Source organism: Rhodococcus daqingensis (assembly GCF_042665615.1).
Classification (GTDB): domain Bacteria; phylum Actinomycetota; class Actinomycetes; order Mycobacteriales; family Mycobacteriaceae; genus Rhodococcus_G; species Rhodococcus_G daqingensis.
This window is the reverse complement of record NZ_JBHTCS010000017.1, coordinates 451803-509060: the sequence shown is the minus strand read 5'-3', so window position 1 is coordinate 509060 and position 57258 is coordinate 451803. Positions and strand designations below refer to the sequence as shown.

Here is a 57258-nt window from a genome sequence, read left to right as displayed (position 1 = left end):
GCCTCGCCCGGCGTCATCGTGATCGTCACCGCGCCCTGACGGACCGCACCTGCGGAAGGCCGGTCCTCCCGCCTGGCTATGATCAGTTCACTTCCAGCCCATCTAGAAGGAGCGGTTTGATGGCCCTGCTTACCCGACGCGATTCGCACCTCGGCGGTGCCGAGAGTGCACGCCGTACCTCCCGTGGGTCCTGGCGCGTCGTCGCCCCGATGGTCGCGATCGCGGCCCTTGGCCTCACCGCGTGCTCGAACGGTCAGGACCCCAGTGACGTCCCCGGCACCACGCCCCCCGTGTGGACGGGAGCGGCCGCACCGGCCGCCGGCCACGGCGCGGCGGAGGGCGGCCACGGCGGCGCCTCGACCGATGTGCAGGACCAGATCGACGTCGAACTCAAGGACGCGAAGGGCGCCGAGGTCGGCACCGTCCGATTCACCGACGGCAACGGGTTCGTTCAGGTCTCGGTCGAGGCCGAGCACCTCACGCCCGGCTTCCACGGCCTGCACGTTCACGAGGTCGCCAAGTGTGAGGCGAACTCGGTGGCGCCGTCCGGCGGCGCGCCCGGCGACTTCCTTTCCGCCGGTGGACATTTCCAGGCCGAGGGTCACACCGGACATCCCGCGAGCGGCGACCTGACCTCGCTGCAGGTGCGCGAGGACGGCACCGCGGAGCTGGTCACCACCACCGACGCCTTCACCCTCGAGGACCTGCGCAACCACGGCAAGGGCACCGCGATCGTCGTGCACGCCGGCGCGGACAACTTCGCCAACATCCCGAACCGGTACACCCTCCCGGACAACGCTCCGGTGCCGGACCAGACCACGCTGGCCACCGGTGACGCCGGCGGCCGCGTCGCCTGCGCCGTCATCGAGTAGGCACCGATCGCCCCGACGACCCCTCACCGCCGCGGTGGGGGGTCGTTGTCGTGTGCCGGGGCCCGGTCCCGGTGACGGCGGCCGTGCGATCGCTGTGGTTGGATTCGCAGTGTGGGAGTCCACTTCGCCGGTTCGCCCCGGCCGACAATCGGCGTCGAGTGGGAGATCGCCCTGGTCGACAAGACCACCCGCGATCTCTCGAACACCGCGGGACAGATCTTCGACGCGGCGCACTCCCTCGCGGGCGGTGAGACGCCGCGGCTGCACAAGGAGCTGCTGCGCAACACCGTCGAACTGGTCACCGGTGTCTGCGACACGGTCGGCGAGGCGATCGACGACCTGAGCGAGACGCTGCACCTGGTGCGCCGGGTCGCGGATCCGGTCGGCGTCGACCTGTTCTGCGCGGGCACCCATCCGTTCGCGGAATGGTCGACCCAGCAGCTGACCCGTAGCCCGCACTACGACGAGATGATCGAGCGCACCCAGTGGTGGGGACGTCAGATGCTGATCTGGGGCGTGCACGTGCACGTCGGGATCTCCTCGGCGGATCGGGTCTTCCCAATCCTCAACGCGTTGCTCGTGAAGTACCCTCACCTGCTTGCGCTTTCGGCCTCGTCGCCGATGTGGACCGGCGTGGACACCGGGTACGCAAGCAACCGGGCGTTGATGTTTCAGCAGCTGCCGACGGCCGGCCTGCCGTTCCAGTTCGAAACCTGGTCGCAGTTCGAGGGATTCGCGCACGACCAGCTCAAGACCGGCGTCATCGACAAGCTCGGCGGATTGCACTGGGACATCCGGCCCGCCCCGCAGTGGGGGACGATCGAGGTCCGGGTCTGCGACGGCATCTCCACCCGGACCGAGCTGGGTGCCATCGTCGCCCTCATCCACTGCCTGGTCGTGTACTTCGACCGTCGGATCGACGCGGGCGAGGAGCTGCCGGGCATGCCGCCGTGGCACGTGCAGGAGAACAAGTGGCGGGCCGCGCGGTACGGACTCGACGCGGAGATCATCCTCGACGCCGACAGCAACGAGCGCCTGGTCACCGATGACCTGAACGATCTGCTGGAGCAGCTGACGCCGGTGGCGAGGTCGCTCGGCTGCGCCGATGAGCTCGCTCGGGTGGCGGACATCCCCCGTCGCGGCGCGTCCTATCTGCGGCAGCGTCAGGTCGCCGCGGCATCCGGGGGCGACCTGACGCTCGTCGTCGATTCCCTCGTGAACGAGCTCGACACGTAAGGCCTCGTTCACGCTCCGTTTACTATGTACCGGTGCTGATCAACGACTCACCGGTCTCCGGGACCGGTCGATTCTCGTTGCGGTCGCACCCCGTCCTCATCTCGGCAGGCGTCGCCCTCGCCGCGGTACTCGTGGCCTTGCAGCTGGTCGCGCTCCGATTCGGCTTCGAGGGACCACTGCACAGCCTCGCCAAGGATTTCGTCGGCACCCCCAAGTCGATGTCGCTGCCGTGGGCGGGATTCGCGCTCGCGCTGGTCGGGCTCACGAACCCGCAGCGGATCCGGGCCCTGGTCATCGCGGTCGTCCTGGACCTGTTGTTCGCGGCGGGCCGGCTGCTGTTCGACGGGTCGGTGGCAATCGGGAACGGTCCGACCATCGTGCTGACCGGGATCGGGCTCTACGCGGCGCTGGCATGGACCGGCGAGCAGCGTCGCAGCGCGCTGCGCGGCGTGGGGCTCGGTGCCCTGCTGATCCTGGCCACCAAGGTCGGTGACGTCTGGCTTCAGATCACCGTGCTGACCCGGCCGCTGGTGCTCGACGAGTACGTGCAGCTCGCGGACCGGGCGCTGGGCAATCCGTCGTGGGTGATGGGCGGCGTGGTCGACGCGCTCGGCGGCGTCGGCTACGGGGTGCTGCACTGGGTGTACATCGAACTGCCGGTCGCGGCGATCGTGGTGGCGCTCTACCAGCTGCGCAACGGCTGGCCGTCGCACTACCTGGTGCGCACCTTCCTGCTGATCGGGCTGATCGGTCCGCTGTTCTATGTGCTGTTCCCGGTGGTCGGCCCCGACTTCGCGTTCGGGGCCGCGGGCGAGGGCGCCCAGCTCGGGAACTACTGGCCGACGGTGGTGCCGAATGTCGTCGACCCGGTGGCGATCCCGTTCGACAGTCCGGCGCCCCGCAACTGCATGCCGAGCCTGCACACGGCCTGGGCGCTGGCGATCTTCGTCCACACGCGGGGAGGCCCGCGTTGGCTGCGCTGGGGCGGCGCGTTCTGGCTGGTGTGCACGTTGATGGCCACACTCGGGTTCGGCTACCACTACGGCGTCGACCTGGTCGCGGGCGTCGTGCTCTGCCTGACCCTGGAGTCGGCGCTGCGTGATCCGGAGCGGGGCTGGGGCCGGTTCCGGATCCGGCTCGTGCTCGGCGGGACGATCGCATTCGTCGCGCTGCTGCTCGGCTACCGGTACCTGGCCGTCGAGATCGCCGAGTACCCATTGGTCTTCGGCCCCCTGATCCTCGGCGTCATGGGCGCGGTGGTGATCGGGTTCTATGCGAGCTTCTTCGCCGCGCCGGGGTCCGCGCTGGGGCGGTGGGGCGGTCGGGCCGAGCCCGAGGCGGTGCCCGTGCACGCGGCCGGCTAGCGAGAATCGCAGGGCTCAGCGGCCGCAGTGGCGGGGTGCGGCGCCGTCGCCGGAGTCGGTCCGCTACGGTGACGTCGATTCGACGGACTACGCGAGGAGTTCGGGGGGCCGCAAATCACAGGCGTCCCTTCCGGTTACCGCGAGCCACTGTCGACGGGACACTGTGGAGGACGCGTGCGGGAGTCGGTGGGAGTCACGCTCGGCAAGGAGGGTGTGCGGGCGGTCCTCGTCGACACCGATGTGCCCGGTCTCGGGCCGGTGGACAGCCGTTTCGAGGACCGAGGTGGCGACGACGTCGGTCTGGCCGTATCGGCCGCCGATCAGATGGTGGACCGGGCCAGGCACATCGGACTGGATCCGGTGGCCGTCGGAATCGTCGCCGCGGACCCGGAAGCGGCGGTCGCGATCGAGGCGCAGCTGCGCCACTCCGGCCTGCCCTCCGTCGCGGTGGTCGGTGCGGCCGAGGCCCGGCTGGCCTTCCTGCGCGCGATGCCGGAGCTCGCCTCGGCCCGGACCGCGCTCGTCCTGGCCGAGTGGCCGGGGGAGGTCCTCGCCCACGCGGTCGACCTGCGGTCCGGCGTGGCGCAGGCCGGTGTCGAACGGGTGACCGCGGGGACGTTCGCCGACGTGACCGCGACCACCGCGCTGCTGGACCAGATGCGGTCGGATGTCCCTCGCGGCCGGGTCGCCGTCGTCGTCCTCGGGATCAGGCCATCCGAAGCGAGCGTGATCGGTACCGCGGCCGCCGATCTGGGCCTGGCCTCCGTGGTTCCCTACGCCGGTCGTTGGCACCTGGCGACCGGCGCCGCGATCAGCGCGGCGGCCGGCCAGATCTCCGCGCCCGCCGCCTTCGCGCCGCCGTCGGGGGAGGCGAAGGCGCTCCCCAAGGGGCGGGTGCTCGCAGGCGCGGCCGCGGTGGTCGCCGTCCTGCTCGCCGGCCTCGGGGCCGTGCTTGCGGCGCCGGCGCCGACGTCGACGCCGGGACCGGTGGTACCGACGTCGTCCGAGCGGAACGACATCTCCGAGCTGAAGTCTCCGGGCCAACCCGGTGATCCGTGCGCGCGGGCCGGCGCGCCCTCGCCCGGACCCACCATCGAGCCGGCGGCCTGGCGTGCGGGCGAGCTCCGATACTCGGTGCGGTTGGTCAGCGACCCCGACCCGTCACAGCCCGAGCCGGCGGAGCTGCCGTCGAACCGGGCGCCGCGAGCGTCGGGTGTGCCGGGGACGTTCGGTGCGCCGGGGACGCCGCCTGCCGACCCCTGTGGCCGCTGATCCAGGCCTGAGTTACACCGGGCCTGAGGTTTGCACACGCCACGTGTCTAGGGCGTGCGGGGTTTGCCGGGGCACGGTTCTTCATAGGGGACGTCGGGCGAGATCCAATCCTTCCACTGTTGCTCGCTCGGGTTGGCGGTCAGCTTCGCGCACAGCAAATGCTCCCACTCGGCCGGCGCGGGAAGCCGCCAGATCGCGGCTTGCCCGGCTGTTGGCCCGCTGTCGGTCGGCTTCGCGGGCCCCGACCCAATTCCCCCAATGTAGACCGAATGGCCGTTCTTACTGAACGCGACAAATTGGGTCGTGCCCATGTGTTCTGTACTGACCGGCGCGCCGACTTGGCGTCCCGAGGCGGCATCCCAGAACCGCAGTGTTTCATCGGCGAGCAACGCACTGACTGAGGCCAGGTAGTGGCCGTCGGGGCTGTAGTCGATGTCGTCGATGGCGCTGTGGACCTCCATCGTCGGGCCGAACGCCTGACCGCTGCTGACGTCCCACTGCTGAATGTCTCCTTGGGCAGAAGCCGTCGCGAGATGGTGATTATCAGGGCTTACCGCCATGGCCACGAAGGTCAACGGACTGTTCGGACCGCCGACCTGCTTTCCTGTCGGTGGCCGCGTCGAAGTGTCCCAGATCCAGGTCGAGCCGGATCCGCGCGAGAACAGGTGGGAACCGTCCTCGCTGAAAAGGACCTCGGCGACGCCGAATTCATTGCCGGTCTGCAGCTCATCGATCTGTTCGCCTGTGCGCCAGTCCCACATTCGCACGGTGTTGTCCGCGCTCGCGGATGCGAGCATCGTCCCGTCGCGGCTGAACTCGACGTCGTAGACGGCATCGTTGTGGCCGACAAGGGGCTTGCCGGCGGGTTGGCCGTTCGTCGCATCGACGACGCGAATGGCGTTATCCTCTCCGGCGATGGCGATCCAGCGGTGGTCGCGGCTCCAGTCCATGTCGCTATATGACCGAAGTGCGTCGCTCACGACGACACTGACCTGCTCCCCGGTGTCGGCGTTCAGTTGGTGCGCAGCGTTGTCTCGCACAACAACGACCTCCGGTACATCGGTGCTGGTGCCCAGAGCAAGGCTTTCGTCGGGGCCCGGTGCGGCGGCCTTGCTTCCTGCCGTCTCTACGGCCAGCTGGTCATCGAGATTTCCATCCAACTTCTGGACGGCATTATCGGAGACGGCAACGATGTTGTCTCCGTCGAGCGTGAATGCGACATGCCCAACTGGTGATTGAAGGTTCATCGGATTGCCGATCGGCTGACTCGTGCCCGCGTCCCACAATCGCACGGTCTTGTCGTTGCTGCCGGTAGCGATGCGGCGCCCATCGGGGCTGAATGCCACTGATTGGATGAATCCGTAGTCACCCACGACGGGTGCTCCGATCAATGCGCCGGTGTCGGCATTCCACAGCCGTAGCGGTGTGCCGCCACTCAGGAACGACGTGTCGAAGGTAGCTCCGCCTGCGGCGACTACGCCGCCATCCAGGCTGAATGCCAGGCTCGTGATGAGGTCGGAGTCGGCGAAGCCTTCGTCATGGAAACGCGACGTTTCGCGAACTGCGGCTCCGGTTTCGGCATCCCAGAGTTGGACAAAGCTCTCGCCGTAGCTGCCCGTTGCGATCCGATGTCCGTCCGGGCTGAACGCCAGGGCGGTGACAACGGCGTCGGGGTTGACCGGCAGTGTGGCGATCAACCGTCCCGTCGGCGTGTCCCACAGCCGAACCCCGCCCTCGCCCGGCGCTGCGACCCGGCGTCCGTCCACACTGATGGCGACGGGGACCTCGGTCGGAGCCTCCCCGATGGACATCGGCTGACTGGTGTAGTTTCCGGTGTCGAAGTCCCACACCCGAATCGCCTTGTCGGTCTCACCATCGAGGCTTGCGAGGTAGCGTCCGCTGAAGCTCAGGCGCGTCCGATGCGATGGCACAAGGGGGTCCAGTTGCGAGCCGGAGCGATCGCCGAAGCGATGGCCGACCGGCTTCCACGTCCGTGTGTCGACCATCTGAATTCCCGCCTGGCTGGTGGTTGCGACGCGCTGGCCATCGCCACTGAGTATGCCCGAGGCGGGGTAGATCTCGTGAAGGCGCGAACGACCGTCAAGCGCGATCAGCAGACCTCCGAGGTTGGGTCGCGACGAAATATTCGGCGCAGCAATCACTTTAACTAACCCAGACTGTTCGGTACCTGGTTGACCGCCGGCAAGGATTGCCAGCCCTTCCGAGCTGAGCTTCTCGCCCAGCGCCTCACGGCTGCGGGCGTCGGCCACGACTCGTTGCGCGTCGGCTTGATCTTGCGCCCTCACAGCGACGTACGCAAAGACGAGGGCCAGCACGGCGATGACAGCGGTGCCGGCCAGCACAGCGTGCAGGATCCGGGAGCGTTTGCGCAGCGCCAGGGCGTAGTCTTCGGCGGCCTGTTGGCGCTCCTGGGCGTCGCGGAGCTCGGCTTGCTGGCGTTGCTGCTCCGCGGCGAGCCGCGCCTCGCGCGCCGCGCTCTCCTCGTGTGCGCGGCGGCGGTCGCGGTGTTCGCGCACGACGCGCGTGAGCACATCGTGGGTCAGTTCGATCCGTTGCGCGCCGTAGCGCTCCTCGAGACGGAGCAGCCGCGAGTGAATCAGCTGGGTGAGTTCGTCGTCGGTCAGATGCGACGGCACCGCGTCCTCGCGGGGGTAGCTGTTGCGAAAGCCCTTCTCGGTGATCAGGTTGGACTCGATGAAGCCCGCGACGCGTGGCGGCAGGTCACTCACACACGACGAGTAGTAGTTCGACAGGATGTCGCGTTTGGCGTCCTCGACCAGTTGCTCGTCGAACTGCGGCTGCCCATGCCGTTTCCGCTCCTCGTTGAGCTCGCGGCAGAACAAGCTCAGCAGTGCGGGTTCCACGTCCGAACCGCCACGGTGATCGCCAGGATGACCAGCCTCGGCGTCTGCGGTGTCGTGACCGTGGTGCAGGTCCTCGCCGCCGACGATGGCGACCACCCGGCGAGCCAGTGGTTCAGTCATGAGGTGCGGCGCCGGTTTGCGCACCGCAGAAAGTGCGTCGCGTGTCCGCAAGTTCAGCAGCCGCACCCGCGAGCGTCCCAACGCTGGAATGAGCTGACGCCATCCTTCGAGCTCGGGGAGAAAGTCTTCACGCAGGCTGATCAACAGCTTGTACTTGCGCGACCGCAGATCGAATCGTGCAGCCACGGCCTCGTCGTCTTCGATCCGCGCGGCCAGCTCTGCGGGTATGCGGTTCTCGGCCAAGTCGCCAAGATTGTCTCTGAATTCCCGGACCAGATCGGGAACCCGCTCGCCCAGGGTGAACAGCTCTTCGAACTGGTCGAGGACAATCACCGGCGTGAGCGGATAGTTCTGGGTGCTCCACAGCTCGAAGTCTTTGCGATGCAGGTACTCCCAGAGTGATCCCTGGTCCGAGGGCAGCACCGCGTCGGGCACGTCAGCCTTGATCGAATCGCGGACAGCGTGGTGGAGCTGGTCGGTAAGTGGCGCCGCATCCGGCTTCAGGTCGAAGCGGATATAGATCGGGAGTAGGTGGCGCTCACGCAGCACGGGAAACAGTCCCGCTTGGAGCAGCGACGTCTTGCCGAGGCCGGAGCGGCCGTACAAGACGGTGACCGGGGCGTCGAGCACATGGTTTCTCAGCGAGGCTATTTCATGGTCGCGCCCGAAGAAGAAGGCCTGCGCGTCCTCCTCGAATGATTCCAATCCTGGCCACGGGTTGTCTCTGTCGAGCTGCATGGCAATCGCTCCATCGGTCAGGCCGCATCGGTGCGCCGCATGGCACGGATTTCGGAGGTCAGCATGTCGAGCAACCGCGCATCCGGGTCACCCCCTGGAGCGCGGCCAAAATCCAGGCGACCGAACTCCTGCGGAATCTGCCGGTACCGACTCGGATTACCGTCGTAGTCGCTGTCGATGACAACAGGCACGATGAATCGCCGGAGCGGAATCGAGAGCGACCGATCCGCCGCCTCCCTCCATTCTCTGAAGACATAGCCTTCTACCTCGGCCTCCGTGTTCTCGGAGATGACCGGAACGAAGAGTTTGACACCTTTACGAATTCGGGTCAGGACTTCCTGCTCCCATGCGTCGCCTGGACTTATCTGCCGCTCGTCGAACCACACGTCTCCGCCGAGGCCTTTGATCGCGTCACAGAGCCGCCGGGCGGCGTCGGCGTCCTCACGCATGTAGCTGATGAAGATGGTCGGAGGGTCCGCAGCGGAACTGGTAGCGCCAATTCCCGCGGCAGGGTCCGCGGTGTCGAGCGGGGTGCGCGACCTGGCCGCGGTCTGTTGCTCCCAGCGCGTGCGCAACTCCGCGACAAACGCGGCTGGTTCCATGTCCAGCTGCTGGACCAGCGTCCTGCGGCAGTAGGTTGCGAAGAAGTTCGACAGCGCGCTCGAGGTCGAGTTACCAACGAAGAAGAACTGCTGGTTGCGTTCCAGCGACAACCGCGAGTTGCTGGACATGCGCAGCAGAAACCGCCCGAGCCAGTCCGGTATCTCGCAACCGATGAACAACATCGGCTGATGCTTCAGCGGATAGGCAAGCCAGTCGGGAAGGCTCGCCGCGTCGCTGAGCAACGCGTGGAGCCACTCGAGTCGGTCCTCCTCGTGAATCGCGTACTGGGGCGTCGACGCGGTCTGACCGAACAAATTGAGAACGACGGTATCGGTTCTCCTGGCCGGTTCCGAGTTGCGTGACTGTTCGCTCGTGCTCTGATTCGGGGAAAACGAGAGCTCCCGTGTCCCCGGACGACCGTGGAAACGGACGTCGTTCACCGCGCTCGCGAGCAGCCGGTCGGGCGTAGTGCTCACGAACAGGGGAACATCGTCGATGGCGGCGAGGTTGCGGAGCGCGTCGCCGGGAACCGGATCGAGCTGCGTGATGATGTCGTTGATGACGCGATACAACCGCTCGACCTCATCCTGTCCGCGCTCTCGCAGAAAGGCGGCCACCGCTTCACCCATGGTGGTCATCCCGGGCGACTGGGGCAGGTGATAGCGCTCGGCCAATCGCTGGCCGATGAGCGTACTGAGCCGCTGCTCAGTGTCACCGATCTTGACCAGCGTCATATCAGGGCCCACAACCGGTACCAATATCTGTTCCCGGATGTGAGAGAGCAGGTCCTCCCAGAAGTCCTCGGTCGCGTCCATGCGCTCGCTCCTGTGTGCGGCAGTCAACGCCCAGAGCCGGCTGGGTAGCTGAGCACCAGCGTGGGATCGAGACAAACCCGTGAGGCTTGCGGTGGCACGAAGTCTTGCGTTGCCGCTCGCGCCACTTCTGCAACACCAGCACCTCAACCTAACGAGACATAGACCCATGCTGCGCCCCCGACGCAGCCGCGGCGACAGTAGTCGACTACTCGAATTGCGAATTGTTCATTCGTGGCGAATGCAAGCAAGACGTCCGTCTGAACTCGGACGACGCCGGACGCCGAGCTACTCCCGTCGGTCCCGGTTCTCGAGGTCCCCGACGATGCCGAGCCCGTCGCGGCTGCGCTGCTCGCGGTAGGCCACCCGGCCGACCGTGTGCGCGATGACCGGCGCGGTCAACAGGGTGAACAACCCGACCAGCACCAGCATCCAGATGTCGACGTTGCCGCGCAGCCGGATCACCGCCCCGATCAGCACCAGCACCAGGCCGATCACCTGGGGCTTCGTCGCCGCGTGCATGCGGGAGAGGGTGTCCGGGAAGCGCACGATCCCGATGGCGGCGGTCATGGCGAGCAGCGCACCCAGCAGGATGAGCACGGCCGCGACGACCTCGAGCACGGTGTTCACTGGTCGTCACGCACCCGGAATCGCGCCACGCTGACCGAGCCGACGAAACCGACCAGGGAGAGCGCGACGATGGCGGGCACCAGCGTGGTGTCGAGGCTGTAGGCGGCCCACACCGCGAGCCCACAGATGGCGACCGCGACCAGGGTGTCCATCGCGACCAGACGGTCCAGCGTGGACGGCCCGTCGAGCAGTCGATACGAGGTCATCACGGCGGCCACCGAGAGCATCACCCCGGCGATCACGAGCACTGTCGTCACGGCAGATCCTGTCGGTCGGTGGGCCCCGGCGCCGAGGGGTCGAAGACGGGGTTGTCCACGTGCCACGGGGACGGCTTCCATTCCTCGTCGCGCTCGAACGAGGCGATGAACAGTCGCTCCAGCTGCCGCACGGTCCGGTAGAACTGGTCCACTGCCCTGTCCGTGCTCACGTCCAGCACGTGCACGTACACCATCCGCTTGACCTGGTCGACCTCCAGCACCATGGTGCCGGGGATCAGGTTGAGCACGTCGATGCACAGGGTCAGCACCAGATCGGATTTGATGGCCAACCGGGCGCGCAGCACACCGGTCACAGGGGGCGGACCGGGCCGCACCGCCAGCCAGGCCACCTGCGCGCTCGACTGCGCCGCGTACACGATGCAGAGCCCGACCAGCTTGACGATCGACCAGAGGTGGATCCGGCCCTCGACCGGTACCCGCGGCAGCGGGAGCAGCACCATGATCAGCGCCCCGACGGCCAGGCCGCCGAGGATGTTCGCGACGCTGACGTTGCCCCACAACAGGATCCACACGGCGGTCAGCCACACCAGGACCCCGGCGCGGAGCACCCGTTCGCGGTTCATCGCGTACCCCCCGTCGCGGCCGCCTGCTCGGCGTACCCGGGCCCGAGGACGGCGTCGATGTAGATCGAGCGGTCCCGCAGGTCCGCCGCCGCTCGGTCGGTGATCGCGATGAACTGGCCGGCGAACACCGTCAGGGCCAGGCCGACCACGACCACGCCGATCGTGGGGACCAGCATCAGGGCGGGCATCCTGCCGACGTCGGCGCGGTCGTCGAAGGCGATGTCCTGCTCGGACTCGTCGATCAGGGCGGACGGGCTGACGTCGGCGAGGTCGCCCTCGGGGGCGTCGGCACGCGAGCGCCAGAACGCCTTCGTCCAGACCCGGGCGACCACGTACAGCGTGAGCAGGCTCGTGACGGTGCCGCCCGCGACCAGCACCCAGGACAGCGCGCTGGGGTGGGCGACGCCGGCCTGCAGCAGGGCGACCTTGCCGATGAAGCCGGAGAACGGCGGGATGCCCGCCAGATTGAGCGCGGGCACCAGGAACACCAGCGCCAGCACCGGGCTGGCCGCGGCGAGACCGCCGAGCCTGCGCAGCGAGGACGACCCGGCCTGCCGCTCGATCAGGCCGACCACCAGGAACAGCGCGGTCTGCACGATGATGTGGTGCGCGACGTAGTAGATGGCGCCGGACAGGCCCTGCTGGGTGGACAGCGCGATGCCGAACACCATGTAGCCGATGTGGCTGACCAGGGTGAACGAGAGCAGTCGTTTGATGTCGCTCTGTGCGATGGCACCGAAGATTCCGACCAGCATGGTGAGCAGGCCGCAGATCATCAGCACGTTGTCGAGCTCGCCCTGCGGGAACAGCAGGGTGTGCGCCCGGATGATCGCGTACACGCCGACCTTGGTGAGCAGGCCCGCGAACACGGCGGTAACCGGGGCGGGCGCGGTCGGGTACGAGTCCGGCAGCCAGGTCGAGAGCGGGAACACCGCGGCCTTGATGCCGAACGCGACCAGCAGCACACCGAAGATCGCGGTCCTGGTGCCGACCGGGATGCCGTCGAGCCGGGTGGCCATCTGAGCGAGGTTCAGGGTGCCGGTGGCAGCGTAGGCGAGGGCGATGCCGACCAGGAAGATCAGCGAGGACACCATCGAGACCATCACGTAGGAGACGCCCGCGCGCACCCGGTCGGCGCTGGCGCCGAGGGTCAGCAGCACGAACGACGCGGCGAGCAGCACCTCGAAACCGACGTACAGGTTGAACAGGTCGCCCGCCAGGAACGCGTTCGAGATGCCCGCGGCCAGCGCCAGGTAGGTGGGCAGGAAGATCGACACCGGCTGTCGTTCGGTGCCGTCGTGGATGCCCTGCCCGACCGCGAACCCCATGACGGCGAGCAGCACGATGCTCGAGACCACCAGCATCACCGCCGACAACCGGTCCACCACCAGGGTGATGCCGATCGGCGAGTCCCAGCCGCCGACCTGCAGCGTGGAGATGCCGTCCCGGTCGGTGAGGTACAGCAGCAGGCAGGCGACGACCAGGCCGACCACCAGCGCGACCATGGTGACCGCGCGCTGGAACCGCGGCTTCCGGCCGCCGATGAGGGTGACGGCGGCGGCGAGCATGGGCACCAGCACCGGCAGCGGGGTCAGGGTGTGGATCAGGTCGGGGGACAGGGTCATTCGCGATCACCACTCGGAACCCGGAGCGGTTCGTCGCCGTCGGGATCGAACTCGTCGAAGTCGCCCTCCCGAAGGTCCTCGTAGCATTCGAGGTCCTCGAGGTTGGTGAGCTGTTCGAGCGGGATCGGATTGCCCTTGTCGTCGAAGGCGTCGCCGCCGAAGGTGGAGTCGCCGGTGATGGGGTCGTCGGAGCGATCGTGGTCCGGTGCCTCGGCGGGGCTGCGCCGGCGGATCACCTTGGTGTCCTCGGGGTCGTTCTCGAGGGCGTCCTTGGTGTTGATCTTGTAGGACCGGTAGGCCAGCGCCATCACGAACGCCGCGATGCCCATCGTGATCACGATCGCGGTCAGGATCATCGCCTGCGCCAGGGGGTCGGCCATCGTGTCGTACACGGCGTTCGTCCGCCCGACGATGGGTGCGCTGCCGGGCGGCCCGCCGGCGGTGAGGATGAGCAGGTTGACGCCGTTGCCGAACAGCAGCAACCCGAGCAGCATCTTGGTGATGCTGCGCTCGAGCAGCAGGTACACGCCGCACGCGATCAGCACACCGACGATGACGAGGATCCCGAAGTTCGCGTTCACCGGACGCTCACCCGCACGTCGCTCTTGGCCTCGACCTCGGCGTCCAGGCGCGCCCCGAGGCTGCGCAGCACGTCGAGCACGAGCCCGACCACGATGAGATACACGCCGAGGTCGAAGAAGATCGCGGTCACCATCTTGATGTGGCCGAGCAGCGGCAGCGTCACCTCCAGCGTCGCGGAGGAGAGCGCGGGCGCGCCGAGGAACAGCGAGACCAGCGCCGTGCCCGCGGAGAAGATCAGGCCGAGCCCGAGGATCTTGCCCGCGTCGATGGGCACCGTCTCGCCGAGCTCGTAGCGGCCGCCGGCCAGGTACCGCAGCACCAGCGCCAGCCCCGCGGTGAGCCCGCCCGCGAAGCCGCCTCCGGGTGCGTTGTGACCGGAGAAGAAGAAGTAGACCGACAGCACCATCATGGTCGGGAAGATCATCCTGGTGGTGATCTCGAGGACCAGCGACCGGTGCCGCGGGTCGATGAGGTCGCCGCCGCGCAGCCAGGTGGTCTCGCCGCCGGACGAGACCTCGACGGGCGCGTCGGAGACCCGCGGCGCGGTGCCGAACCGGCGGGTGCGGAACACCAGCGAGGCGACGCCGGTGGCCGCGACGAGCAGCACCGAGATCTCGCCGAGGGTGTCCCAGGCGCGGATGTCGACCAGCAGCACGTTCACCACGTTCTTGCCGTTGCCTAGGGTGTACGCGGCCTCGGGCAGCTGCAGCGAGATCGGCGCGGTGTTCCGGGCGTTCATCGCGTACGCACCGAGGACGGTCACCGTGGCACCGACGGCGGCGGCGAGCAGGGCCCGCGGCGCCTTGAATCCGACGGACAGCCGCTCGTCGGTCTCGGCGGGCAGCTTGCGCAGCACCAGCACGAAGATCACCAGCGTGAGGGTCTCGACCAGGAACTGGGTCAGCGCCAGGTCCGGCGCCCCGTCCAGGGCGAAGATGACGCCGCAGCCGTAGCCGCCGACGCCGACCAGGATGACGCTGGCCAGGCGATTGCGCATCACGGTCGCGGCCAGCGCGGCGGCGACCATGATCAGCCCGACCGCGAACTGGATCGGCGATTCCCACAGCCGCAGCCGGACGCCGGTGTCGGTGTTCAACACCAGCAGGATCGTCGGCAGCAGCACCAGCGTGACGAGGATGGACGCCTGCGTCAGCGGCAGCGAACCGCGCTGGGTGGTGCCGGTGAGCTTGATGGAGATGGTGTCCATGGCGCGCAGGGTGGCGTCGTACACGCGGTCGGCGTTGCCCAGCGGGGGATGCTCGAAGCGCAGCCTGCTGACCCAGCGGTGCGCGACGAACAGCAGCGCGCCGCTGCCGATCACCAGGGCGGTCAACCCAAGCGGCAGGCCGAACCCGTGCCACAGCGCGAGGTGGTAGTCCGCGTGCTCGCCCGACGGCAGTGTCCGCGCGTAGGGGCTGAGCAGGCGGTCCATCACCGGCGCCGCGAGACCGGCGGCCAGGCCGCCGACCCCGAGCAGGGCGGGCACGAACAGGAACAGCGGGCCCGCGGCGTGCATGGACTGTACCGCCGGGCTCGGCTGCCGGAGTTGCTTGCGGCCGAAGGCGCCCCAGATGAACCGGATGCTGTACGTCACGGTCAGGATCGAGCCGGCGACGACCGTCGCGAGCACCAGGGTCCGCACCGGCGGGCTCAGCGCGTCGGTGGTGGCGATCGCCTCGAGGGCGCCCTCCTTGCCGACGAAGCCGAGGAACGGCGGCAGACCGGCCATGCTGGCCGCGGCGAGGACCGCGATGGCGCACAGAGCGGGGGCACGCTTGCCGAGGTGGGCCAGCTTGCGGATGTCGCGGGTGCCGGTGGTGTGGTCGATGATGCCGACCACCATGAACAGCGCGGCCTTGAACATCGCGTGCGCGACCACCATGGTGATGCCGGCCAGCGCGGCGTTCCGGTCGCCGATGCCGACCAGGGTGATGAGGAACCCGAGCTGGCTGACGGTGCCGAACGCGAGGACCAGCTTCAGGTCGAATGCCCGCAGCGACCGCCAGCCGGCCAGCAGCATCGACGCCAGGCCGAGGGTGATCACCGTGACCCGCCACGGGGCGGAGTCGGCGAACCCGGGCGCGAGCCGGGCGACGAGATAGATGCCCGCCTTCACCATCGCCGCGGCGTGCAGGTAGGCGCTCACCGGGGTGGGCGCGGCCATCGCGCCCGGCAGCCAGAAGTGCATCGGGACGATCGCGGACTTGGACAGGGCGCCGATGAGCACCAGCACCACGCCGACCCCGGCCAGCCAGCCGCGCGGCGGGTCGGCCAGCAGGTCGGAGATCAGATAGCTGCCGCCGACCTGGCCGAGGATGATGAACCCGACCAGCATGGCGAGACCACCCGCGGTGGTCACCAGGAGCGCCTGGGTGGCGGCCCGGCGGCTCGACGCCCGCTCCGCGTAGTGCCCGACCAGCAGGAACGAGAGCACGGTGGTCAGTTCCCAGAAGGTGTAGAGGACGAGCATGTTGTCGCTGGTGACCAGCCCGAACATCGCTCCCGCGAACGCGATCATCTCGGCGGCGAAGATGCCGAGGCGGGGCTCGTCGTCGGTGAAGTACCGCGAGCAGTAAACCAGCACGAGGCTGCCGATCCCGAGGATCAGCGCCGACATGATCGCCGCGAGCGAGTCGAAGCGCATGTCGATGTCCATCGACAGCCCGGGCGCCCACTGGATGTGCAGGCTCTGCTCGGTGCCCCAGTTCTTGATCACCCAGCCGAGGCTCGCCAGGGGCACCAGCGACAGCGGGAGGAATGCATTGCGGCCCATCGCTCGCACGACAAGCGGCGCCAGGACGGCGGCGATCGCGTGGGCGAGCAGGACAGCAAGCAATGGGCACTCCGTCGTTTGTCGTGTGCGTCGGCGGGGTGTCTATACGCCCCGGAGGTATCCGGGGGTCTGTGTCCGAGTTTAGTGGATGGCGGAGGTGGCTTCGCCACCCGTGCGCGGTGGGCGAGTCCATGGACTCGTTGAGTGCGCACGGGCGCGCCAGCGCCTACCGTGTCCGCATGGCCGAGATCAGGACCGTCGCCCTCGCCCACATCCGGGACCGCCGGATGCTGCAGGCCCGATCCGCGGGGAAGTCGGCCTTCTACATGGCCGGCGGCAAGATCGACCCGGGCGAAACCCCGGAAGAGGCCCTGCACAGGGAGATTCGCGAGGAGCTCGACGCCGGCGTCGTCGAGGGCACGCTCAGCACGCTCGGCGTGTTCGAGGCGGAGGCGTTCGGGCACCCGGCCGGGACCCGGCTGCACATGACGTGTTTCCTCGCGGACCTGACCGACGAGCCGACCGCGACGAGCGAGATCGCGGAACTGCGGTACTTCACCGTCGACGAGTACGCCGCGATGCCGGAGACCGCGCCCGGCTCCCGGCTGGTGTTCGAGCGGCTGCGGGCGCTGGGCCTGGTGGACTGACCGGTGATCTTCACCGCGGCGCACCTCGAGGGCATCAGGTCCGGCGCGGTGACGCTCGCGTTCCGCCGGTGGGACCGGCCACGGGTGCGGGCGGGATCGAGCCAGCGGACCGCGATCGGTGTGATCGCCTTCGACGCGGTCGACGAGATCGCGCCCGCGGAGGTCACCGACGCGGACGCCGAGGCGGCCGGTTTCCCGTCGGCGGAGAAGCTGCTCGCCTTCGTCGACAAGAAGGCGCACGGACCGATCCTGTACCGGATCGCGCTCCGCTACGGCGGCGCCGATCCGCGGCAGGCGCTGCGGGAGAACGCGGAGCTGTCCGCGGCGGAGCTCGAGACGCTGCGGCGGCGGTTGGCGAGGATGGACGCAAACGGGGCCTGGACCGAGGCCACCCTGCGCCTGATCGGGGAGCGGCCCGCGGTGGTCTCGACCGAGCTGGCGCACGCGATGTCGATGGAGCGGCAGCCGTTCAAGATCCGGGTGCGCCGGCTCAAGGAGCTCGGGCTGACCGAGAGCCTGGAGGTGGGCTACCGGCTCAGCCCGCGGGGGCGCGCCGTGCTCGACCGGCTCGACGGATCCGGATAGTCGCCCGCCGCGGCCCGGTGGGGACTAGATTTCGGGGATGGACTCGCCTCGCTTGTCCCGCCGCGCCGTTCTGCGCGGCGCCGCGCTCGGCCTCGGCGCCGCCGCGTTCGGCCCACTCACCACCACCACCGCCGCGGCCTCGGCCGCCCCGCCGGGCGGGAAGACCGCGATAGTGGTCGGCAGCGGATTCGGTGGCGCGGTGGCGGCGCTGCGGCTGGGCATGGCAGGCATCGAGACCACCGTCCTCGAGCGCGGCAGGCGGTGGCCGATCGACCCGGCGGGCAACACGTTCGCCACCCTCGACTCGCCGGACGGCCGGGCGTCGTGGCTGCACGACCGGCCCTACATCAACCCGCTGACCCAACTGCAGCCGATCCAGCGCTACGTCGGCGTCATCGACGAGGTCCGGGGCAACGGCATCAACTCGGTCTACGGCGCGGGCGTCGGCGGCGGGTCGCTGGTGTTCGGCACCTACACCCCGCAGCCGCGCCGGCGCGACTTCGAGCAGGTCTTCCCGCGCCAGATCGACTACGGCGAGCTGGACCGCGTCTACTACCCGCGGGCGCGGGCGGCGCTGGGCACCTCTCCGCTGCCTGCCGACCTGCTCGCCCACCCCGCCTACAAGGGCGCCCGTGCGTGGCTCGCCGACGTCGCGGACTACGGCGGTCAGCCGTCGTTCCACGACTTCTGCGTCGACTGGGACCTGGTGCGCGCGGAGCTGGCCGGGACCCGGCGCCCCTCTGTCACCGTCGGCGAGGGCCCGTACGGCATCAACTCCGGGGCCAAGAACAGCGTCGACCACAACTACCTGCCGAGAGCCGAGGCCACAGGCAATGTCACCGTGCTGCCGCTGCACGAGGTCGTCGAGATCCGGGAAGTGCAGGGGCAGGGCGGGTTCGAGGTCACCGCCAAGCGCATCGACGAGTACGGGACCGTGCTCGAGCATCGCCGGCTGGTGGCGGACTTCCTGTTCATGGCGGCCGGCTCGTTCTACACCAGTTCGTTGCTGGTGACCGCGAAGGCGAAAGGCGCGCTGCCGCGGCTGAACGAGCACGTGGGCAAGGGCTTCGGCAACAACGGCGACTTCCTCATCTCCCGCACCCTGACCCGTCGCGAGTACGGCGCCAAGCAGGCGGGGCCGGGCGTCGCGGCGCTCTACGACGACGACACGCCGGACGGGACCGTCGCCATGTCGTGGCAGGCGGCGCCGTTCCCGGAGCTGGCCGGCGGCAACACCAGCACCAACCTGATCCAGCTGATCACCGCCGAGCGGGGCTCCATCGACTACAACCCCGCCCTCGGACGGGCCGAACTCAATTACCCGCACGGCGAGGCCGACAGCGACGTCGATGCCCGCGGGCGCCGGTTCGCCGGCCGGTTCCACGATCGCGCCGACGTGGCGCACGGCCACCCGGTCAACGGAATCCCGATCTACCCGCGGCTCGCGGGGTTCGGCAGCGCGGCGACCTTCCACGGGCTGGGCGGCATGGTCATGGGCAGGGCGTGCAGCCACGAGGGCCGGGTGGCCGGGTACGACAACATGTACGTCGTCGACGGCTCGCTGATCCCCGGTTCGACCGCGCTGGTGAACCCGTCGCTGACGATCACCGCGATCGCCGAGCGATGCATGGACCATTTCCTGGCCGCCAACGGGTGAGGTGCGCGCGGTTGCCGAGTGCAGCCGCGGGGTCGACGATTGAACGGGGAGACCGTCGAAGGGGCAGAGATGACGTCGAGACCGGCAGCGTTCGCGACGTTCGCCGCCGCCTTCGTCGGCGCGGCGGTCATCGCCAACCGGCTGGCCGGCAAGCCCGTGCCGTTCCTGCGGTGGTCGGTGATCCGGTTCGCGCTCGGTGCCAGGCGGCTGCTCGGCGAGGGGCAGGTCGGTGACGGGCGGGAGGAGGCGCTGGCCGCGCACGTGACGGCGACGGCCCGTCGCGGGGACATCGACGACGTGATCCGCGCCATCGACGACTTCGCGCACACCCGGAGCTTCCTGATGAACGTCGGCGACGAGAAGGGCGAGATCCTGGACGCGGCGGTGCGGCGCGCCCGGCCCGCCCTGCTGCTCGAACTCGGCACCTACTGCGGGTACAGCGCGTTGCGGATGGCGCGGGTGATGCCCCCGGACGCCACGATCTGCACCGTCGAGATCAATCCGGCGAACGAGGCGATCGCCCGAGGGATCTGGGAGCACGCGGGGGTGGGTGAGCGCATCACGTCGGTGGTCGGGTCGATCGGTGACGGTGGAACGACGGTGGCACGGCTGCGGGACGAGTACGGTATCGACACCGGCACAGTCGATTTCGTGTTCATCGACCACCTCAAGAGCGCCTACCTGCCGGATCTGCTCCGCATCGTGGACGAGGGCTGGTTGCATCCCGGCAGCGTGGTGGTCGCCGACAATGTCAGGTTTCCCGGTGCCCCCGACTACCTGGCCCACATGCGCGCCGAGGAGGGCGGGCGGTGGCGGTCGACCGACCACCGCACCCACGTCGAGTATCAGCGGGTGCTCAGGGACCTGGTGCTCGAGTCCGAGTACCAGGGGTGATCAGCGGGGCGGCAGCGGTTCGACCCCGGCGAGCACGGCGCTCTCGGCGTACAGCGCCTCCTGCGCCGCGACGTCGCGGGCGCGGCGGCTGACCGGGTTCGGGCGCTGCGCGGTGAGGTAATCGCCCGAGCGGTCCCGGTAGTCGGGGGAGAGCGCCAGGTCCGCACCGAGCCGGCCGGCCCGGTCGGCCGAGATGAGGAACGGGCGGATCGCCGCGTGCAGGGCCCGCGGCAGGTCCCGGTAGATGTCGGAGTCGACGCCCCCTGGGTGCATGGCGAAGGTGCTCAGGCCGTCGGGCAGGCGCCGGGCGAGGGTGTAGTTGAACATCAGGTTGCCCAGCTTGGACTGCGCGTACGCGGGGAACGGCCGGTACCTCGCGCGCCCGCGGAACGTATCGGGGTCGATGCGGCCGACGTTGTGGGCGACGGACGCCACGTGCACGATCCGCGCATCGCCGGTTCGCTCGGCCGCGAGCCGGAGCTGCGGCAGCAGCAGGTGGGTGAGCAGGAAGGGGCCGAGGTAGTTCGCGCCGAACTGCAGCTCGAAGCCGTCGGCGGTGAACTGCTGCTTGAGCGGGGAGGCGCCGGCATTGTTGATGAGCGCGTCGACGCGGTCGTGGCGCGCGCTGAGGTCCGCCACGAAGCGGTGGATGTGCTCGAACGAGGCCAGGTCGAGGGAGAACACGTCGACCTGGGCCCCTGGGGTCCGGCGCAGGATCTCCTCGCGGGCGGCCTCCGCCTTCGCCTGATTGCGGCAGGCCAGGCACACCGTCGCACCGCGGGCCGCCAGTTCGTGTGCCATGGCGAGGCCGATCCCGGAATTGGCTCCGGTGATCACAACGGTTTTCGGCATTGTGCTCCTAGTCGGCCGGGGTGGCCACGGGCCGTGTCGGAGCGTAGCCCTCCAGCACGGCCCGTGGCGGGGATCCGGTTCAGTGCGCCATGGCCGGCTGCCCCTCGGCCGGGGCGGGCAGCAGACCGCGGGGGAGCAGGAATGCCGAGATCGTCGCTCCCGCAACGAAGATCCCCGCCGCCCACCAGAAGGTCGTGGTGTAGCTCTGCACGGCCGCGAGGGCGGCGTTCGCCGGGGACGGCACCCGCCCGTCCATGAAGCCGGTGGCCGCGGAGGCGGCGACGGTGCTCAGCAGCGCGGTGCCGATCGATCCGCCGACCTGCTGCATGGTGTTCACCGTCGCGGAGGCGACGCCCGCGTCGTCGGGGTCCACGCCGGTGATGGCGCCCTGCATGCCCGGCGCGAACACCATGCCCATGCCGAGGCCGAGAAGCACCAGCCCGGGCAGGATGATCGTCACGTACGAGCTGTCGACCTCGATCTGCGCGAGCACCGCCAGCCCGACGGCGGCGACGATCAGGCCGGTCGTGATCAGTACCCGCGGCCCGACCCTCGGCAGCAGCGCCGCGGTCGAGGTGGTCGCGGAGACCACCATCCCGGCCACCATCGGCAGGAACGCCACGCCGGTGATGATCGGCGAGTACTGCAGGACCGTCTGCATGTAGAAGGTGAGGAACAGGAACACCGCGAACATGCCGGAGCCGGTGATGAACATCGCCAGGTACGAGCCGCCGCGGATGCGGTCGAGGACGATCCGCAGCGGGAGCAGCGGGTGGGCGACGCGGGTCTCGATGATCACGAACACCGAGAGCAGCGCGGCGCCCGCGACCAGCCAGGTGATCGTCATCGGGTCGGACCAGCCGTGCGACTCGGCGTGCGAGAAGCCGTAGACGATGCCGAACAGCGCGGCGGAGACCGTGATCGTGCCCGGGATGTCGAGCGTGGGCCGGTGCTCCGACCGGTGCGCTGCCATCATCGTCACCGCGCCCACCAGGGCCACGGCCGCGAACACCAGGTTGACGTACATGCTCCAGCGCCACGACGTCCACTCGGTGAGGACCCCGCCGAGCAGCAGTCCGACCGCGCCGCCGGCACCGGCGATGGCGCCGAAGACGCCGAACGCCTTCGCTCGCTCGTCCGGCTCGGTGAACGTCGTCGCCAGCAGCGACAGCGCGGCGGGCGCGAGGAGGGCCGCGAAGACACCCTGACCGGCGCGGGCGGCCACCAGCATCGGGAAGTTCACCGCCGCGCCGCCGAGCGCGGACATGACCGCGAAGCCGACGAGCCCGATGACGAAGGTGTTCCTGCGGCCGAACAAGTCGCTGAGCCGGCCGCCGAGCAGCAGCAGGCTGCCGAACGCGAGCGCGTAGGCCGTGACGACCCACTGCCGGTCCGCGTCGGAGAACCCGAGATCGTGCTGCGCCGCGGGCAGGGCGATGTTCACGATGGTCGCGTCGAGCACCACCATCAGCTGGGCCAGGCCGATGACGGCCAGGATCAGCCAGCGCAGTCGGTGCTCCCGTGTCGTGTCTCCTGGCCCGGTCTGCGGGCGATCGATCGTGGTCGTGGTCATGAGCGAGCCTCGCCTCGTGGAGTGGTGGAGGTTGAAGTGGAGGAGTAATCTCCACTTAGGGAACGGTAGCACTAAGCGGAGGAGTTGTCTCCACTTAGTTTCGCGGCTCCGGGAAATCCCCAGATGGCAGATTTCGGGAATGGCAGAATCGACGATTGTGAGTACCGCCCCAGCAGCACGTCCCCTGCGCGCCGACGCCGAACGCAACCGACGGAAGATCCTCGACGCCGCCATGGAGCTGTTCGCGAGCCGCGGCATCGACATCACCCTCGACGACGTCGCGCGGCACGCCAAGGTCGGTGTCGGCACCGTCTATCGGCGCTTCACCTGCAAGCAGGAACTGGTCGACGGTGTCTTCGAGCAGAGCATGGACCAGATCGCCGAGGCGGCCGAGGCGGCGCTGCGGCGCGAGGACCCGTGGGCCGCGCTGGTCGACTTCATCGGGCTGACCAGCGAATGGATGTCGCTGAGCCGGGGCCTCGGCGATGTCTTCTTCACCACCGACGAGGGCCGGGAGCAGGTCGCGTGCGCGCGGCAGCGCATCACACCGGCGATCCAGCAGCTCGTCGACCGGGCGAAGGACGCGGGTGCGCTGCGCCCCGAGATCCAGGTCAACGACCTGTTCGCGGTCAGCTGCATGCTCGACGCGGTCATCGACTTCAACCGCCCGGTCTCGCCCGAGACCTGGCGCCGTTACCTCGCGCTGGTGCTCGACGGTATGCGCGCCGACGGGACCGCGCGGGAGCCGCTGCCGCTGGCGCCGCTGACCGACGAACAGGTCGAGGTGGCCAAGTCCGCCCGCGCCCGCGCCCGTGGCTGAGGGCGGTCGCTAGGGCGACGGGTCTCGCCGTCGCAGCCGGTGGGCGGCCTCGGCGCAACCGAGGATCACCAGCGTCATCGCGAGGCTGAGGGCGAACGGGTCAGGCGGCATGGGCTCGAATATCCCGCGCGGCAGGTCGTCGAACACGGACAGCTGGTCCCAGTGCATGCTCGAGGTGCCCTGCCCGGCGACGGTCAGCGCGCTCGGGACGAACAGCACGGACAGGCCGACCGAGATTGACGCCGCGCGCCGCGGCACGGCCGAGGCGAGCGCGTAGCCGGCGATCGGCGCCAGCGCGAGGTACCGGATCCCCTCGATCGCCCACGCATCGTTGAGTCCGGCCAGCCCGGCCGCGGCGTTGACGGCCAGCAGCGCGAGCCCGAGAGTCGGTTTCGCCCAGCGACTTCCGGCCACGGCGCCCGCGACGAGCAGCGTCAGGAGGATCGCGATCCAGAGCGGGTCGGGGCCGGTCGCCACCAGGAGGGGTGCGGACGCGGCAAGCACCGCGGTGGCGGTGAGCAGGAAGACCCCGTCGCGCCCGTCGAGCAGGGACGAGGCGACGACGATCGCCACCAGCAGCAGGGTGAGCACCGGCGCCGCGACGGACCAGTCGCTGCGGTGCTCGCCGAGGACGGCGTTGGAGGCCAGCCCGGCGACGACGACGATCGCGACCGCGTACAGCGGAGGCCGCGACGCTCCCGCAGGCGTCGTCGCGGAACCCCTCGCGAGCACGGCGCCCGCCACGCAGAACGCGAGCGCGGGCAGTAACAGCCACCACGGTGGATCGGTGAACATGGTTGCTTCGCTGAAGGGGAGGCTGTAGGCCGTCCAGCCGAAGGAAGTGGACTCCACCGTCGGATGCGCGGCGGGGAAGGCGAGCATGAATGCCGCGAACGCCCCCGCGGCGAGCGCGACCGCCGCGTACCGATCGGCCGCCGCCGCGGCCGCGCCGCCCATCACCAGCCCGGCACCGATTCCGGCCAGATAGATCAGCGCGATCCCCGACTCCAGCTGGTGTACATGGACATTCACGAGAGCGCCGAGGCCGAGCATCGCGAGTCCGGAAACCGCGACCACGTAGGCGCCTGCTCGGGAGCCGCGTCGTGCCAAGGCCCCCGCGACGGCGACCGCGAGCACCACGCCGACGGTGGCGGCGAGCGGTCGACTGGTCAGAACCAGTCGGAGCTGGCTCTCGGACCCGGCGATGCCGGACTGCTCGGCCACCGGCGCGATCAGTGCCCACCCGGCGGTCGCGGCGACGAAAAACGCTGCGGCCGTGTCGAGGGCGGCGGTCCAGCGCCTGCTCAAGCGGATTCCCGTTCGGGGGTGGCGATCGGCCGGGCCAGCGCGCGGGCGCCGACCGCGCAGGCCAGCACCGCGATCAGCAGGGCGATGCCCGCGACCCGGTCGTCGTAGTGGGGGATGTCGATGAAGGTCCCGCCCTCGAAGAGTTCGATCTGCAGCTGGGTCTCGTAGGCGCTGCTCATCGGGACGCCGGGAAGCGGCTCGTACGCACCGCCGTACGCGACCGCGCCGGTGAAGACCGTCGCCGCCGAGTGAAAGACCATGGACACGAACGGGATCCCCAGACCGACCGCGGCGATGGCCGCGGTGCCGGGCAGCGATGACCCGAACGCCAGTCCCGCGCCCACGCCGAGCACGGCCAACCGCACCAGCAGCATCGGGCCGTCCTGACCGAGTTCGGGCCAGATCGCGCCGACCATCGGGATGAGGGCTACCACGAACAGCCCGCCGATCGTCGACCGCCACGTCATCGAGAGCCTCAGGCCCAGCGCGACCGCGAGAGCACCGACCAGCACCGCCTGCCAGTGCTCGACATTGGCGAGCGGCCCGCCGAGGTCCACCAGCACCGGCATCGACGCCGCCGCGACGCCGGTCGCGGCCAGCAGGAAGCGGCCCTCGGCGGGCACGACCGCCCGCGCGGCGAACCAGGTGAGGCCGAGCACCACCACCATGCAGACCCCGATGATGACCCAGGTCGCCACCCGCGATGTGTAGTCCTGCCGGTCGATCCAGAACTGCAGGGCCCGGTTGGCCAGCGCGATCGACGCCGCGGCCACGACCGCGAGGCGCAGTTCGCGCCCGGTGGCCCGTTGAATCCGGGTGGCGCCGTCGGCAATGGCCGCGGCCACCGCGGCCAGCACGAGCATCGGACCGAGCAGCCACCAGGACGGTTCGCCGATCGAGGACGTCGTCTGCGCGGGGAACACCAGCTCGAAAACTCGTGCGGTGAGAAACGTGGCAAGCACCGACAGGGCGAGCGCGAGCTGCCCGGCCCGGCGTCCCCACACCGTCGCGACCGCGGCGCCCAGGATCACACCCGCGGCCACGGACTTGAGGTAGTGCACGGCGATCAGCGCGTCGATGGCGCCGACGCCCGGGGTGGCCAGCCGCGCACCGATCAGGACGACCGTCGCGACGGCCATCGCGATCCAGGCGATCCGCCGGGATCCCTTGCGCTGCAGCAGGGCGTACGCGAGCACCGCGACGACGGCTCCCACCGCGATCCCGGTCGGCTGGCTGGAGAGCCAGCGGCTCAGCTCGCGTTCGGAGGTGTGGATCGCCCAGCCGCCGCCGGGCGGATTGGTCAACACGAACGCGGCCAGCGCCCCGCCGAACAGGGCGGTCGACGTCGAGAGGACTTCGCGAGGTTCGACGGGCATTTGCCGACGCTAACCGACGGCGGCTCGCCACGGCGGCAACCGGGCGATCGCGGTGCCCGCATGCCAGGATCTGTGACGACAGACTACGACGCGAGGAGCCCGCATGACTTCGATCAACGACAAGGCGACCACCCTGCTGCGGCTGCATCAGCCCGGCAACCCGGTGATCCTGCCGACGGTGTGGGACGCCTGGTCGGCAAACCTGGCCGCGCAGGCCGGTTTCGAGGCGCTGACGGTGGGGAGTCACCCGGTGGCGGACTCGGTCGGCAAGCCGGACAACGAGGGCATGAGCTTCGAGGAGCTGCTGACCCGCGTCGCGCAGATCACCGCGGCCGTCGACCTGCCGATCTCGGTCGACATCGAATCCGGATACGGGCAGACCCCCGAACGGTTGATCCAGGGCCTGATCGAGGTGGGCGCCGTCGGGCTGAACATCGAGGACACCGTGCACAGCGAGGGTGGCAGGTTGCGCGAGGCGCAGGAGCACGCGGACTTCGTCGGCGGGCTGCGTCGGGCCGCGGACGCCGCCGGGGTGCACGTGGTCATCAATGCCCGCACCGACCTGTTCATCAAGCAGGTGGGCGACGATGCGGATCGCGTCGAGCGCGCGATCGCCCGGCTGACGCTGGCCGCGGAGGCGGGTGCCGACTCGCTCTACCCGGTCGGGTTCCACAGCGACGAGGTGTACCAGCGCCTGACGTCGGCGCTGCCGTTGCCGGTCAACGCGATCGCCGACCCGGCTCGCGGGGAGAAGGCCGGCTACGCATCGCTCGGCGTCGGCCGCGTCAGCTTCGGCCCGCTGCTGCAGGCCGCGCTCGCCGTGCGCGCCAACGAACTCCTCGCCCGCTGGTCGTAGGCGGCTGCGCCGCCTGTGCGCGGTTGACGAGTCCCTGGACTCGTGGACCACGCACAGGCGCGTCAGCGCCTGGTTTGGAGCGTGGGCAGCAGCGCGGCCCCCGGGCCGTCGACCATGAGCACGCGGGGTCCGGACCCGGCGGTGCACCTGGCGCGGAACCGGTCGACCTCGCGGCCGGCGACGATGCCACGGATCGGGGCGTCCGCATTCTCGTGCAGCGAACCGGGATTGGTGCACAGCACCTCGTAGTCGGGGCCGAACGGTAGGTTCGCGCGGGTGCCGGAGGCGCCCGCCGACTGCGGGGGAAGCCCGTAGCGGGTGTCCGGCGGGGGCGTCCGGGAGAACGCCGAGTAGGCGACGACGCATCCGGTTTGCCTCGCATCGGTGCACGCGGGCACCGATGTGAAGTCGCCGCCGACCAGCTCGCCCTTGCGCACGAGCACGTCGCCCCCGATCAGCAGCGCCGAGACCAGCTGCGACTGGGCGGGTTTCCCGTCGATCCGGTTCCGGATCAGCGAGCGCAGCATCCTGGTGCCCTGCGAATGGCCGATCAGGACGACGCCACGCCCGTCGTTGTGGTGGGCGAGGTAGTCGTCCCATGCGCGTTCGACGTCGTCGTAGGCGAGGTCGAGGGCGGCGCTGCGCTCGGCCGCCGTCCCGGTGAACAGCGCGCGCAGCGTGACCTGCCGGTACACCGGAGCCCACACGTTGCAGTTCTCCCCGAAGGGCTCCGCCTGCGCGCGGGCCACCGCGCGCAGCTCGGGCGACGCGTCGAGGTTCGCGTTCACGGACTGCTGCAGCGACGCGGTCGGATAGAAATAGAAGCAGTCGACGGGCGCGCCGGACCTGCCGCCGCACGGGTCGTCCGCCTGACCAGGCCGGCACAGCCAGGTGGTCGTCGACTGCGGGGACGGTGCGGCCGTGACGTGGGGAGCCGCGATCGCGACGGATCCGACGAGCACGAGCAGGGTGGTGCAGGCGCGGGCGAGCGGGCGGAACGGTCGGCGGCTCGGCATGCTCACGGATGCTAGTCCCGTGGCCCCCGGGCGGCCGGCAGGCTCAGCGATTCTCCGCGTACGCGGCGAGGTGCGCCACCTGCTCCGGGTCCAGGGAGGGGCGGACCGTCTTCCTGGCGGCGGCGACGTCGGCCGCCGTCACGTCCGCGGCGTCGACGCTGCGGCGCATGGCGGCCAGCGCCGCCTCCCGCAGCAGCGCCGCGCAGTCCGCCGCCGAGTACCCGTCGAGGTCCTCGGCCAGCGCGTCGAGGTCGACGTCCGCCTCGAGCGGGATCGACTTGCCTGCGGTCTGCAGGATCTGCTTGCGCGCCTCGGCGTCCGGCGGCGGCACGAAGACCAGCCGCTCGATCCGGCCGGGCCGCAACAGCGCCGGGTCGATCAGGTCCGGCCGGTTGGTCGCCGCGAGCACCACCACGTCGCGCAGCGGTTCGACGCCGTCGAGTTCGGTGAGCAGCGACGCCACCACCCGGTCGGTGACCCCGGAGTCGGAGCTCTGCCCGCGGCGCGGGGCCAGGGCGTCCACCTCGTCGAGGAAGATCAGCGAGGGGGCCGAGTCGCGGGCCCGCTGGAACAGCTCGCGCACCGCCTTCTCCGACGCGCCCACCCACTTGTCCATCAACTCGGCGCCCTTGACCGCGTGCACGCTGAGCTGCCCGGAGCTGGCGAGGGCGCGGACCACGAAGGTCTTTCCGCACCCGGGCGGTCCGTACAGCAGGACCCCGCGCGGCGGGTCCACCCCAAGGCGGGCAAAGGAATCCGGGTGCTGCAGCGGCCACAGCACCGCCTCGGTGAGGGCCTGCTTGGTCTCCACCATGTCGCCGACGTCGTCGAGGGTGAGGCTGCCGATCGCCAACTCCTCGGTCCCCGAGCGCGACAGCGGGCGGATGACGTCGAGGGCGCCGACCAGGTCCTCCTGGAGCAGGTTCGGGTCCTCCCCGCTGCTGCTGGCCCGCGCCGCGGCCCGCAGCGCGGCCTCCCGGACCAGGGCGGCGAGGTCGGAGGCGACGAAACCCGGTGCCCGCGCGGCGATCTCGTCGAGCTTGAGGTCGGTGGTGGGAACCTTGCGCAGCATCAGCTCCAGCAGCGCCCGGCGCAGCCTGCCGTCCGGCAGCGCCACGGTGAGTTCGCGGTCGCACAGGTCCTGGCCGCGGACCCGGTCGTCGAGCGAATCGGGGTGCGCGGTGGTCGCGACGAACGCGACCCCGGGAGTGTCCACCGCGCGACGCAGCTCGTCGAGGATCAGTGTGGAGACCGGCTCCGGCTCGGCGGGCAGCAGCGCGTCGATGTCCGTGATGAGCAGTACGCCCCGCTCGTGCGGCTCCCCGCTCGCGGCGCCGGTGAGCCGGGCCACCGCGTCCGACACCCGCTGCAGGCGGGTGTCGGCGTCGAGCGCCCCGACCCCGGGGCCGTCCAGCGCGACCACGGTGCGCCCGGCGAGCACCGCCCGCGCCAGCGTCGCCTTGCCCACGCCTGCGGGGCCGGTGACGAGCACACCGAGATGCGGTGACGCCCCGAGCGTGTGCAACAGTTCCGGCTCGTCCAGTGCCAGCTTCAGCCACTCGCCGAGCTTGGCGGCCTGGTCGCCCACGCCGACCAGGTCGGCCACCGCAACCGGTGCGGGTACGGGTGCCTGGACGGCGCGGACCTCGTGTCCGGGCCGACCGGACGGCGCGGGGGCGGCGACGCCGCTGCCCCAGCTGATGGCCGAATTGGGTTGCACGCTCACCGGTCCCGTGGGATCGACGGACGTGACGGTGAGCAGTTCGGAGGTCCAGGCGACGCCGAAGGTGCGGGCCAGCGACTGCGTCGCACCGGCGGTGCTGGTGCCGGGGCCGAGGTCGCGGGGGAGCAGCGAGACCGTGTCACCGACGGTGAGCACCTTGCCCAGCAGGGCCTGGCGCAGCGTGGTCTCGGAAATGGACCCGGTGGCGAGGGCGGACCCGCTCAGCGTCGCGGTCCGGGCGCCATAGACCGTCACCGGTGAGAGCACCACGCGCGCATCCTCTTTGAGCCCGGCATTGGAGAGGGTGACGTCGTCGAGCAGCGCGGTCCCCGTCGGGGTGGACGCGGGCGCCAGCGCGACCACGGCGGCGGTGCGCCTGGCGCCGATCACGGCGATGCCGTCCCATTCGCGCAGCCCCAGGGCGGCCAGCGCCTCGGGGTGCAGCCGCACCACCCCGCGGCGCGCGTCGGAGGCGGAGGTGTTCAGTCGGGCCGTCAGCGTCAGTTCGGGTGAGGTCACGTGTTCCAGCCTAGTGATGGCCGTCTTCGGCCAGGTCCGGAGCGAACTGGGGGAGCGCGACGATCGTCGCCAGCAGTTCGGACATTCGCGATTCGATCGCGCTCCGGTCGGTGGCGTCCGCCTCGGCGAACGTGAGGATCCCCTCGCTGAAGAGTGACCAGCCTGCGATGGCGGCCAGGGCTGTCATGAGTCGGACATCTGCATTCCGTGAGTCTGGGGCGATGCCGCGAACGGCCCGCATGCCGTCGGCCTGGTTGCCGAGCAGCAGATCGGTTCGGCCTTCGAGCAGCAGCCATGCCGCGATGCGGACGTACTCGGGATCGGACAGTCCGATGGCGAACAGGCTGGTCACGGCGTCCGGTAGGGACCCGACGTTCTCAATCGTGCTGGTGGAGACCTCGGTGTCGCGGGCGAGGACGGCGGCGAGAATGTCCTCCTTGTTGCCGAGGTACTTGTGGATCAGGCCGAGGTTCACCCCTGCCGCCGCAGCGATCTCGCGAACGGTGACGGAGGTGCCTTTCGCGGCGAAGCCCGATCGGGCGGCACGCAGAACCGCCCGGCGGACTTCGTCCCTGCCCCATGCTTTCGGTGTCGATTCTGATGCGCTCACCCCTTGACATTAGACGTTTGTCTACGGTCCAATCAACCACCAACCGGGACCGACTCGAGAGTCCCGGTTGGCAGCGGAAGTCCTTCGCCGAATAGCCTTTTCGGCTCGCAAGCGCCGAAGTGCCCGGTGCCGCGACTCGGCTGCGTGCCCTGTGTATCCCGTGCCCGAATTCCGTGCCAACTTGCGACGGAATTCGGGCGAAAGAGGAGAGGTCTGCGAAACAACCATGAATGCACACGAAGAAACAAGCCCACCGCGGCGACGACGTTCGACGCTGAGAACGGGTATCGCCCTGGCGGCGATCACCGCATCGACCCTTGTCACCGGCGCCTGGGGCAGCGCTGACATGCCGGGAAACATGGGCGGGCTGGGAAGCGTGGGTGAGCTCGGACAGGCGAACGGCGGCGTTCTCGCGACCGACGGCCAGCGCGCGCTGGAGGCGCGGGCACGGCAGATCCTCGCGACCGACGTGGTGCAGAACCAGATCCGTCGGGTGCAGGCGCTGTACGCGGGAGACCCGCAGGGCGCCAAGCCCGCAGGCAAGGCCACCGTCGACCGCGCGGCGAACGCGATCGGGGCGGCGGCCGTCCTCTACACGGTGACCGAGGATACGGATCGCCCGGTCGTGCTGTGGGGGACCACCATGCCGCACGAATTCGCCGGCCTGAGCATGCCGCGTTCGGGCTACGGCATCGACAACCCCGACAACATCTACCGGCACACCATGGTCGCGGGAGACTCGACATACGTGATCCGGGGGCGCAAGACGAATCCCGGCCCCACCGATCTGAACTTCGAGATGCGTGACGCCATTCCCGGCACCACCGCGCTGACAGCCGAGGGTGGCGTTCAGCTCGCGACCCTCACCGGCGATGCGATCACGTCCGCCCCCGACGGGTCGTTCGTGATCACGATCGACGCCGAGCCGGCGAACGGTCGCCCCAACCACATGCAGATTCCCGCGGACGGAACCTCGATGCTGATCGTGCGGGATCTGCTGAACGACTGGTCCCGCGAGAACCCGGTGCAACTCGAGATCGCTCGCGTCGACGGTCCCCCCGCCGCGCCCGAGAGGACGATCGATCAGCAGGCGACCGAAGCCGCGGAAATCCTGTCCAAGATCGCGCCGTTCTGGGTCACGTACTTCAACCAGTACTACTACAACGCGACGCCGCCGAACGTCGTGCGGCCCGTCCGTCAACGCCCCGGTGCCCGGGGCCTGTCGACCGGTGGCTGGTTCTCGCTGGCCGACGACGAGGCGCTCGTGATCACGGTCGACCCGATCGGGGCCGGGTCGACCGGCATCCAGCTGTCGGATCCCTGGGGCGTGGCCTACGAGTACCGCGACCGGACCAGCAGCCTGAACACCACCCAGGCGAAGCCCAACCCGGGCGGCACCTACACCTAGGTCGTGTCACGGCGGGACCCGGGCGTCCACAACTGGCTCGACCCGGAGGGCCACGAGGCAGGCATGCTCGCGATCCGCTGGCAGCACCTGTCCGGCACCCCTGCCGTCGACCGTGCGTTGCGGGGGGCCTCGGTGGTCAAGCTCGACGCACTGAAGCAGAGTCTGCCTGCGGGGACCGCGTTCGTGAACCCGGCTGAGCGACTGATCCAGCAGCAGCTGCGGGCGGTTGCCTACGACCGTCGCCTGACGGGATAGTCCGGGACGGCGTGGTGGGGCGTTCCGGTCCGAGCGCTCGCGCTGCTCGTGTCGGAGCGCCCACCACCCGTAGCGGGCGGCCGGACTACCGGGGCCGACGCAGCCCGAGCCGGGCGGCGGACCGGCTCCGGTCGCCCGTGGGGGCCCGGCGGATCGCCCGTCGTTCGGCGGGCTTGACGTCCCAGACCTCGGGCCGGGCGGCGACCCAGCGCTTGGACCGGACCGCGAACGGGATGTGTGCGAGGTACGCGAAGACCAGCACGATCATCAGGACGAACGGGTAGGTGACCAGTGCGGCCGCGACCAGCGCGACGACCACCAGCAGCGCCGCGGCCATCCGCTTCGGCACGGCGAACGTCTTCATCGCCAGGGTGGGCACTCGGCTGACGATCAACGCGGCGGACAGGATGGTCCAGGCGGCGACCACGTAGAAGGACGACCACCAGCCGTCGCCCCACTGAATGTAGGCGGCGAGCGGGGTCAACGCGATCAGCGCGCCCGCGGGGGCGGGCACACCGACGAAGAACTCGCTCGCGTACGCGGGCGCTGAGTCGTCGTCGAGCAGGGTGTTGAAGCGGGCCAGCCGCAGCACGATGCTCACCGCGTAGACGAGCGCGATGATCCAGCCCGCGCTGCCGCCGTCGAGCAGCGTCACGTACAGCACCAGGGCAGGCGCGACGCCGAACGAGATGGCGTCGGACAGCGAGTCGAGCTCGGCGCCGATCTTGCTGGTGGCGTCGAGCAGTCGGGCGATCCGGCCGTCCAGCGAGTCCAGCACCGCGGCCGCACCGATCATCGCGAGCGCGATGCCGAGCTTGCCGTCGAGGGCGAACTTGACCGCGGACAGGCCGCCGCACAGCGCCAGGATGGTGATGGTGCTCGGCAGCAGGAACAGCCCGGACGCCGCCGTCCTCCTGGCCGTCACCGCCGCGGCGACGGTGCGCTTCGGCGTGTTCACGGGAGCTGGGCGAGGACGGTTTCGGCGCCGATGGCGCGCTGGCCCCGCTCCACCATCAAGGTGGTGCCCTGGGGGAAGTAGGTGTCCACCCGGGACCCGAACCGGATCAGGCCGTAGGTGTCGCCGATCGGGAGCCGGTCGCCGACCTTGGCGTCGCACACGATCCGGCGGGCCAGCAGCCCGGCGATCTGCACCACCGCGACCTCGTGACCGGCCTCGGTGCGCAGCAGCATGGAATTGCGCTCGTTGGCGTCGCTGGCCTCGGCGAGGTCGGCGGAGAGGAACTTGCCCGGCTTGTGGACCACGGCCAGCACCTCGCCCGCGACGGGACTGCGCTGCACGTGCACGTCCAGCACCGACAGGAAGATGCTCACCCGGGGCACGGGGGCATCGCCCATGTTCAGCTCGGCGGGCGGGACGGCGGTGTCGACGAGGGCGACCTCGCCGTCGGCGGGGGAGACCACGACGTTCGCGCGGTTCGGCGGCACCCGGTGCGGGTGCCGGAAGAAGGCGGCGCTGGCGCCCGCGGCCGCGAGACCCCCGCGGCGGACCCACTTGCGGTTGCGCCCGAGCAGGGCGACCGTCAGCGGGGCCAGGACGAACGGCAGCCCGGCCGGATGCAGCGGCGGAACCGTGTTGCGGACCAGTTCCGCGACGTGCGCGATACCGGTGGTTTGCGGGGTGCCAATCGGGATGGGGCGGCGGGCCACGGGCTCCTCTTACTGTTTCGTCTTGCTGTCCGGCGAGAACGTGCGCCCGGGCGGCTTCGACGCCGGGCGCGGGCACCCACAGGCTAGCCGAGACGGCCACGGGAGGGGATCCGGCCGCCGCTGAGCTGGGTGAACGGGCCCGTGGCCGGTTGTCTCACCCGGCCGGGGAGAGCCGTTCCCGCAGCCGGGCGATGCCGCCGCGGATGGTCGCGCCGTACCCGTCGTCCGACAGCGTGGAGACGCTCGCCTCCGCGCGCTCGAGGTGGGCCAGCGCCTGGTCGTCCTCGCCCAGCTTGGCGTAGTCGGCGGCGAGGTTCAGGTGCAGCGACGGATAGAACCCCGCCACCTGCAGCGACGAGTGGTGCCGCTGGGCGCGCTCGTCGGTGAGGGAGTCCGCGGCCCGCAGCGCGCGCAGGTCCCAGTCGAGCTCGTCCGCGGGCTCGTCCTGCACGTCGGCCATGTAGTGGGCGAGCGTGACGGCGTGCAGGGGGTCCCCGTCGGGTCCGATCCGATCCCACAACGTCGCGAACGCCGCGCGGGCCCCCGCCCGGTCGCCCCCGTTCGCCAGTTCCTGCGCGGCCATGATGCCGGTCATGATCGGGTCCGCTTCGCTCATCGTCTGCCTTCCGTCGGGTGGGAGCACGACCGTAGGCCGGGCCACCGACAGTGGGCCGTCAGCGAATCCCGTCGCGGCGCAACGCGACCGACACCGCCGCCGCCCTGGTGTCCACGCCCAGCTTCGCGTAGATGTGCGCGAGGTGCGTCTTGACGGTGGCCTCGCTGATGAACAGCCGCTTGCCGAGTTCCTTGTTGGTCAGGCCCTCGGCGAGCAGGGTGAGCAGTTCGGCCTCGCGCGCGGTGAGCGCCTCGTCGGGACGCCGCATCTGGTGCAGCAACCGCGACGCCACCGGCGGCGACAGTACGCTCTGCCCCGCGACCGCCCCGCGGATGGCGGCGAAGATCTCCTGCGGCGCCGAGTCCTTGAGCAGGTAGCCGATGGCGCCCGCGTCGATGGCCCGCACCACGTCGGCGTCGGTGTCGTAGGTGGTGAACACCAGCACCGGCGGTGCGGGGTCGGCCGCGCGGATCCGGCGGATCGCCTCGACACCGTCGATGCCCTCGCCGAGCGCGAGGTCCATCATCACCAGCCGCGGGGCGAGTTCGCCGGCCATGACCACGGCCTGTTCGCCGGAGTCGGCCTCGCCGACCACCTCGATGTCGGGCTGCGAGTCCAGCAGGGCGCGCAGGCCGGCCCGGACCACCAGATGGTCGTCGACCAGCATCACCGTGATCGCGGTCATCGGTCGCTCCCGTAGGGGATCTGAGCGGCGACGACGGTGCCCTCGCCGGGGGCGCTCTCCACGGTGAGCGTGCCGCCGAGCGCCGCCACCCGCTGCCGCATGGCGCGGAGTCCGAACCCGCCCGCGGGGGAGTGGTCGCCGACGGCGTCGGCCGCGAAGCCGCGCCCGTCGTCGAACACGTCGAGGGCCACCGCGGCGGGCAGGTAGGTCAGGGTCACCCCCAGAGTCTGCGCGTCCGCGTGCCGCGCCACGTTCGAGGCCGCGCTCTGGGTGATCCTCAGCAGCGCGTGACCGACCTCCGCGGGCAGTGGAACCGGTGTCCCGATCACCCGCAGCTGCGCCGCCGGGAAGTGGCCGCGCGCGGCGCTGAGCAGGGCCACGTCCAGCGTCTGCGTCTCGAGGTTGGGGGAGGCGAGGTAGTGCACCAGGTTCCGCGTCTCCGCGAGGTTCTCGCGCAGTGACGCGGTGGCGATCCGGACCTCCTCGCGCGCGGGTGACTGCGGCTGGTCCCAGGCCAGATCCGCGGCCTCGAGGTGCAGCAGGCTGCTGGTCAGGCCCTGGGTGACGGTGTCGTGGATCTCGCGGGCGAGGCGTTCGCGCTCGGACAGCACACCCGCGGCCCGCTCGGTCTCGGCGAGCCGCGACTTCGCCTCGGCGACCTGCTCGAGCAGTCGGACCCGCTCGCGGCTGTCCCGTTCGATCTGGCTGTACGCGATCACGACGAGGGCGCCGGTGCAGATCGGGCCGATCAGCACGGCCCACTCGGTGCGGCCGCTGAAGTTGAAGAAGGCGATGCTGGTGACCACGGCGAGCGCCGCGACGATCAGGTACGCGGTCCTGTTCGAGAACGCGCGGGTGCAGAGGAAGAACATCGGGAACGCGCACCACGCAAAGCTCGGTGCCAACCACACCAGCACCGCCCAGGTGGTCAGTACCGGCCACACCCAGGGTTGCCAGGCGGACGCGCGGCGGGACAGGAGCACGGTCACCGCGTACAGCGCGGCCAGCGTGACGATCAGGGCCGCGACGATGACGAATCGGCCGCTGACGCCGTGATAGGTCAGGTACCGGGCGGTCGAGGTCGCCAGCAGCACGTAGAACGAGACGTGGATCGCGACGTCGATCGGTCCGCGGAAGTCCCGGTCGGCCGGGATCTGGTCGCCGCGGGCGCTGACAGGACTGGACATCGGCTCGATCCTACGGAGCGGGCGCCGCCGCCGGATCGGCCATTCGGATGATCTCCTCGCCTCCGCACGGCTGATCGGGTGGCAGACGTGCGCCCGATGCGGGCGGGTGGGCCCGGCGACGAGTCTGGAATCCGTCAGCCCGGACCGTGTGTGACCGGAACCCCGATCGGGGTGAGACACGCGCACCGTCGATGAAGCCGCTACCGAAAGGCCCCAGATGAACCTCTCCCGCCGACTGCCCAAGGCCCTCGCCGTCGCCGTCCCGCTGGCCGCCATCCTCGCCACCGCCGCGTGCGGCAGCGGCATCGAGGAGAAGGCGGCCTCGGCCACCCCGGTCACCACCGCCGCGGCCGTCGCCCAGGCTCCCGGCGACCAGGAGGCCAAGGGCACGGCGCCCGCGAACCGGCTGACGGTCGGGGCCGCGGGCAAGGCCGCGCAGGCCGCGCTCGCGAAGTGCCAGGCCGACGGGCTCGGCTTCGTCACCGTGTCCGTGGTGGACCGCAACGGCAACGTGCAGGCGATGCTGCGCGGCGACAACGCGGCCCAGCACACCGTCGAGGCGGCGCGCCAGAAGGGTTACACGGCGGCGGCTTTCGGCGCCAACACCAGCGACCTGGCCGGACGCGCCAAGGGTGACGGCGCCACCGTCGCGGATATCGACGGCACCCTGTTCCTGCCGGGCGGCGTCAGCGTGAAGGCGGGCAACGCCTCCATCGCGGGCATCGGTGTGGGTGGGGCCCCGGACGGCATGGCCGACCAGGCATGCGCCGCGGCGGGTCTGGCCGCCATCGCCGGATCGCTGCAGTGAGAACCGCGCTGACCGCCGCCGTCCTCGCCGCGACGGCCACCGCGTGCCTCGCCTGCTCCGGCCAGGATGAGGTGGTCGGCGCGCCCGCGGCAGCGGCCCCGACCACCGCATCGGCGGTCGCATCGGTGCCCGCTCCGTCACCCGCGGCGCCGCCGATCTCGACCCCGGAGCTCGAGCAGAGGCTGTTCGGGGCCGTCAGAGCCGACGACGCCGACGCGGTGCGCGCGGCGCTGTCCCTCGGTGCCGCGCTCGAGGCCCGCGGCGACGGCGGGCGGACCCCGCTCGTGGCCGCGGCGAAGTCGAACTCGGTGAACGCGGCCCGGGTCCTCGTCGAGGCGGGCGCCGACGTGAACGCCAAGGACGACATCGAGGACTCGGCATTCCTGTACGCGGGTGCCGAGGGATACGACGAGATCCTGGCGCTGACCCTGGCGCACGGCGCGGACGTGACCTCGCTCAACCGGTACGGCGGGACCGCGCTGATCCCGGCGTCCGAGCACGGGTACACCTCGACGGTGCGGACGTTGATCCGGGCGGGCGTGCCGGTCGATCACGTCAACGAACCGGGCTGGACCGCGATGCTCGAGGCCGTCGTCTACGGCGACGGGTCGGCTCGGTACGTGGACGTGATCACCCAACTGCTCGAGGCCGGTGCCGATCCCTCGATCGAGGACGCGGACGGCCGGACCGCGCTGGAGAACGCGGAACGCCGCGACCAACACGAGGTCGCGGCGCTCCTGCGGGGACAACGCTGACGGTCAGGCCCGCGCCCCGGCCTTCGACTCCACGGTCGACTTGATCCGGGCGAGGGTGGTGTTCATGCCGGCGATCATGTCGATCTCGAAATCGGCGGTGCCGCCCATCATCTTGTCGATGAGGAAGCTCGAGATCTTGGTGGTCCCGGTCGGCGCCTCGCGGCGCTCGGTGACGCGGGTGCCGGTCCCGGTGGCCTCGAGCGCGTAGGTCCAGATGGTGTGGTTCTCCAGGACCCGCCAGGCGATGGCCTTGTTCGGCTCGAAGCGGACGACCTTCGCGGTGGTCGGCCAGACCAGCAGGCCCTTCTTGTTCAGGTTGAACGTCTTGGTGCCGTGGGTGACCTCGCCGAAGACGTGCATCCGTCGGCACTGCGGGCTCCATTCGCCCATTCGCTTGAGGTCGGAGACCACCGCCCACACCGCGGCGGGGGGTGCGTCGATCTGGATGCTCGCTTCGAGGGTGTTCGTCACTGTGTCTTCTCCGGTTCTTCGAGGATTAGTGCAACGCGGCGTTACGGGTATTTTGCCGGATTGCGGGCGTTCGTCAAGGCCGCGGCGTCAGCCGGAGCACGACGTCGTCGCCGCCGTTGTCGGTGGTGACGAGCAGTGTGCCGTCCGGCTGCCCGCTGACGGTGCGAATCCGGCCGTATTGCCCCTCGAGCAGTGAGGCCTGCCGCTCGACCCCGAGCCCGTCCGGGGTGAGCCCCAGGAGCAGGATCTTCGCGCCCTGCTGGGTCCCGACCGCCAGCGCGCCCGACCACTCGCCCCAGCCGGGGCCGAGGAGAAACGAGCCGCTGGCGGTGGCGAGGGTCGGGTATCCGGAGCTCCACACGGCGGGGATCGCTCCGGGCACCCGGTCCGGGTCGGTCATCGGTGCCGCCTCGATGTACCGGCCGGGTTCGAGGTCGGGGCGCCAGCCGTAGTTGCCTGCCGGCACGAGCCGGTTCACCTCGTCGTCGAGGTGGGTGCCCTGTTCCACCGAGTACAGCTGTCCGCTGCCGGGTCGGAAGCTGAGTCCCTGCACGTTGCGGTGCCCGAGGGTGTAGACGGGACTGGCGGGATCGGGGTTCCCGGCAGCGGGGGATCCGTCGGTGTCGATGTGCAGCACCTTGCCGCCCAGCGAACCGGGGTCCTGGGGGACCGTGGGCAGGGTGGCGTCGCCGGTGCCGACGAACAGGGTGCCGTCCGGTGCCGGGAGGATCCGGCAGCCGGCGTGCCGTCCGCCCGTGCTCGGCAGGCCGGACAGCACGACGCCGGTCCGGGTGAGCGCGGTCCAGTCCTCGTTCACGTTCCACGACAGCACCCGCACGTCGCGGGTGTCGTCGCGCTCGTATCCCTGGCAGGTGTACAGCTTGCGGTTGTCCGCGAACCCCGGGTCCAGTGCGAGGCCCATGAGGCCGGTCTCTGACCTGACGCGCAGGTCCGAGAGGTCGGCGCTCGGTTCGGTGACCGAGCCGTCGGGCCTCCTCGCCACGAACCCGCCGCTTCGCTGCCCGGTCAGGATGGTGCCGTCCGGCGCGACCGCGACGTCCCACGGTTTGTCCAGTCCGGTCAGGAGTTCGGTCACCTCGACCGCGGGTGGGTCGGATGCGACAACGGCGGTGGTGGCCGGCTCGGAGCCCTCGGGGGCGGCGGGGTCGGAGGCCGTCGCGCAGCCGGCGACGAGCAGGACGAGCGCCAGGGCGGCGGGCAGGGCGCGCACGATTCACCTCCGGCTCAGCAGGTGCAGTGCAGGGGCTGTTTCCAGGGTATCGCCCGCGGGGAACCCGTCGGTCCGGCGTGCGCCGATCGCATGGCCGACAGGTGACCCCCGGGGGTGGATTTCGCCGTAATGCCGGGTGGATGATGGACGATGAAAAGGGTATCCACGCAACGTTTGAACGAGGCAGACACCGGAGTGATCCGTCGTGAAGATCCCAGTGGTTCTCCATCATGTGCGACATGAGTCCATCCCGATTCTCGAATCGGCGCGGATGAAGGGGCGCCCCAAGTCCTGGCCGGACGAGAAGCTCGAGCGATTGCTGACCGACGGCGAGCGGGAGGACGTCGAGCGCGGCCGGTTCTGACCGCCTGCCCCGGCGCCGAGTGCGCAGTCCCCGTCACTCCCTTTCGGCGGATGCGCAGGTAGGTGCACTTCCGCCTGTACAAGTTGTTCTATTGGAACTAGAACAATAGAATGAACTCGTGCTGATACGAATCGACCAGACCGCGGCGGAACCGCTGTACGAACAGGTCGCCTCGAGCGTGCGCAGGGCCATCGCCGCCGGCGACGCCGCGCCGGGTGAACGGCTGCCGGTGGCGCGCGACCTGGCGACCTCGCTCGACCTCAACGTCCACACCGTGCTGCGCGGCTATCAACTGCTGCGCGACGAGGGCCTGATCGAACTGCGGCGCGGGCGGGGAGCGGTGGTCACGGCCGACGCGGCCACCCGCGGCCGGCTGCAGGAGGCCCTCCGCGACCTGGTCGCGGAGGCCCGCCGGATCGGCATGGGCGCCACCGAACTCACCGCACTCGTCGCAAAGGAGATGCATTGACCACGTCGAGCTCATTCCCCAGGGTCGGCTGGTTCCGGGCCCTCGCCGGAACGCTGCTGCCGCCCACCCTCGCCGCGCTGGGCGCGGTGACCCTGATCGGGAGGTGGGCCGGGGAGCTGCCGGACCCGGTGGCCGTGCACTTCGGTCCCGGCGGCGCCGCCGACCGTTTCGCCTCCCTCGACTCCGCGTGGTGGTCCCCGCTGGTCGGTCCCGCGTTCGCGGCCGGGTTGTGCCTGGTGCTGGTCCTGCTGACCCGGCGGGACCTGCGGGCCGCGCGGGTCGGGGCGGCGGTGGGAGCGGGCACCGGCGCCTTCGTTGCGGTCCTCCCGGTGGCGCTCATGGCACCCCAGCGTGGCCTGGCCGATGCCGCCGACGCCGCGCTGGGCGGCTGGTGGATGGCGCTGGCGGCGATCGCCGGCCTGGCGGCGGCCGCGGTCGGCTACGCGACCGTGCCCGCGCCGGGGCCGGCCACCGCGTCCCGACCGCCCCGCGAGGACGCGCCGCGCATCGACCTGGCCGAGGGCGAGAAGGTCGCCTGGTCCGGATCGGCCTCGATGCCGCCCTGGCCCGCCGTCGTGATCGGCGTGGTCCCCGCCGTGGTGGTGACGGGTCTTCTCGCCTTCGGATCGGGCTCGGTCGTCCTCGTGCTCGTGGTCGCCGCGATCTCGGCGGTGTTGATGGCCCTGCTGCTCGCACCGGTCCGGGTCACGGCGGACGCCGCGGGACTGGCGGCGCGGACCCCGATCACCGGAAGACCGCTCCGCATCCCGCTCGACGAGATCGCCGAGGCCGACGTCGTCATGGTCGGCGTGCTGAACAAGTTCGGGGGCTTCGGCTACCGGGTCGGCCCCGGCGGGACCGGGCTGATCGTCCGGCCCGGTCCCGCGCTGCGCATCACGCGGGGTGACGGTTCCCGGCTCACGGTCACCGTCGACGGCGCCGAGCAGGCCGCGGCCGTGCTCAACGCCCTCGCCGCCCGGGGGCGCGCGCGTCGCTGAGCTTCGCGGCATACTCGATCGCAGGACCGAACGTCGCAGCGCACGGGAGGATCACGATGACCGAGATTGCCGGGATCGATCCGGACGTCGCGCCGAGCGGGCCCGGCTGCGCGGACTGCGACGCGGGCGGCGGCTGGTGGGTGCACCTGCGTCGATGCGCCCAGTGCGGGCACATCGGGTGCTGCGACACCTCGCCGGGGCAGCACGCGACCGCGCACGCGGCGGCGACCGGGCACCCGTTCATCCAGAGCTTCGAGCCGGGCGAGGACTGGTACTGGAACTTCCAGACCGAGCAGATGTACGACGGGCCCGAGCTGGCCCCGCCGCGGCACCACCCGGTCGACCAGCCGGTCCCGGGCCCGGCCGGCCGGGTGCCCGCGGACTGGCAGGACCACGTCCATTAGCGCCGGCCGACCCGACCCGGACCGCGGGGCCCCGCGGTCCGCGGGTGCGGTGCGGTGGGATCCGGCGCAGTACTCGCTGTTCGGGGCGGAGCGACGTCGGCCGTTCTTCGATCTGGTCGGTCAGGTCGGTGCCCTCGACCCGCGGCGGGTCGTCGACCTCGGCTGTGGGCCGGGCACGATGACCGTGACGCTGGCCGAGCGGTGGCCGGGCGCCGGCGTGCTCGGCATCGACTCGTCGCCGGAGATGATCGCCGAGGCCGTCGGCGCCCACCGCCACGGACGCGTCGAGTTCGCGCTGGGCGGCGCGGAGGACTTCTCCGCCGCGGGGGTCGACGTGCTGGTGAGCAACGCCCTGCTGCAATGGGTGCCGTCGCACCGCGAGTTGCTGGCGAGGTGGGCGGCCGAGCTCAACCCCGGCGGCTGGCTCGCCTTCCAGGTACCCGCGAACTTCGGCTCGCCCTCGCACCGGTTGATGCGCGAGATCGCCGAGTCGCCGCGGTGGCGCGAACGACTCGGTGGGGTGCTACGCCACGACGGCCCGGTGGCCGAGCCGGCGGAGTACCTGGAGTTGCTGCTGGGCGCCGGCCTGCGGGTCGCGACCTGGCGGACCGAGTACCAGCACCTGCTGCCGGGGCCCGATCCCGTGCTGGAGTGGGTTCGCGGGACCGGATTGCGTCCGGTTCTGGATCGGCTGTCCGCCGCCGAGACGGCGGACTTCGAGGCGGAGTACGGGGCCCGCCTGCGGCAGGCGTATCCGCGCGGCCCGTTCGGAACGGTCTTCCCCTTCCTCCGGACCTTCGTGGTCGCGGAGAAGCCGGGGGCGTGAACCGTGGCCGCGGTCGAGGGCGTTCTGTTCGACATCGACGGGGTGCTGGTCACCTCCTGGCAACCGCTCGCGGGCGCCGCGGCGGCGCTCGCCGCCGTCCGCGACCGTGGGCTCGAGCGCGCCTTCCTCACCAACACCACCTCCAGGACGCGGGCCGAGATCGCGGCGGCCCTGCGCGACTGCGGCATGGCGGTGGACCCGGACGAGATCGTCACGGCCGCCGCGCTCACCGCCGAGCACCTTCGCTCGGCGCACCCGGGGCAGCGCTGCCTGCTGATCAATCACGGCGACATCGCCGGGGACATGACGGGCATCGAGTTCGACGCCGACCGGCCGGAGGTGGTGGTGCTCGGCGGGGCCGGGCCCGAGTTCGACCACGCCGCGCTGAGCCGGGTGGTGGAGTTGATGCTCGACGGGGTGCCGGTGGTCGCGATGCAGGGCGGACTGACCTGGGCCACCGCGGAGGGTATCCGCATCGACACCGGGGCCTACCTGCCGGGGCTGGAGGCGGCGGGCAACGCCCGCATCACCGTGGTCGGCAAGCCCTCTCCGACCGGGTTCCTGGCGGCCGCCGGGTTGATGGGCACCCACCCCGAGCGGACGGTGATGATCGGCGACGATCTCGAGAACGACGTGCTGGCGGCCCAGCGCGCCGGATTCGTCGGGGTGCTGGTGCGCACCGGCAAGTTCCGGCAGTCCGTGCTCGAGGCGGCCGAGACCGCCCCCGGGCATGTGCTCGGCTCGGTCGCGGACCTTCCCGAACTACTCACCGAGCTGCGGGACTGAGGCCGCCGGGGCCGCCCCATCGGCCCGCGGGAAACCGGTGCCGAATCGAGATCTGTCGAACCGGTCGTTGCCGGGCGAGTCTTGGGTACCGTCGCGTCCGTATCCGTTCGTTCTGCTTTCGAGGAGTTCCGTGTCGATTCAGCTCAAGCCCCGCGTCCACACCCTCATTCCGTCGATCACCCGCGCGGGCGCGAGTCTGGCGGTCGGCATCGCGATCGCGGGCGGCATGGCGGTGGCCGGGTCCGGCGTCGCGTCCGCCGCGCAGGTCGACTGCGTCTCGCCGCCGTCGGCGAACGACATCAGGGTCATCGGTGACGCGAGTTGCGGCGCCACCGCGACCGTCGGCAACGCGGGCGCGACCGCGATGGACAGCGGGACCGCGGTGAGCGTGGCGAACGGCGGCTCCGCGAACAGCGTCGCCACCGGTTTCGGTGTCGCGCTCAGTTCCTCGCGCGGCGCGGGAGTCGCCCACGCCTTCGCCCTCGGCGGCGGGATCTCGCACTCGAACGCCTCGAACGGCAACACCACCATCGCGGTGGCGGGCTGGGGTTCGGGCGCCAAGGCGGAGGCGTCCGGCGTCAACTGCGTCGGCCCGCTGTCCTTCGCCGTGAACCTGAACACCGGCGCCGTCTGCGCGCTGCGCTGACCGGCCCGTCCCGACCTTGCACTCGCCACCCCTGAGTGCTAAAAATGCACTTGGCACTCGCGCCATGTGAGTGCCAGGTCGGGACGGTGAGATCGGGATCCCATCGACACCCCTGGTCGTCCGTCGCGGGCGCCGAGCCTGGCCGATGGCATGGGTGGATCGCACACGGTCCCCCTGCGCTATGAGACGACCCGACGAGCGGTCGCCTTGTGTGTCACCCCAATCCGGAGGATCACTTCGCAATGGCCAAGATCATCGCGTTCGACGAAGAGGCACGTCGCGGCCTCGAGCGTGGCCTGAACAGCCTCGCCGACGCAGTCAAGGTGACGCTGGGACCCAAGGGTCGCAACGTCGTCCTGGAGAAGAAGTGGGGCGCCCCCACGATCACCAACGATGGTGTCTCCATCGCCAAGGAGATCGAGCTCGAGGACCCCTACGAGAAGATCGGCGCCGAGCTGGTCAAGGAGGTCGCCAAGAAGACCGACGACGTCGCCGGCGACGGAACCACCACCGCCACCGTGCTCGCCCAGGCTCTCGTTCGTGAGGGTCTCCGCAACGTCGCGGCCGGCGCCAACCCGCTCGGCCTCAAGCGTGGCATCGAGAAGGCCGTCGAGGCCGTCACCGCCCGCCTGCTCGACACCGCCAAGGAGGTCGAGACCAAGGAGCAGATCGCTGCCACCGCCGGTATCTCGGCGGGCGACTCGTCCATCGGTGAGCTCATCGCCGAGGCCATGGACAAGGTCGGCAAGGAAGGCGTCATCACGGTCGAGGAGTCCAACACCTTCGGCCTGCAGCTCGAGCTCACCGAGGGCATGCGCTTCGACAAGGGCTTCATCTCGCTGTACTTCGCGACCGACGCCGAGCGTCAGGAAGCGGTCCTCGAGGACGCCTACATCCTGCTCGTGAGCTCCAAGATCTCCACGGTCAAGGACCTGCTGCCGCTGCTGGAGAAGGTCATCCAGTCCGGCAAGCCGCTGGTCATCATCGCGGAGGACGTCGAGGGCGAGGCCCTGTCCACCCTGGTGGTCAACAAGATCCGTGGCACCTTCAAGTCGGTCGCCGTCAAGGCCCCCGGCTTCGGTGACCGCCGCAAGGCGCAGCTCGCCGACATCGCCATCCTCACCGGTGGCGAGGTCATCAGCGAAGAGGTCGGCCTCTCCCTGGAGACCGCCGGACTCGAGCTGCTCGGCCGCGCCCGCAAGGTCGTCGTCAGCAAGGACGAGACCACCATCGTCGAGGGTGCCGGCGACGCCGACGCCATCGCCGGTCGCGTCAGCCAGATCCGCGCCGAGATCGAGTCCTCGGATTCGGACTACGACCGCGAGAAGCTGCAGGAGCGCCTGGCCAAGCTGGCCGGTGGCGTCGCCGTCATCAAGGCGGGTGCCGCGACCGAGGTCGAGCTCAAGGAGCGCAAGCACCGCATCGAAGATGCCGTGCGCAACGCCAAGGCTGCCGTCGAGGAGGGCATCGTCGCCGGTGGTGGCGTGGCCCTGCTGCAGTCCGCTCCCGCCCTGGACGACCTGAAGCTCGAGGGTGACGAGGCCACCGGTGCGAACATCGTTCGCGTCGCCCTGGAGGCTCCGCTCAAGCAGATCGCGTTCAACGCCGGCCTCGAGCCCGGCGTCGTCGCGGAGAAGGTTCGCAACCTGCCCGCAGGCCACGGCCTCAACGCCGCGACCAACGAGTACGGCGACCTGCTCGAAGCCGGCATCAACGACCCGGTCAAGGTCACCCGCTCGGCGCTGCAGAACGCGGCCTCGATCGCGGCCCTGTTCCTCACCACCGAGGCCGTCGTCGCCGACAAGCCGGAGAAGGCCGGAGCGCCCGTGGGCGATCCGACCGGCGGCATGGGCGGCATGGACTTCTAGTCCACAGCCACCCACGGCGCACCAGTTCCACGCAGCGAGGCCCGGGTCACCAACAGGGTGCCCGGGCCTCGCTCGTGCGTGTCCCCGGCGCGGAAACGCAGTGTTCATCCGGACGACCAACGTAGGTCACCGATCTGGACGCTCGGTCCATTATCGTCACTGTCTGTGGCGAGGGGTCACACGCAGTTTCTGCGGTAGGTCAATTCTCTGGAGGATCACATGGGTTCCATCAGCACCATCATCTCGCTCTTCGAGCTCTACCAGCTGCTGAGCAAGTTCAGCTGATCCCCCGAGGCGGCGGCCGGACCCCCTGCGGAGTCCGGCCGCTGTCCTGTCGGGGCACGAGCCCGCGTCAGTTTCGCGATTCCGGAGACAGTCGAACGTATTCCGGGTGACACTGTCCGCGCGGGATCGCTGAACGCGGGAGCGCTGTGCTTCCGTATGATCACCCGCAGCAAGCCGAGGGTCCATGCGTACCTGCGCGTGGACCCCCGTTCTGTAGAGAAGTACCGAACACCCACCGATCTCGGCCCCTTGACAGTCAGGTGCACCACACATGAGCAAGCTTCGTCGATCCGGCGCCCGCACGGCGCGGCTGGCAGCGGCCGCAGCGGCCCTGATGATCCTTCCCCTGGTTGGCGCCGGCGCGGTTGCCTCCGCGGCACCCGCCGGTGAGCAGTCCGCCTCGACCGGCTCGAAGATCGAGCGGGTTGACGGCAGCGGGCGTCAGGTGACCGCGTACGTGTACTCGGCGGCGATGGACAAGACCATCCCGGTCAAGGTGCAGCGCCCGATGGACACGAGCGAGCCGCGGCCGACCCTGTACCTGCTCAACGGCGCGGGCGGCGGCGAGGACTCGGCCACCTGGCAGCGACGCTCGGACGTCGCGACGTTCTTCGCGGACAAGAACGTGAACGTGGTGACCCCCGTCGGTGGTGCCTTCAGCTACTACACCGACTGGCAGAAGGACGACCCGAAGCTGGGCCGCAACAAGTGGACGACGTTCCTGACCAAGGAGCTGCCGCCGCTGATCGACTCCGAGTTCAAGGCCAACGGCGTGAACTCGATCGCGGCCATCTCCATGTCCGGCACCTCGGTGCTCAACCTGGCGATCGAGTCCCCGGGTCTCTACAAGAGCGTCGCCACCTACAGCGGGTGTGCCGAGACCAGCACCGAGCCCGGCCGGGCCTACATCAAGATGGTCGTCGAGTCGCGGGGCGGCGCCAAGGTCGAGAACATGTGGGGACCGAAGAACGACGCGGCCTGGGTGAAGAACGACCCGGTCGTCAACGCCGAGAAGCTGCGCGGGACCCAGCTGTACATCTCCACCGGCAACGGCCTGCCCGGACAGCACGACACCCTGGAGAAGACCGGCGGCGTCTCCGGCCTCGCCAACCAGGTGCTGCTCGGCGGTGCCATCGAGGGCGCGACCCTGCTCTGCACCAACAACCTGTCCAAGCGGCTCGGTGAGCTCGGCATCCCGGCCGTCGTCGACTTCCGGCCGAACGGCACCCACTCGTGGGGCTACTGGCAGGACGACCTGCACAAGTCGTGGCCGATGCTGGCCGCGTCGATCGGGCTGTAGCAGCCCCGGCAATCTTCAGCGACGACAACGGCGCCGATCCCGCGGAGTACGCGGGGTCGGCGCCGTCTTGTCGTCGGGGGCTGGGTGTGCCCCCGGCGAGGCACTCGGCCGAACTAGTTGCCGGACGCCTTGTGCAGGCCCGACGACACGCTCGACTCGAGCTTGTCGTCGAACTCGTCGTAGACGACCGAGCCGATCCAGATGATCAGCGTCGCCCACACCCAGGTCCAGAAGCCCCGGATCTGGAAGTCGTTCGTCAGCAGCACCACGATGAGCAGGACGACGTAGGTCGCGATCAGGTTGACGACCCACGTGTACGCCCTCAGGCCCGGCACGCTGCTGAGCAGGCCGGCGACGATCGGCTTGACGAACAGGGTGGCCAGAGTGAACAGGATCGTGCCGACGATGAACCACAGTGGGTAGGAGATGTGGAACCGGCCGAGGACGAGATCGGCGATCCACAGGACGATGCCGTTCGCGACCAGCGCGGTCAGGATGCGGGGAACCCAGAGCTTTGCCGGAGTCGAACTCGAGGTGGTCATGTCGCCAGGATGAGCTTCGGCGGCCGGTGCGATCGGGCTTTCGTTGTCGATTCAATTGATTGATGCACCTACGTTATCCATCTGTTATTGGATCAGGTGAAATCGCGGAACCCGGTGAAAGCGTTCATCTGGACGACACCACGCCGACGAGCGCGGCCGTTACCGTCCGCGACGGACCGAGTTCGACCCGGATCCGCGCATCGTCTGCCGGGCGCGAGACTCGTTGGGGGACTGACCGGCCCGGCCTCGGTGGGAGGTCCCACCGAATCCGTCGGCGCGCCGTAGCATCACCGGAACCAGTGTTTGACACAACAAACGTCTCCGTGGATAGACAAGGTGGACCTGCGTGGATGCGGTAAAGATCATCCTGGAACTGATCGTTGTGCTCGGCGCCATCGTCATGGGCACCCGCTCCAGCGGTGTGGCACTTGGCTTGTGGGGTGGCGCGGGCGTGGCGGTGCTGGTCTTCGTGTTCCGGGAGGACGTGGGCAGTCCGCCGGTCGATGCGCTGCTGATCATCCTGTCGGTCGTGCTGGCGTCGTCGATGATGCAGGCGGCGGGCGGCATCGACTGGATGGTGACGATCGCGGCGAACCTGATCGCCAAGCGCCCCAAGCAGATCACGCTGATAGCACCGCTGGTCTCGTTCCTGTTCGCGGTCGGCGCGGGCACGTCGAACATCCTGTACCCGCTGCTGCCCGTCATCTACGACGCGTCGTACCGCAACGGCGTTCGGCCCTCGCGCCCGCTCTCGCTCTCCGTCGTGGCGACCGGTGTGGCCCTGGCCTGTAGCCCGGTCTCGGCGGCGATGGCCGCGATGGTCACCCTCACCGATGTCGAGCCGTACAACTTCGAGCTGATCGACATCATCAAGATCACGCTGCCCGCCGCGATCGTCGGCATCGTGCTGTCCTCGATCGTGGTGAACCGGTTGGGCAAGAACCTCTCCGAGGATCCGGAGATCCAGGCGCGCATCGCCTCCGGCGAGCTGGCGGCGCCCGTCGCCGGTGGTCCCGGTGCGGTTGAGCTCAAGTCGACGACCCAGGGGCGCAGCGCTGCCCTGATCTTCCTGTTCGGCGTCGCGGCGATCGTGGTTTTCGGTCTGTTCAAGGAGATTCGCCCGGAATCGGCCGACGGTTCGCCGATGGGCATGACCCCGATCATCGAGATGATCATGTTCCTGGTCGGCACCCTGATCCTGCTCGTCAGCCGCCCGAACGTCGCGGACGTGCCGACGTCCACGGTTTTCAAGGCCGGCATGGTCTCGGCCATCGCGCTGTTCGGTCTCGCCTGGCTCACCGACACCTTCATCAGCGCCCACCAGGAGCTGATCACCAACACCGTCGGCGACTGGGTCAACGCAGCGCCGTGGATCTTCGCGCTCGGTGTCTTCCTGGTCTGTGTCCTCACCACCAGCCAGTCGACCGCGACCCGGACGATCGTGCCGATCGGCCTGGCGGCGGGGCTGGCCCCCGGGCTGCTCACCGGCATGTGGGCGGGCGCCTTCGCCGGCATCTACCTGTTGCCCACCAACGGATCACAGATCGCGGCCGCCAACTTCGACGAGTCGGGCAGCACCAAGCTCGGCACCAAGCTGGTCGACCACTCCTTCTTCATCCCGACGATCGTGTTGGCCATCACCACCATCGCGGCCGGCGCGGTGTTCGGGGTCATCCTGGGCTGACCCCGGTCGGCTATCGGCGGGTTCGGTAGCTGTCCCAGCTGGCCTTGCACGCATGGGCGAGCATGTCCACCCGGGTCGAGTCCGGCTCGGGCCAGTCCACGCCAGGCCGCATCAGTTCGGCGGTGAGGTCGGGGCCGAGCAGGAACTCGCGCCGGAACTCCGCCTGGACCGCGCCGAGCGCCACCCCCGCAGCGGCGGACCGAGGCCCGAGTTCGCGGAATCGCGCACCCGCGGTGATGATCTCGTGGCTGCCCAGGTACGGCTGGTTCAGCATGACGGCGGCCGGGTCGGCCACCTCGAAGCCCGCCCGGTGCGCCTGGGCCAGCGCGCGGACCGCCTGCGGGGCCATGCTCACCGGGTTGTCGCCGCGGGGATCACCCTGATCATCGCCGCGGTTCGACAACGCCACGACGTCGGGCAACCGGTCGGCCTCGGCTCGCTCGACGTTCACCGCGCCGTCGCGGGTGGTGGTGTGGTTCATCGTGTCGTGGAAGGAGAGCGTGGTGAACTCGACGGGCCCCGTGGACTTCTCGGCGCGCTCGAAGGCGAGCGCCACCATCCGCTCGATGAGGTCGTCCCGGGTCCGCTCGTAGACGTCGAGCCCGCGGGAGGCGACCTCGGCGAAGGCGTCGGCGAGTCGGCGCAGGCCCGCGTCGTCGGTGGGCTCGCGCAGCAGCGGGTAGAAGGAGAACGTCACCGGGCGGATCGCGTCGACTCCGGTCAGGTCGGCCCTGTTCCCGGGACCGGCGGCGCGGACCCGAGCGAACGCCTCACGCAGGGTGGCGTACAGGTCCTCGGGCCGTGCACGGTTCGGGTCGCGCACCAGCCGGGGGTGCGGGTTCTCCACGTAGACGATGCGGGGGTCGATCTCCGCCCAGCGGCGCACCACCGGGCTGGTGGAACAGTCGGTGAAGTCGAACTGCAGCCGGCGGGTGAACTCGGGCGCGAGGAACTCGCCGAGTTCCTCGGGGATGGCCGCCCCCGAATGTGGGCAGCTGACAAGCAGATCGGCGTCGGCGAGCGCCTGGTCGAGGCTGCGGCGTCCTCGGTCCGCATAGAAGATCAGGTCGTCCGGGGCGAACACTTTGCCGGCGGGCAGGAACAGCGGATCAGCGGTTGCCATGTCCGAACCCTATCGGCAGGCGCCGCGGCGAGAGAGTATTGGACCGTGGACACCATTCCGATCCAGATGCCCGACGGCACCACCATCGCGGTACGGCTGTTCGCAGGCCGGGAGGCGGCGCCGGTGGTGGTGATCTTCCCGGGCCTCGGCGTGCCGGGAGGGTTCTACGATCCGGTCGCCGAGGCGCTTGTCGCGCAGGGATTCAACGCGGCGATCGGTGAGCTCCGCGGGCAGGGTGACAGCAGGCCCCGGCCGGGAGCCGACAGCAGCTACGGGTACCAGGAACTGGCGTCCGTCGACTATCCGGCGGTCTTCGAGGTCGCCCGCGAGCGGTTCCCGGACAGCACCCCGTACCTGCTCGGTCACAGCATGGGCGGGCAGCTGGGGTTGATGTATGCGGCCAGGGCCAGGGGAAAGCTCGGCGGCCTGATCCTGGTGGCGTCGGGTTCCCCGTACCACCGCGGGCACGGGGTGGTGCGCGGCGCGGCGCTGCTGGCCGGGTCGGCGGCGATGTCGGTGACGGCGAACGTCGCCGGGTTCTGGCCGGGGGACCGCTTGGACGTCGGGGGGTTCGGCAGGCAGTCGAAGGTGCTGATCGGGGACTGGTCCAGGTTCGCGCGCACCGGCAGCATCGAACCCACGGGAGCCGACATCGACTACGAGGAGCGGATCGGCCGGCTGACGCTGCCTGTGCTGTCGATCTCCATGGAGGACGACGACCTGGCACCGCGGCAGGCGATCAAGAACCTGATCGCGAAGATGCCGAAGGCGGACCTGACCACCTGGCATCAGCCGGAGCCGCTGGGCCACAACGGCTGGATCCGCAGCCCGGACAGCACCGTCGGCCGGATCGTGGAGTGGCTGCACGACCGCGCCTGACCCGCCGAGCGTGCACCTGCGGTCCGTCCCACTCGCGCGATGTACCCGTAACTGCACACTCGGCGGGGATACCCTTGATGTGATCACCTAGACCCGGCCGCACCGTGCGGTCGGCTCGGAACCGATCCGCCATGGATGAACCCGTTCGCCCCACGAGTGATGAGACGATCGCCAGCGGGCCGCTGACGCAGGTGGCTCCCGATACCGCCCTGCACGGGAGCTCGATCGGATCGGACACGACCGGCACACACCCGGAATCGGGGCTCGTCGTCGACACGGGCGTCCGTCGCCTGGTCGCCGACTGGGAGACGACGAGGTCCCCGTCCGACCTGACGGACTACCTCCCGGACGCGGCGGCGATCCGGCGCGCGGCACTGATCGACCTGATCATGGTCGACCTCGAGTACCGGTGGTTGCGCGGTGGCCAGCCGAAACGGATCGCTGACTACTGCCGCGAGTTCCCCGAACTGCTCGCGGAGCCGCTGCCCCCCGAGCTGGTGTACGAGGAGTTCCGGGTGCGGCGCGCCAGCGGGGCGGGCGTCGAACCGAGCGAGTACCTGATCGGCTTCCCACTGCAGGCCGATCGATTCGAATGGCTGCTCGAGCACGATCTGCCGGGGCACCGCGGCGCGCCCGTCCCGATCGAGCTGCCCGAGAACACCGAGTTCGCGGCCGGGCAGCAGCTGGACGACTTCGAGCTCGTGGCCGAGCTCGGTCACGGCGCGTTCGCCCGCGTGTTCCTGGCCAGGCAGCTGTCGATGCAGCGCCCGGTGGCGCTGAAGATCTCGCGCAACGTCGGCACCGAGCCGCAGACCCTCGCCCAGCTCGACCACCCGTACATCGTCCGGGTCTTCGATCAGCGGCTGTTCGAGGACCGGCAGGTGCGGGTGCTGGTGATGGAGTACGTGCCGGGCGGCACGCTGCTCGACGTGGTCAAGCTCGTCCGCGCCACCCCGCCGGAGCTGCGCAGCGGTCAACTGCTGATCGAGTCGATCGACAAGGTCCTCGCGCGCAAGGGGGAGGTCCGGCCGAGCGAGTCGAGCGTGCGCGCCGAGATCGCGGCCCTGTCCTGGCCGGAGACCGTCGCGTGGATCGGCATGCGACTGGCCGACGCGCTCGAATACGCGTGCGCCCACGGCGTGTTGCACCGCGACATCAAGCCGGCCAACGTGTTGCTCAGCGTCGAGGGTGTCCCGAAGCTCGCGGATTTCAACGTCAGCTCCAGCGACAGCGTCGACCCGGCGGGCCGGTCCGGCTTCGTCGGCGGGTCGGTCGCCTACATGGCGCCCGAGCAGCTGGCCGCGGTGTCCCCGGAGTGGGCCGCTGGCGCGGCGCCGGTCGACACCCGCAGCGACATCTACGCGCTCGGGGTGATGCTGTGGGAGCTGCTGACCGGGGTCCGGCCGTTCGAGGACGCCCCCGCGGGCGGGCCGCAGGCCTCGCCCGGCGACGTGCTCGCGATCCGGCGTCGCGGTGTCGATCCGGCGGCCAGGACCCGGCTGCCGGCCGACTGCCCGGCCGCCCTGCGTCGCGTCCTGATGACCTCGCTCGCCTTCGAGCCCGCCGACCGCTGGTCGAGCGGCCGCAAGCTGGCGCGGCAGTTCGCGCTCTGCCTGGACCCGCACGCCCGCGACCTCGTCGATCCGCGGCCGGGCAGCTGGCGGTCGACGCTGTCGCGGTGGTCGCTCCCGATCCTGCTGGCCGCGATCGGCATCCCGAACCTGCTGGCCGCGGGCTACAACTACTACTACAACAGGGTGCTGATCATCTCCGACCTCTCACCCGAGGCCCAGGACCATCTCGAGCAGGTCCACCTGTTGGTCGGTGGGCTGGCGTTCCCCCTCGGCGCGTTCCTGATCCTCTACTGGTGTCGGCTCGCGCTGAGCGTGCCGCGCGGTCTGCGCAGGGGTCGGCGGTACGAACCCGAGACCCTGGCTCGGGCGCGGACCGCGACGCTGAACCTGGGCCACCGCGCCGTGGTCGTCGCCTTCGTGTTGTGGGTGGTCGCAGGCGTCGCCTACCCGATCGCGCTGCAGGCCGCGGCGGGCGGCATCCCGTCGCATGCGTACTCGCACCTGATCGCCTCGCTCGCGGTCTGTGGTGCGGTGGCCGTCGCGTACCCGTTCTTCATCCTGACGTTCTATGCGGTGCGTTGCGTGTACCCGATCCTGTTGTCGCACGGCGAGATCGGCAGCGCCGACGGTCGCGACCTGCGGTCGCTCGGCCGGAGCATCACGCGCTACCTCGCGGTGGCGGCGTCGGTTCCGCTCGTGGGTGTCGCCGGGCTCAGCTTCGTCGGGGCCGAGCCCGGCAACGCCGTCAACGCGACCGTCCGCGCCCTGTGCATCGGCGGCATCCTCGCGTTCATCGGGGTATACCAGCTGTTCCGGTGGGTCGAGGGTGATCTGCGCGCCCTCACCCGGGTGGTGTCGCTGGGCGGCTCGCGCGGATACGCCGCCGACATCGACGCCCCGGAGTCCGTTCAGACACCGCGACGCGAGCCCCAGGTCAGCCCGCCAGCTGTGCCCACAGGAAGGTGAAGGTCAGCGCCGTCTTGAACGCCAACTGGGCGTTGTCGGAGGCGCCGCCGTGGCCGCCCTCGATGTTCTCGTAGTACCAGATGCGGTGCCCTTGCTCCTCGAGTCGCGCGGCCATCTTCCTGGCGTGGCCGGGATGCACCCGGTCGTCCCGCGTCGACGTCGCGATCAGGACCGGCGGATACGACGCCTCCGCATCGGTGTTCTGGTACGGCGAGTACCGGGAGATGAACTCCCATTCGTCGGGGTCGTCGGGGTCGCCGTACTCGGCCATCCAGGACGCGCCTGCCAGCAGCAGGTGATACCGGCGCATGTCCAGCAGCGGAACCTGGCAGACGATCGCACCGAACAGTTCCGGGTACCGGGTGAGCATCACACCCATCAGCAGCCCGCCGTTGCTGCCGCCCTGGGCGCCCAGCTGGGCGGGGGTGGTGATCCCGCGCTCGACGAGGTCCCGCGCGACGGCGGCGAAGTCCTCGAACACCTTGTGCCGTCCGGCCTTCAGTGCCTGCGTGTGCCACTCGGGCCCGTACTCGCCGCCGCCGCGGATGTTGGCGACCACATAGGTGCCGCCGCGCTCGAGCCAGGCCAGGCCGGTCGCCCCGCTGTACGCCGGGGTCATCGAGTTCTCGAAACCGCCGTAGCCGTACAGCAGGGTCGGTCCCGGGCCGGCGGGAGCGGAGCCCGCCGAGCGACCCGTCTGGTTCCCACGCACCACGAAGTAGGGGATCCGGGTGCCGTCCTCGGACACCGCGAAGTACTGAGCGACCGTGAGCGGGTCCGCGTCGAAGAACGACGGCGCCTGCTTGAGCACCTCGATCGGCTCGCCGACCGTGCCGTGCAGCAGCGTCGCGGGCGTGAGGTACCCGCTCGAGTTGAGGAAGAACTCGTCGCCCTCGACCGGGTCCACGTCGAGGACGTCGGTGGTGGTGAGCTCGGAGATCCCCTCGAGGGGCACGTCCGTCCAGCCGCGGGGCGCCGGCGTCCGCACCCGCAGCCTGGTCTGCACGTCGGACAGCGTCACCAGCAGCAGGTGGTTGCGGGTCCACACGTACTGCTCGAGCGAGGTGTGGGCGTCGGGCGCGAAAAGCACCGTCAGGTCGCGAGATCCGGCGAGATAGTCCTCGTACCGGGCGGCCAGCAGGGTGCCGGCCGGGTACTCGTGCCCGTCGACGGACCAGGCGGACCTGGTGCGGATCAGCAGCCAGTCCCGGTGCACGGAGACGCCGGCGTCCTCGGGCGTCTCGATCCGGACCAGGCTGCCGTCGTCCATCAGCTGGAAGCGCCGGGAGTTGTAGAAGTCGATGGACCGCTCGACGAAACTGCGCTCGAACCCGGGGGTGCGGTCGTACCAGGCCGACACCGCGACGTCGGTCTGCTCGCCCTCGAAGACGGTGACGGCGTCGGCGATGTCGGTGCCGCGGGTCCAGCGCTTGGCGATCCGCGGGTACCCGGAATCGGTGAGCGACCCCGGCCCGATGTCGGTGCCGACGTACGCCGTGTCCGCGTCGATCCAGCCGATGTCGGTCTTGGCCTCGGGCAGGAAGTACCCGCCGTCGGCAGGCTCGAGGAAACGGCGTCGCTCGAGATCGAACTCGCGGGTCACCGTCGCATCGGCGCCGCCCCGCGACAGGCTGATCAGCGCCCGCTCCTGGCCGGGCCGCAGCACCTGCGCGCCGGACCACACCCAGTTCTCGCCGTCGCGTTCGGCGAGTTCGTCGACGTCGACCAGCACCTCCCAGTTCGGGGAGTCGGTGCGGTACTCGTCCATCGTCGTACGCCGCCAGAGTCCGCGGACGTGCTCGGAGTCGCGCCAGAAGTTGTAGAGGTACTTGCCCCGGAGCCGGACGTACGGGATGCGGGCATCGGTGTCGAACACCGCCCGGATCCGTGCCTGCAGGTCCTCGAACCCGGCGTTGTCGGTGAAATCACCGGTGGTGCGGCCGTTGCGTTCGCGCACCCAGTCCAGCGCGGGCTCGGCGGTGACGTCTTCGAGCCAGAGGTAGGGGTCGTGCAGGTCGGAAGCCATTGTTTATTGATACCCCTGACCGGGAAACCGAGCTGGTACGGGACCCCCGCGAGTGGTAAGAATGACCGCCGGTGTCGACCGGCACAGACCGCGGCCGCAGCCGAGACGAGAGAGTCACAACCATGCCACCCGCTGTACATCTGCGTTCCCCACGAGCGTGGCAGTCGCTCGCCACCGTGATCCTGGCGGCAGCCGTCCCGATGCTGAGCACCGGCTCCGTGGCGACCGCGGGGGCACCGGCACCGGCCGCGCAACAGCAGGACAAGGTCTCACGCCTGGTGTCCGACGTCGCGGGTCCCGCCCAGAAGCGATCCATCACCGTGTACTCCGCGTCGATGGACCGGGAGATTCCGCTCGACGTGCTCCGTCCGAAGGACACCGGCACCCCGGCGCCGACGCTCTATCTGCTCAACGGCACCGGTGGGGGCACCGGCAAGATCACGTGGGAGCAGCAGACGGACGTCGCGGAGTTCTTCGCGGACAAGCACGTCAACGTGGTCACACCGCAGGCCGGTTTCGCGTCCTATTACACCGATTGGGTGAAGGACGACCCGGTTCTCGGGCGCAACAAGTGGACGACCTTCCTGACGAAGGAACTCCCGCCGATCATCGATTCGCATTTCGGCGCGAACGGGGAGAACGCGA

The 57258-nt window shown here is 70.1% G+C and carries 53 protein-coding genes (2 of these 53 running past the window's edge); 28 read left to right on the top strand and 25 right to left on the bottom strand.

Annotated elements, in window-relative coordinates:
* The 5 genes from ACFQS9_RS16460 to ACFQS9_RS16440 form a co-directional block, all read left to right on the top strand.
* Positions 1 to 39, top strand: the final stretch of a protein-coding gene (locus ACFQS9_RS16460; protein ID WP_378406488.1) for a LytR C-terminal domain-containing protein. It extends 540 nt beyond the left edge of the window; the window shows 39 of its 579 coding nt (coding positions 541-579); its start codon lies beyond the left edge, outside the window; it ends in the stop codon at positions 37 to 39.
* Between the two features lie 80 nt (positions 40 to 119).
* Complete coding sequence (sodC, locus tag ACFQS9_RS16455) at positions 120 to 872, top strand: superoxide dismutase[Cu-Zn] (protein ID WP_378406486.1); 753 nt, start codon at positions 120 to 122, stop codon at positions 870 to 872.
* A gap of 111 nt (positions 873 to 983) precedes the next feature.
* On the top strand, positions 984 to 2108 hold the full coding sequence (locus tag ACFQS9_RS16450) for a glutamate--cysteine ligase (RefSeq protein ID WP_378406484.1): 1125 nt from the start codon (positions 984 to 986) through the stop codon (positions 2106 to 2108).
* Positions 2109 to 2146: 38 nt separating this feature from the next.
* Positions 2147 to 3472, top strand: coding sequence for a phosphatase PAP2 family protein (locus ACFQS9_RS16445; protein ID WP_378406554.1), 1326 nt, complete (start codon positions 2147 to 2149; stop codon positions 3470 to 3472).
* A 174-nt stretch (positions 3473 to 3646) separates the two neighbouring features.
* Positions 3647 to 4744, top strand: coding sequence for a hypothetical protein (locus ACFQS9_RS16440; protein ID WP_378406482.1), 1098 nt, complete (start codon positions 3647 to 3649; stop codon positions 4742 to 4744).
* Positions 4745 to 4791: 47 nt separating this feature from the next.
* Here the strand turns inward: ACFQS9_RS16440 and ACFQS9_RS16435 are convergent, their stop codons facing one another.
* From ACFQS9_RS16435 to ACFQS9_RS16400, 8 genes are all read right to left on the bottom strand, one after another.
* Complete coding sequence (locus ACFQS9_RS16435) at positions 4792 to 8487, bottom strand: nSTAND1 domain-containing NTPase (protein ID WP_378406480.1); 3696 nt, start codon at positions 8485 to 8487, stop codon at positions 4792 to 4794.
* Positions 8488 to 8504: 17 nt separating this feature from the next.
* Positions 8505 to 9905, bottom strand: coding sequence for a toll/interleukin-1 receptor domain-containing protein (locus ACFQS9_RS16430; protein WP_378406478.1), 1401 nt, complete (start codon positions 9903 to 9905; stop codon positions 8505 to 8507).
* Positions 9906 to 10190: 285 nt separating this feature from the next.
* Positions 10191 to 10532, bottom strand: a complete 342-nt coding sequence (gene mnhG, locus ACFQS9_RS16425; protein ID WP_378406476.1) for a monovalent cation/H(+) antiporter subunit G — start codon at positions 10530 to 10532, stop codon at positions 10191 to 10193.
* A complete protein-coding gene (locus ACFQS9_RS16420; protein ID WP_027501268.1) occupies positions 10529 to 10789 on the bottom strand; it encodes a monovalent cation/H+ antiporter complex subunit F in 261 nt (86 codons plus the stop codon). The genes mnhG and ACFQS9_RS16420 overlap by 4 nt, the downstream gene beginning before the upstream one ends.
* Positions 10786 to 11373: a Na+/H+ antiporter subunit E gene (locus ACFQS9_RS16415; RefSeq protein ID WP_378406474.1), complete on the bottom strand. Its 588-nt coding sequence runs from the start codon at positions 11371 to 11373 to the stop codon at positions 10786 to 10788. Before ACFQS9_RS16415 ends, ACFQS9_RS16420 begins: the two co-directional genes overlap by 4 nt.
* Positions 11370 to 12998 (bottom strand): Na+/H+ antiporter subunit D, encoded by a 1629-nt coding sequence (locus tag ACFQS9_RS16410; protein WP_378406472.1) that lies wholly within the window; start codon positions 12996 to 12998, stop codon positions 11370 to 11372. Before ACFQS9_RS16410 ends, ACFQS9_RS16415 begins: the two co-directional genes overlap by 4 nt.
* Positions 12995 to 13579: a Na(+)/H(+) antiporter subunit C gene (locus tag ACFQS9_RS16405; RefSeq protein WP_378406470.1), complete on the bottom strand. Its 585-nt coding sequence runs from the start codon at positions 13577 to 13579 to the stop codon at positions 12995 to 12997. Before ACFQS9_RS16405 ends, ACFQS9_RS16410 begins: the two co-directional genes overlap by 4 nt.
* The gene (locus ACFQS9_RS16400; RefSeq protein ID WP_378406468.1) at positions 13576 to 16416 is read right to left on the bottom strand and encodes a Na+/H+ antiporter subunit A; all 2841 of its coding nucleotides are present in this window, start codon (positions 16414 to 16416) and stop codon (positions 13576 to 13578) included. The genes ACFQS9_RS16405 and ACFQS9_RS16400 overlap by 4 nt, the downstream gene beginning before the upstream one ends.
* Positions 16417 to 16592: 176 nt before the next feature.
* On the opposite strand from ACFQS9_RS16400, the gene ACFQS9_RS16395 reads away from it, so the two are divergent.
* The 4 genes from ACFQS9_RS16395 to ACFQS9_RS16380 all read left to right on the top strand — a co-directional run bounded on the left by ACFQS9_RS16395 (position 16593) and on the right by ACFQS9_RS16380 (position 20136).
* Positions 16593 to 17000 (top strand): NUDIX hydrolase, encoded by a 408-nt coding sequence (locus ACFQS9_RS16395; RefSeq protein WP_378406466.1) that lies wholly within the window; start codon positions 16593 to 16595, stop codon positions 16998 to 17000.
* 3 nt (positions 17001 to 17003) lie between these two features.
* Complete coding sequence (locus ACFQS9_RS16390) at positions 17004 to 17585, top strand: ASCH domain-containing protein (RefSeq protein ID WP_378406464.1); 582 nt, start codon at positions 17004 to 17006, stop codon at positions 17583 to 17585.
* A 37-nt stretch (positions 17586 to 17622) separates the two neighbouring features.
* Positions 17623 to 19242, top strand: a complete 1620-nt coding sequence (locus ACFQS9_RS16385; RefSeq protein ID WP_378406462.1) for a GMC oxidoreductase — start codon at positions 17623 to 17625, stop codon at positions 19240 to 19242.
* Positions 19243 to 19311: 69 nt separating this feature from the next.
* Positions 19312 to 20136 (top strand): O-methyltransferase, encoded by an 825-nt coding sequence (locus ACFQS9_RS16380; protein WP_378406460.1) that lies wholly within the window; start codon positions 19312 to 19314, stop codon positions 20134 to 20136.
* Here the strand turns inward: ACFQS9_RS16380 and ACFQS9_RS16375 are convergent, their stop codons facing one another.
* On the bottom strand, positions 20137 to 20988 hold the full coding sequence (locus ACFQS9_RS16375; RefSeq protein WP_378406458.1) for an SDR family NAD(P)-dependent oxidoreductase: 852 nt from the start codon (positions 20986 to 20988) through the stop codon (positions 20137 to 20139).
* 79 nt (positions 20989 to 21067) lie between these two features.
* Complete coding sequence (locus ACFQS9_RS16370; protein ID WP_378406456.1) at positions 21068 to 22561, bottom strand: MFS transporter; 1494 nt, start codon at positions 22559 to 22561, stop codon at positions 21068 to 21070.
* Between the two features lie 139 nt (positions 22562 to 22700).
* On the opposite strand from ACFQS9_RS16370, the gene ACFQS9_RS16365 reads away from it, so the two are divergent.
* Positions 22701 to 23381 carry a TetR/AcrR family transcriptional regulator gene (locus ACFQS9_RS16365; RefSeq protein WP_378406454.1) on the top strand — a complete coding sequence of 227 codons (681 nt, stop codon included), beginning with the start codon at positions 22701 to 22703 and terminating at the stop codon, positions 23379 to 23381.
* Positions 23382 to 23390: 9 nt separating this feature from the next.
* On the opposite strand, the gene ACFQS9_RS16360 is transcribed toward ACFQS9_RS16365, so the two are convergent.
* Both ACFQS9_RS16360 and ACFQS9_RS16355 read right to left on the bottom strand, forming a co-directional pair.
* Entirely contained in the window at positions 23391 to 24689 is a 1299-nt protein-coding gene (locus ACFQS9_RS16360; protein WP_378406451.1) for a TgpA N-terminal domain-containing protein, read from the bottom strand.
* The gene (locus tag ACFQS9_RS16355) at positions 24686 to 26065 is read right to left on the bottom strand and encodes a hypothetical protein (RefSeq protein ID WP_378406449.1); all 1380 of its coding nucleotides are present in this window, start codon (positions 26063 to 26065) and stop codon (positions 24686 to 24688) included. Before ACFQS9_RS16355 ends, ACFQS9_RS16360 begins: the two co-directional genes overlap by 4 nt.
* Before the next feature lie 103 nt (positions 26066 to 26168).
* Between ACFQS9_RS16355 and ACFQS9_RS16350 the strand changes: the two genes are divergently transcribed.
* Complete coding sequence (locus ACFQS9_RS16350) at positions 26169 to 26921, top strand: isocitrate lyase/PEP mutase family protein (RefSeq protein WP_378406447.1); 753 nt, start codon at positions 26169 to 26171, stop codon at positions 26919 to 26921.
* A 62-nt stretch (positions 26922 to 26983) separates the two neighbouring features.
* On the opposite strand, the gene ACFQS9_RS16345 is transcribed toward ACFQS9_RS16350, so the two are convergent.
* Genes ACFQS9_RS16345 through ACFQS9_RS16335 form a run of 3 tightly spaced genes read right to left on the bottom strand, consistent with a single transcriptional unit; the run spans position 26984 to position 30789 of the window.
* On the bottom strand, positions 26984 to 27937 hold the full coding sequence (locus ACFQS9_RS16345; RefSeq protein ID WP_378406446.1) for a DUF3089 domain-containing protein: 954 nt from the start codon (positions 27935 to 27937) through the stop codon (positions 26984 to 26986).
* Between the two features lie 43 nt (positions 27938 to 27980).
* Complete coding sequence (locus ACFQS9_RS16340; RefSeq protein WP_378406444.1) at positions 27981 to 30179, bottom strand: AAA family ATPase; 2199 nt, start codon at positions 30177 to 30179, stop codon at positions 27981 to 27983.
* A gap of 10 nt (positions 30180 to 30189) precedes the next feature.
* On the bottom strand, positions 30190 to 30789 hold the full coding sequence (locus ACFQS9_RS16335; RefSeq protein ID WP_378406442.1) for a TetR/AcrR family transcriptional regulator: 600 nt from the start codon (positions 30787 to 30789) through the stop codon (positions 30190 to 30192).
* Between the two features lie 346 nt (positions 30790 to 31135).
* On the opposite strand from ACFQS9_RS16335, the gene ACFQS9_RS16330 reads away from it, so the two are divergent.
* Both ACFQS9_RS16330 and ACFQS9_RS16325 read left to right on the top strand, forming a co-directional pair.
* Complete coding sequence (locus ACFQS9_RS16330; RefSeq protein ID WP_378406440.1) at positions 31136 to 32197, top strand: hypothetical protein; 1062 nt, start codon at positions 31136 to 31138, stop codon at positions 32195 to 32197.
* 3 nt (positions 32198 to 32200) lie between these two features.
* Positions 32201 to 32452: a hypothetical protein gene (locus ACFQS9_RS16325; RefSeq protein WP_378406438.1), complete on the top strand. Its 252-nt coding sequence runs from the start codon at positions 32201 to 32203 to the stop codon at positions 32450 to 32452.
* 85 nt (positions 32453 to 32537) lie between these two features.
* Here the strand turns inward: ACFQS9_RS16325 and ACFQS9_RS16320 are convergent, their stop codons facing one another.
* From ACFQS9_RS16320 to ACFQS9_RS16300, 5 genes are all read right to left on the bottom strand, one after another.
* Positions 32538 to 33347, bottom strand: a complete 810-nt coding sequence (locus tag ACFQS9_RS16320; RefSeq protein ID WP_378406552.1) for a CDP-alcohol phosphatidyltransferase family protein — start codon at positions 33345 to 33347, stop codon at positions 32538 to 32540.
* Positions 33348 to 33406: 59 nt separating this feature from the next.
* Complete coding sequence (locus tag ACFQS9_RS16315; RefSeq protein ID WP_378406436.1) at positions 33407 to 34120, bottom strand: phosphatidylserine decarboxylase; 714 nt, start codon at positions 34118 to 34120, stop codon at positions 33407 to 33409.
* 154 nt (positions 34121 to 34274) lie between these two features.
* Positions 34275 to 34736: a hypothetical protein gene (locus tag ACFQS9_RS16310; RefSeq protein ID WP_378406434.1), complete on the bottom strand. Its 462-nt coding sequence runs from the start codon at positions 34734 to 34736 to the stop codon at positions 34275 to 34277.
* Positions 34737 to 34794: 58 nt separating this feature from the next.
* A complete protein-coding gene (locus ACFQS9_RS16305) occupies positions 34795 to 35421 on the bottom strand; it encodes a response regulator (RefSeq protein WP_378406432.1) in 627 nt (208 codons plus the stop codon).
* A complete protein-coding gene (locus ACFQS9_RS16300) occupies positions 35418 to 36608 on the bottom strand; it encodes a sensor histidine kinase (RefSeq protein WP_378406430.1) in 1191 nt (396 codons plus the stop codon). Before ACFQS9_RS16300 ends, ACFQS9_RS16305 begins: the two co-directional genes overlap by 4 nt.
* Positions 36609 to 36825: 217 nt before the next feature.
* On the opposite strand from ACFQS9_RS16300, the gene ACFQS9_RS16295 reads away from it, so the two are divergent.
* Positions 36826 to 37416 (top strand): GlcG/HbpS family heme-binding protein, encoded by a 591-nt coding sequence (locus tag ACFQS9_RS16295; protein ID WP_378406428.1) that lies wholly within the window; start codon positions 36826 to 36828, stop codon positions 37414 to 37416.
* Positions 37413 to 38171 carry an ankyrin repeat domain-containing protein gene (locus tag ACFQS9_RS16290; RefSeq protein ID WP_378406426.1) on the top strand — a complete coding sequence of 253 codons (759 nt, stop codon included), beginning with the start codon at positions 37413 to 37415 and terminating at the stop codon, positions 38169 to 38171. Before ACFQS9_RS16295 ends, ACFQS9_RS16290 begins: the two co-directional genes overlap by 4 nt.
* A 3-nt stretch (positions 38172 to 38174) precedes the next feature.
* Here ACFQS9_RS16290 and ACFQS9_RS16285 read toward each other — a convergent pair whose 3' ends face one another.
* On the bottom strand, positions 38175 to 38642 hold the full coding sequence (locus ACFQS9_RS16285) for an SRPBCC family protein (protein WP_378406424.1): 468 nt from the start codon (positions 38640 to 38642) through the stop codon (positions 38175 to 38177).
* Between the two features lie 73 nt (positions 38643 to 38715).
* Complete coding sequence (locus ACFQS9_RS16280; protein WP_378406550.1) at positions 38716 to 39876, bottom strand: PQQ-dependent sugar dehydrogenase; 1161 nt, start codon at positions 39874 to 39876, stop codon at positions 38716 to 38718.
* A gap of 202 nt (positions 39877 to 40078) precedes the next feature.
* Here ACFQS9_RS16280 and ACFQS9_RS16275 point away from each other — a divergent pair, with 202 nt between their 5' ends.
* From ACFQS9_RS16275 to ACFQS9_RS16235, 9 genes are all read left to right on the top strand, one after another.
* Positions 40079 to 40237: a hypothetical protein gene (locus tag ACFQS9_RS16275; protein WP_378406423.1), complete on the top strand. Its 159-nt coding sequence runs from the start codon at positions 40079 to 40081 to the stop codon at positions 40235 to 40237.
* A 118-nt stretch (positions 40238 to 40355) separates the two neighbouring features.
* Positions 40356 to 40706 carry a GntR family transcriptional regulator gene (locus tag ACFQS9_RS16270; protein ID WP_378406421.1) on the top strand — a complete coding sequence of 117 codons (351 nt, stop codon included), beginning with the start codon at positions 40356 to 40358 and terminating at the stop codon, positions 40704 to 40706.
* Positions 40703 to 41704: an SdpI family protein gene (locus ACFQS9_RS16265; protein WP_378406419.1), complete on the top strand. Its 1002-nt coding sequence runs from the start codon at positions 40703 to 40705 to the stop codon at positions 41702 to 41704. Before ACFQS9_RS16270 ends, ACFQS9_RS16265 begins: the two co-directional genes overlap by 4 nt.
* A 56-nt stretch (positions 41705 to 41760) precedes the next feature.
* Entirely contained in the window at positions 41761 to 42108 is a 348-nt protein-coding gene (locus ACFQS9_RS16260) for a UBP-type zinc finger domain-containing protein (RefSeq protein ID WP_378406417.1), read from the top strand.
* Between the two features lie 49 nt (positions 42109 to 42157).
* A complete protein-coding gene (locus ACFQS9_RS16255; protein WP_378406415.1) occupies positions 42158 to 42934 on the top strand; it encodes a methyltransferase domain-containing protein in 777 nt (258 codons plus the stop codon).
* A gap of 3 nt (positions 42935 to 42937) precedes the next feature.
* Positions 42938 to 43720 carry an HAD-IIA family hydrolase gene (locus ACFQS9_RS16250; protein WP_378406413.1) on the top strand — a complete coding sequence of 261 codons (783 nt, stop codon included), beginning with the start codon at positions 42938 to 42940 and terminating at the stop codon, positions 43718 to 43720.
* Positions 43721 to 43850: 130 nt separating this feature from the next.
* Positions 43851 to 44366 (top strand): DUF6764 family protein, encoded by a 516-nt coding sequence (locus tag ACFQS9_RS16245; protein ID WP_378406411.1) that lies wholly within the window; start codon positions 43851 to 43853, stop codon positions 44364 to 44366.
* 242 nt (positions 44367 to 44608) lie between these two features.
* Positions 44609 to 46234 (top strand): chaperonin GroEL, encoded by a 1626-nt coding sequence (gene groL, locus ACFQS9_RS16240; protein WP_378406409.1) that lies wholly within the window; start codon positions 44609 to 44611, stop codon positions 46232 to 46234.
* A 556-nt stretch (positions 46235 to 46790) separates the two neighbouring features.
* On the top strand, positions 46791 to 47819 hold the full coding sequence (locus tag ACFQS9_RS16235; RefSeq protein ID WP_378406407.1) for an alpha/beta hydrolase: 1029 nt from the start codon (positions 46791 to 46793) through the stop codon (positions 47817 to 47819).
* A 113-nt stretch (positions 47820 to 47932) separates the two neighbouring features.
* Here the strand turns inward: ACFQS9_RS16235 and ACFQS9_RS16230 are convergent, their stop codons facing one another.
* Complete coding sequence (locus tag ACFQS9_RS16230; protein WP_378406405.1) at positions 47933 to 48361, bottom strand: phage holin family protein; 429 nt, start codon at positions 48359 to 48361, stop codon at positions 47933 to 47935.
* A gap of 346 nt (positions 48362 to 48707) precedes the next feature.
* Here ACFQS9_RS16230 and ACFQS9_RS16225 point away from each other — a divergent pair, with 346 nt between their 5' ends.
* Entirely contained in the window at positions 48708 to 50045 is a 1338-nt protein-coding gene (locus tag ACFQS9_RS16225; RefSeq protein ID WP_378406404.1) for an anaerobic C4-dicarboxylate transporter, read from the top strand.
* Positions 50046 to 50055: 10 nt separating this feature from the next.
* On the opposite strand, the gene ACFQS9_RS16220 is transcribed toward ACFQS9_RS16225, so the two are convergent.
* Positions 50056 to 51168, bottom strand: a complete 1113-nt coding sequence (locus ACFQS9_RS16220; RefSeq protein ID WP_378406403.1) for an N-formylglutamate amidohydrolase — start codon at positions 51166 to 51168, stop codon at positions 50056 to 50058.
* A gap of 45 nt (positions 51169 to 51213) precedes the next feature.
* Between ACFQS9_RS16220 and ACFQS9_RS16215 the strand changes: the two genes are divergently transcribed.
* Complete coding sequence (locus ACFQS9_RS16215) at positions 51214 to 52047, top strand: alpha/beta hydrolase family protein (RefSeq protein WP_378406401.1); 834 nt, start codon at positions 51214 to 51216, stop codon at positions 52045 to 52047.
* Positions 52048 to 52178: 131 nt separating this feature from the next.
* Positions 52179 to 54587 (top strand): protein kinase domain-containing protein, encoded by a 2409-nt coding sequence (locus tag ACFQS9_RS16210; RefSeq protein ID WP_378406399.1) that lies wholly within the window; start codon positions 52179 to 52181, stop codon positions 54585 to 54587.
* On the opposite strand, the gene ACFQS9_RS16205 is transcribed toward ACFQS9_RS16210, so the two are convergent.
* Positions 54556 to 56613, bottom strand: a complete 2058-nt coding sequence (locus ACFQS9_RS16205) for a prolyl oligopeptidase family serine peptidase (protein WP_378406397.1) — start codon at positions 56611 to 56613, stop codon at positions 54556 to 54558. The genes ACFQS9_RS16210 and ACFQS9_RS16205 overlap by 32 nt on opposite strands.
* A gap of 122 nt (positions 56614 to 56735) precedes the next feature.
* On the opposite strand from ACFQS9_RS16205, the gene ACFQS9_RS16200 reads away from it, so the two are divergent.
* Positions 56736 to 57258, top strand: partial view of an alpha/beta hydrolase gene (locus tag ACFQS9_RS16200; RefSeq protein ID WP_378406395.1) — the start only. Its footprint extends 533 nt past the window's final position; the window shows 523 of its 1056 coding nt (coding positions 1-523); the start codon lies at positions 56736 to 56738; its stop codon lies beyond the right edge, outside the window.

Coding starts and splice junctions, on each gene's coding strand:
- sodC (WP_378406486.1), top strand. CDS start 120: ATGGCCCTGCTTACCCGACGCGATTCGCACCTCGGCGGTGCCGAGAGT.
- ACFQS9_RS16435 (WP_378406480.1), bottom strand. CDS start 8,487: ATGCAGCTCGACAGAGACAACCCGTGGCCAGGATTGGAATCATTCGAG.
- ACFQS9_RS16430 (WP_378406478.1), bottom strand. CDS start 9,905: ATGGACGCGACCGAGGACTTCTGGGAGGACCTGCTCTCTCACATCCGG.
- ACFQS9_RS16415 (WP_378406474.1), bottom strand. CDS start 11,373: ATGAACCGCGAACGGGTGCTCCGCGCCGGGGTCCTGGTGTGGCTGACC.
- ACFQS9_RS16410 (WP_378406472.1), bottom strand. CDS start 12,998: ATGACCCTGTCCCCCGACCTGATCCACACCCTGACCCCGCTGCCGGTG.
- ACFQS9_RS16395 (WP_378406466.1), top strand. CDS start 16,593: ATGGCCGAGATCAGGACCGTCGCCCTCGCCCACATCCGGGACCGCCGG.
- ACFQS9_RS16385 (WP_378406462.1), top strand. CDS start 17,623: ATGGACTCGCCTCGCTTGTCCCGCCGCGCCGTTCTGCGCGGCGCCGCG.
- ACFQS9_RS16380 (WP_378406460.1), top strand. CDS start 19,312: ATGACGTCGAGACCGGCAGCGTTCGCGACGTTCGCCGCCGCCTTCGTC.
- ACFQS9_RS16375 (WP_378406458.1), bottom strand. CDS start 20,988: ATGCCGAAAACCGTTGTGATCACCGGAGCCAATTCCGGGATCGGCCTC.
- ACFQS9_RS16370 (WP_378406456.1), bottom strand. CDS start 22,561: ATGACCACGACCACGATCGATCGCCCGCAGACCGGGCCAGGAGACACG.
- ACFQS9_RS16365 (WP_378406454.1), top strand. CDS start 22,701: ATGGCAGAATCGACGATTGTGAGTACCGCCCCAGCAGCACGTCCCCTG.
- ACFQS9_RS16355 (WP_378406449.1), bottom strand. CDS start 26,065: ATGCCCGTCGAACCTCGCGAAGTCCTCTCGACGTCGACCGCCCTGTTC.
- ACFQS9_RS16350 (WP_378406447.1), top strand. CDS start 26,169: ATGACTTCGATCAACGACAAGGCGACCACCCTGCTGCGGCTGCATCAG.
- ACFQS9_RS16345 (WP_378406446.1), bottom strand. CDS start 27,937: ATGCCGAGCCGCCGACCGTTCCGCCCGCTCGCCCGCGCCTGCACCACC.
- ACFQS9_RS16330 (WP_378406440.1), top strand. CDS start 31,136: ATGCCGGGAAACATGGGCGGGCTGGGAAGCGTGGGTGAGCTCGGACAG.
- ACFQS9_RS16310 (WP_378406434.1), bottom strand. CDS start 34,736: ATGAGCGAAGCGGACCCGATCATGACCGGCATCATGGCCGCGCAGGAA.
- ACFQS9_RS16305 (WP_378406432.1), bottom strand. CDS start 35,421: ATGACCGCGATCACGGTGATGCTGGTCGACGACCATCTGGTGGTCCGG.
- ACFQS9_RS16300 (WP_378406430.1), bottom strand. CDS start 36,608: ATGTCCAGTCCTGTCAGCGCCCGCGGCGACCAGATCCCGGCCGACCGG.
- ACFQS9_RS16295 (WP_378406428.1), top strand. CDS start 36,826: ATGAACCTCTCCCGCCGACTGCCCAAGGCCCTCGCCGTCGCCGTCCCG.
- ACFQS9_RS16260 (WP_378406417.1), top strand. CDS start 41,761: ATGACCGAGATTGCCGGGATCGATCCGGACGTCGCGCCGAGCGGGCCC.
- groL (WP_378406409.1), top strand. CDS start 44,609: ATGGCCAAGATCATCGCGTTCGACGAAGAGGCACGTCGCGGCCTCGAG.
- ACFQS9_RS16235 (WP_378406407.1), top strand. CDS start 46,791: ATGAGCAAGCTTCGTCGATCCGGCGCCCGCACGGCGCGGCTGGCAGCG.
- ACFQS9_RS16230 (WP_378406405.1), bottom strand. CDS start 48,361: ATGACCACCTCGAGTTCGACTCCGGCAAAGCTCTGGGTTCCCCGCATC.
- ACFQS9_RS16220 (WP_378406403.1), bottom strand. CDS start 51,168: ATGGCAACCGCTGATCCGCTGTTCCTGCCCGCCGGCAAAGTGTTCGCC.
- ACFQS9_RS16210 (WP_378406399.1), top strand. CDS start 52,179: ATGGATGAACCCGTTCGCCCCACGAGTGATGAGACGATCGCCAGCGGG.
- ACFQS9_RS16205 (WP_378406397.1), bottom strand. CDS start 56,613: ATGGCTTCCGACCTGCACGACCCCTACCTCTGGCTCGAAGACGTCACC.